General features: G+C 69.9%; 43 protein-coding genes and 1 tRNA gene (1 of these 44 running past the window's edge). 17 read left to right on the top strand and 27 right to left on the bottom strand.

Going from position 1 to position 57,671, the window contains the following annotated elements; all coding sequences use genetic code 11:
- Together Manayef4_RS08530 and Manayef4_RS08525 are read right to left on the bottom strand one after the other, a co-directional pair.
- A protein-coding gene (locus Manayef4_RS08530) for an acyltransferase (protein WP_254665534.1) crosses the window boundary here: on the bottom strand, positions 1-624 show its 5' portion. Its footprint begins 612 nt before the window's first position; 624 of the gene's 1,236 nt are visible here — the first part of the coding sequence; it begins with the start codon at positions 622-624; its stop codon lies beyond the left edge, outside the window.
- A gap of 293 nt (positions 625-917) precedes the next feature.
- The gene (locus Manayef4_RS08525; protein ID WP_254665533.1) at positions 918-2,999 is read right to left on the bottom strand and encodes a glycosyltransferase family 2 protein; all 2,082 of its coding nucleotides are present in this window, start codon (positions 2,997-2,999) and stop codon (positions 918-920) included.
- 763 nt (positions 3,000-3,762) lie between these two features.
- On the opposite strand from Manayef4_RS08525, the gene def reads away from it, so the two are divergent.
- On the top strand, positions 3,763-4,446 hold the full coding sequence (gene def, locus Manayef4_RS08515; protein WP_070131229.1) for a peptide deformylase: 684 nt from the start codon (positions 3,763-3,765) through the stop codon (positions 4,444-4,446).
- Between the two features lie 91 nt (positions 4,447-4,537).
- A complete protein-coding gene (locus Manayef4_RS08510) occupies positions 4,538-5,155 on the top strand; it encodes a class I SAM-dependent methyltransferase (protein WP_070131217.1) in 618 nt (205 codons plus the stop codon).
- Here the strand turns inward: Manayef4_RS08510 and Manayef4_RS08505 are convergent.
- The 5 genes from Manayef4_RS08505 to Manayef4_RS08485 all read right to left on the bottom strand — a co-directional run bounded on the left by Manayef4_RS08505 (position 5,138) and on the right by Manayef4_RS08485 (position 9,826).
- The gene (locus Manayef4_RS08505) at positions 5,138-6,319 is read right to left on the bottom strand and encodes a hypothetical protein (RefSeq protein ID WP_070131216.1); all 1,182 of its coding nucleotides are present in this window, start codon (positions 6,317-6,319) and stop codon (positions 5,138-5,140) included. The two genes, Manayef4_RS08510 and Manayef4_RS08505, sit on opposite strands and share 18 nt — an antisense overlap.
- Entirely contained in the window at positions 6,306-7,037 is a 732-nt protein-coding gene (locus tag Manayef4_RS08500) for a class I SAM-dependent methyltransferase (protein ID WP_070131215.1), read from the bottom strand. Before Manayef4_RS08500 ends, Manayef4_RS08505 begins: the two co-directional genes overlap by 14 nt.
- Before the next feature lie 10 nt (positions 7,038-7,047).
- Positions 7,048-8,451 carry a glycosyltransferase family 4 protein gene (locus Manayef4_RS08495; protein WP_070131228.1) on the bottom strand — a complete coding sequence of 468 codons (1,404 nt, stop codon included), beginning with the start codon at positions 8,449-8,451 and terminating at the stop codon, positions 7,048-7,050.
- A 488-nt stretch (positions 8,452-8,939) separates the two neighbouring features.
- Positions 8,940-9,013 (bottom strand) — tRNA-Ile (locus Manayef4_RS08490).
- 63 nt (positions 9,014-9,076) lie between these two features.
- Positions 9,077-9,826, bottom strand: a complete 750-nt coding sequence (locus tag Manayef4_RS08485; protein WP_254665532.1) for a DUF3566 domain-containing protein — start codon at positions 9,824-9,826, stop codon at positions 9,077-9,079.
- 193 nt (positions 9,827-10,019) lie between these two features.
- Between Manayef4_RS08485 and Manayef4_RS08480 the strand changes: the two genes are divergently transcribed.
- Positions 10,020-10,748: a hypothetical protein gene (locus tag Manayef4_RS08480; RefSeq protein ID WP_049760793.1), complete on the top strand. Its 729-nt coding sequence runs from the start codon at positions 10,020-10,022 to the stop codon at positions 10,746-10,748.
- Between the two features lie 165 nt (positions 10,749-10,913).
- Here the strand turns inward: Manayef4_RS08480 and gyrA are convergent, their stop codons facing one another.
- The 6 genes from gyrA to dnaA form a co-directional block, all read right to left on the bottom strand.
- Positions 10,914-13,418: a DNA gyrase subunit A gene (gene gyrA / locus Manayef4_RS08475; protein ID WP_070131214.1), complete on the bottom strand. Its 2,505-nt coding sequence runs from the start codon at positions 13,416-13,418 to the stop codon at positions 10,914-10,916.
- A 199-nt stretch (positions 13,419-13,617) separates the two neighbouring features.
- Complete coding sequence (gyrB, locus tag Manayef4_RS08470) at positions 13,618-15,552, bottom strand: DNA topoisomerase (ATP-hydrolyzing) subunit B (protein ID WP_070131213.1); 1,935 nt, start codon at positions 15,550-15,552, stop codon at positions 13,618-13,620.
- Positions 15,553-15,864: 312 nt separating this feature from the next.
- On the bottom strand, positions 15,865-16,686 hold the full coding sequence (locus tag Manayef4_RS08465; protein WP_011434481.1) for a DciA family protein: 822 nt from the start codon (positions 16,684-16,686) through the stop codon (positions 15,865-15,867).
- The gene (recF, locus tag Manayef4_RS08460) at positions 16,676-17,875 is read right to left on the bottom strand and encodes a DNA replication/repair protein RecF (RefSeq protein WP_070131212.1); all 1,200 of its coding nucleotides are present in this window, start codon (positions 17,873-17,875) and stop codon (positions 16,676-16,678) included. Before recF ends, Manayef4_RS08465 begins: the two co-directional genes overlap by 11 nt.
- 1 nt (position 17,876) lies before the next feature.
- On the bottom strand, positions 17,877-19,085 hold the full coding sequence (gene dnaN, locus Manayef4_RS08455; protein WP_070131211.1) for a DNA polymerase III subunit beta: 1,209 nt from the start codon (positions 19,083-19,085) through the stop codon (positions 17,877-17,879).
- Between the two features lie 787 nt (positions 19,086-19,872).
- Positions 19,873-21,561 carry a chromosomal replication initiator protein DnaA gene (gene dnaA / locus Manayef4_RS08450; RefSeq protein ID WP_070131210.1) on the bottom strand — a complete coding sequence of 563 codons (1,689 nt, stop codon included), beginning with the start codon at positions 21,559-21,561 and terminating at the stop codon, positions 19,873-19,875.
- Between the two features lie 876 nt (positions 21,562-22,437).
- Between dnaA and rpmH the strand changes: the two genes are divergently transcribed.
- The 9 genes from rpmH (at position 22,438) to Manayef4_RS08410 (ending at position 30,570) form a co-directional block, all read left to right on the top strand.
- Positions 22,438-22,575, top strand: a complete 138-nt coding sequence (gene rpmH, locus Manayef4_RS22715) for a 50S ribosomal protein L34 (RefSeq protein ID WP_083282355.1) — start codon at positions 22,438-22,440, stop codon at positions 22,573-22,575.
- Positions 22,576-22,615: 40 nt separating this feature from the next.
- On the top strand, positions 22,616-22,987 hold the full coding sequence (gene rnpA / locus Manayef4_RS08445; protein WP_041258073.1) for a ribonuclease P protein component: 372 nt from the start codon (positions 22,616-22,618) through the stop codon (positions 22,985-22,987).
- Entirely contained in the window at positions 22,984-23,514 is a 531-nt protein-coding gene (gene yidD / locus Manayef4_RS08440) for a membrane protein insertion efficiency factor YidD (RefSeq protein WP_011438900.1), read from the top strand. The genes rnpA and yidD overlap by 4 nt, the downstream gene beginning before the upstream one ends.
- Before the next feature lie 12 nt (positions 23,515-23,526).
- Positions 23,527-24,930, top strand: a complete 1,404-nt coding sequence (gene yidC / locus Manayef4_RS08435; protein ID WP_070131209.1) for a membrane protein insertase YidC — start codon at positions 23,527-23,529, stop codon at positions 24,928-24,930.
- A 117-nt stretch (positions 24,931-25,047) separates the two neighbouring features.
- Positions 25,048-25,602 (top strand): R3H domain-containing nucleic acid-binding protein, encoded by a 555-nt coding sequence (locus Manayef4_RS08430; RefSeq protein WP_011438898.1) that lies wholly within the window; start codon positions 25,048-25,050, stop codon positions 25,600-25,602.
- 46 nt (positions 25,603-25,648) lie between these two features.
- Entirely contained in the window at positions 25,649-27,490 is a 1,842-nt protein-coding gene (locus tag Manayef4_RS08425; RefSeq protein WP_254665530.1) for a hypothetical protein, read from the top strand.
- Between the two features lie 317 nt (positions 27,491-27,807).
- Positions 27,808-28,605 carry a 16S rRNA (guanine(527)-N(7))-methyltransferase RsmG gene (gene rsmG, locus Manayef4_RS08420; protein ID WP_070131226.1) on the top strand — a complete coding sequence of 266 codons (798 nt, stop codon included), beginning with the start codon at positions 27,808-27,810 and terminating at the stop codon, positions 28,603-28,605.
- Positions 28,568-29,560 (top strand): ParA family protein, encoded by a 993-nt coding sequence (locus Manayef4_RS08415; protein WP_070131207.1) that lies wholly within the window; start codon positions 28,568-28,570, stop codon positions 29,558-29,560. Before rsmG ends, Manayef4_RS08415 begins: the two co-directional genes overlap by 38 nt.
- Complete coding sequence (locus Manayef4_RS08410; protein ID WP_070131206.1) at positions 29,560-30,570, top strand: ParB/RepB/Spo0J family partition protein; 1,011 nt, start codon at positions 29,560-29,562, stop codon at positions 30,568-30,570. The genes Manayef4_RS08415 and Manayef4_RS08410 overlap by 1 nt, the downstream gene beginning before the upstream one ends.
- 239 nt (positions 30,571-30,809) lie before the next feature.
- Here Manayef4_RS08410 and Manayef4_RS08405 read toward each other — a convergent pair whose 3' ends face one another.
- The 11 genes from Manayef4_RS08405 to Manayef4_RS24865 form a co-directional block, all read right to left on the bottom strand.
- The gene (locus tag Manayef4_RS08405; protein WP_070131205.1) at positions 30,810-31,448 is read right to left on the bottom strand and encodes a GNAT family N-acetyltransferase; all 639 of its coding nucleotides are present in this window, start codon (positions 31,446-31,448) and stop codon (positions 30,810-30,812) included.
- A gap of 177 nt (positions 31,449-31,625) precedes the next feature.
- Positions 31,626-32,912, bottom strand: coding sequence for an N-acetylmuramoyl-L-alanine amidase (locus Manayef4_RS08400; RefSeq protein WP_070131204.1), 1,287 nt, complete (start codon positions 32,910-32,912; stop codon positions 31,626-31,628).
- Positions 32,913-33,275: 363 nt separating this feature from the next.
- Positions 33,276-33,602 carry a thioredoxin gene (gene trxA / locus Manayef4_RS08395; RefSeq protein WP_070131203.1) on the bottom strand — a complete coding sequence of 109 codons (327 nt, stop codon included), beginning with the start codon at positions 33,600-33,602 and terminating at the stop codon, positions 33,276-33,278.
- 154 nt (positions 33,603-33,756) lie between these two features.
- The gene (gene trxB, locus Manayef4_RS08390) at positions 33,757-34,803 is read right to left on the bottom strand and encodes a thioredoxin-disulfide reductase (RefSeq protein ID WP_070131202.1); all 1,047 of its coding nucleotides are present in this window, start codon (positions 34,801-34,803) and stop codon (positions 33,757-33,759) included.
- Positions 34,804-35,020: 217 nt separating this feature from the next.
- The gene (locus Manayef4_RS25865; RefSeq protein WP_254665529.1) at positions 35,021-35,599 is read right to left on the bottom strand and encodes a hypothetical protein; all 579 of its coding nucleotides are present in this window, start codon (positions 35,597-35,599) and stop codon (positions 35,021-35,023) included.
- Positions 35,600-36,482: 883 nt separating this feature from the next.
- Positions 36,483-36,683, bottom strand: a complete 201-nt coding sequence (locus Manayef4_RS24065; RefSeq protein ID WP_023839961.1) for a hypothetical protein — start codon at positions 36,681-36,683, stop codon at positions 36,483-36,485.
- A gap of 101 nt (positions 36,684-36,784) precedes the next feature.
- The gene (locus Manayef4_RS08380; protein ID WP_070131225.1) at positions 36,785-38,842 is read right to left on the bottom strand and encodes a protein kinase family protein; all 2,058 of its coding nucleotides are present in this window, start codon (positions 38,840-38,842) and stop codon (positions 36,785-36,787) included.
- Between the two features lie 403 nt (positions 38,843-39,245).
- Positions 39,246-41,057, bottom strand: coding sequence for a murein biosynthesis integral membrane protein MurJ (gene murJ, locus Manayef4_RS08375; RefSeq protein WP_349257433.1), 1,812 nt, complete (start codon positions 41,055-41,057; stop codon positions 39,246-39,248).
- 335 nt (positions 41,058-41,392) lie between these two features.
- Complete coding sequence (locus tag Manayef4_RS25860; protein ID WP_254665527.1) at positions 41,393-41,683, bottom strand: hypothetical protein; 291 nt, start codon at positions 41,681-41,683, stop codon at positions 41,393-41,395.
- Positions 41,684-42,094: 411 nt separating this feature from the next.
- Entirely contained in the window at positions 42,095-44,740 is a 2,646-nt protein-coding gene (locus Manayef4_RS08370) for a DUF6049 family protein (RefSeq protein WP_070131224.1), read from the bottom strand.
- A gap of 87 nt (positions 44,741-44,827) precedes the next feature.
- On the bottom strand, positions 44,828-44,977 hold the full coding sequence (locus Manayef4_RS24865; RefSeq protein WP_023839965.1) for a hypothetical protein: 150 nt from the start codon (positions 44,975-44,977) through the stop codon (positions 44,828-44,830).
- A 171-nt stretch (positions 44,978-45,148) separates the two neighbouring features.
- Here Manayef4_RS24865 and Manayef4_RS08365 point away from each other — a divergent pair, with 171 nt between their 5' ends.
- Positions 45,149-46,657, top strand: a complete 1,509-nt coding sequence (locus Manayef4_RS08365) for a CCA tRNA nucleotidyltransferase (RefSeq protein WP_070131199.1) — start codon at positions 45,149-45,151, stop codon at positions 46,655-46,657.
- Here the strand turns inward: Manayef4_RS08365 and Manayef4_RS08360 are convergent.
- The 3 genes from Manayef4_RS08360 to Manayef4_RS08350 all read right to left on the bottom strand — a co-directional run bounded on the left by Manayef4_RS08360 (position 46,638) and on the right by Manayef4_RS08350 (position 50,195).
- Positions 46,638-48,026: an MFS transporter gene (locus Manayef4_RS08360; protein ID WP_011438884.1), complete on the bottom strand. Its 1,389-nt coding sequence runs from the start codon at positions 48,024-48,026 to the stop codon at positions 46,638-46,640. The genes Manayef4_RS08365 and Manayef4_RS08360 overlap by 20 nt on opposite strands.
- 160 nt (positions 48,027-48,186) lie before the next feature.
- Complete coding sequence (locus Manayef4_RS08355) at positions 48,187-49,260, bottom strand: inositol-3-phosphate synthase (RefSeq protein ID WP_070131198.1); 1,074 nt, start codon at positions 49,258-49,260, stop codon at positions 48,187-48,189.
- Between the two features lie 116 nt (positions 49,261-49,376).
- The gene (locus Manayef4_RS08350; protein ID WP_070131197.1) at positions 49,377-50,195 is read right to left on the bottom strand and encodes a PadR family transcriptional regulator; all 819 of its coding nucleotides are present in this window, start codon (positions 50,193-50,195) and stop codon (positions 49,377-49,379) included.
- Between the two features lie 382 nt (positions 50,196-50,577).
- Here Manayef4_RS08350 and Manayef4_RS08345 point away from each other — a divergent pair, with 382 nt between their 5' ends.
- The 4 genes from Manayef4_RS08345 (at position 50,578) to Manayef4_RS08330 (ending at position 57,563) form a co-directional block, all read left to right on the top strand.
- Complete coding sequence (locus Manayef4_RS08345) at positions 50,578-50,985, top strand: DUF5318 family protein (RefSeq protein ID WP_011438881.1); 408 nt, start codon at positions 50,578-50,580, stop codon at positions 50,983-50,985.
- 1,367 nt (positions 50,986-52,352) lie between these two features.
- Entirely contained in the window at positions 52,353-54,476 is a 2,124-nt protein-coding gene (locus Manayef4_RS08340; RefSeq protein ID WP_254665526.1) for a transglycosylase domain-containing protein, read from the top strand.
- Positions 54,477-54,523: 47 nt separating this feature from the next.
- Complete coding sequence (locus Manayef4_RS08335) at positions 54,524-56,413, top strand: glycosyltransferase 87 family protein (RefSeq protein ID WP_070131196.1); 1,890 nt, start codon at positions 54,524-54,526, stop codon at positions 56,411-56,413.
- Between the two features lie 16 nt (positions 56,414-56,429).
- Positions 56,430-57,563: a hypothetical protein gene (locus tag Manayef4_RS08330; protein ID WP_254665535.1), complete on the top strand. Its 1,134-nt coding sequence runs from the start codon at positions 56,430-56,432 to the stop codon at positions 57,561-57,563.
- Positions 57,564-57,671: the final 108 nt, after the last annotated feature.

Below are 57,671 nucleotides of genomic sequence, written 5' to 3'. Positions count from 1 at the left end.
CGCCCACTGGTCGTGCTGAGCCCGCACGATGTAGACCGCATAGACGATCCAGACGGCGGACACCACGATCAGCAGGACCGGCGGCAGGCAGAGCCGCCGCCAGCGATGCGCCTCGGGTAGTCGATGAGTCTGCCGCCGCAGCCAGCCGGCGACCAGGGCGAGGTATAGATAGAAGTAGACCTCGACGGCCAGCGACCAGGCCGGGCCGATCGTGTAGAACACCCGCTTGCTGTCGAAGACCTGGGTGAAGGTCAGGTGTTCGACCAGGTCGATCCAGTCGCCGGGCAGAGTGGGATTACGCGCCGCCCACAYGACGATGAGCGCCGTGTAGTACAGCGGAAGAATCCGCAGTCCACGACGTATGAGCGTGTTCTTGGGTGACCGTTGGGTCCGGCCGGCCCTGACCCGGTTCGCCATCGGCATATACAGCAGGAACCCGGAGACCAGGAAGAACCAACTGATCATCCCGTCGAAGGCGCCGAGGACCTGGCCGAGGAACGTACCCGCGTACGGCGTGTTGCCATCCCCGCGGCAGAACTGATAGGCGTGAAAAATGATCACTGAGATCGCCGCCACGCCGCGGAACCCGCCCAGGTCGACCAGCTCGAGCCTGGGATCGCCCACCGTCGTCCGTCGGCGACCGCGGCGGTTCCCTCCGCTCTCTCCGGTGATACCCACCCCCCCGGCCCGCGGCCGGGCCGAGGTCCGGACCGGCACGGTCGGCCGCTCTCTCGGCGGCGGCACTGGCGGCGGCGGCACCGGCGGCGGCGGCACCGGCGGCGGCGGCACCGGCGGCGGCGGCACCGGCGGCGGCGGCGGCGGCGGGGGCTGCGGGGGCTGCGCCCACCAGGACGGGAGAGCCGGCGCGGGCAGAACCCGGGACCTCGGCACGATGTTTCGAGGTCCGCCTGGTGTGGTCATGACCTGGCTTCGGGGTAAGGGACCACACCGCCCGCCGCGGAGCCAGCTGGAGGTGCGGAGCCAGCTGGAGGTGCGGTCGCGCCGTCCGGCGTGACCGGGTCGGGCTGYGGCACGGCGCGTGGGGTCACGTGCCACTCGCGTTCCCGCAGCAGCTCCTTCACCGGTGCCAGCCGGGCGATGACGTTCTTGAACTCGCTGTAGACGATGTTCATCAGGCAGAACTGGACGARCCAACTCCGATGGCGGCGGATCGTGGGGTCGGCGAGGGCGTACGCGAACAACGCCTGGATCGGGCCCGCCATCGCCGAGAAGAGTGTGGCGACCACGTACAGGGAGACGTTCAACCGGAAACCGTGCCCGGACTGCGGGTGCAGCAGACCGAAGACGATCAGCGGATACATCTGCAGCGAAAGCCACGGATATATCTCGCGCCAGCCCAGCAGCCAGAGCAGGCCGAGTTTCTGGCGGGCGGTGAGGTCGGGTGAGCCGACGGCTTTCCACAGATGCCGCTGGGAGACCTGGTACCAACCCTGCGCCCAGCGCAACCGCTGCCGCCACAACGCCGACATCGTCGTCGGCGCCAGCTCGTAGGAGACCAGTTCCGGGTCTGCGACGATCCGCTCACCGCTCATGATGGTGCGCAGACTCGCGTCGATGTCCTCGGTCAGCATCGACCCGCGCATACGGGTCTGGTGCAGCAGGTCGGTCCGCCAGTAGCCGTTCGACCCGCCGAAGATCCCGAAACCATGCATCCTCGCCCGGCCGGGATGACTCACCGCATAGATCGACTCGAATTCCACGGCGACGGTGCGGCTGATCCGCGATGCCTCTCCGTTCCGGATMACGCAGTGCCCCTGGACGACCGCGGCCCCGTGCGACAGCCACCGCCAGGCCCGCCGGAAGGCGTCCGGTGCCGGATGATGATCCGCGTCGAAGACACCGACGAACTCACCGGTGATCATTGGCATCGCCGCGTTCACGTTCTGCGCCTTGGAGGTGCTGGTCGGCACGTGCATCGGGATGAAACGGGGATCGGAATCGGCGATCCGCGCGAGCGTCTCCTCCACGGGCAGGTATCGGGGAGTGTTATAGGCGAGGATGATCTGTAGTGGACCCGGGTAGTCCAGCCGGAGGAACGCCTTGACCGTGTCGACGATCGTGGCCGACTCGTTCGGCAGATACGCGGCGATGATGGCGCTCGCCGCCGGGAACGGCGCGGCGGGCGCGTCCGGGCACTTCTCCGGTTCGAGCGCCGACAACTGCTCCARGTAGGTGGTGAGGGTAGTGCCGGCCAGCGCGATGGCCAGGAGTGCGAAGACGACGTGGGTCGGGTCGAGGCCCAGTGTGAACAGTGTGCTGTAGATCCCGAACGGGAGTCCGAGGCAGATCGCGGTCGAGACGACGATCTGGACGGCGTCGGACGGCCGCAACCGTGTGTGCAACGGGCGCCCGGAACGTCGCGGCTGGTTCTCCGCTGGTTCCATCTTCGGGTCGTAACAGACGGGGACCATGTCGAGCTGCCCTGCGGCGAGCCCCATGGCCAGCCGGGCCCGCCGCAGGGCGGTGGCATCATCGATGGTGTCGTCCACCTGGACGAACCCCGGAACGGGGGTGACCCGCAGACGCTCGCCGTTGACGGCGAAGTCACAGCTTGCGACCGTACGCACGATCTCGCCGAACGCCGCTTCGGCGGAGCGGCCCGGCCGCGTCGGCAGGACGACGACCACCTCGCCGGGGCGGCCCTGGCCGATGGCGGAGCCACGCCACCGATGCAGATCACCTGCCAGGGCGGCGACCTGATCGAGTAGAGACAGGCAGGCGCCCGGAGCGAGGCGCTCGCGCAGCCGGCCGAACTCGGCGATGTACAGAAGGCCGACGACGCAACTCCGGCCCGTCGATCGAGTACGGCTCCGGGCCTGCTGGACGGTCGCGATGGCGCGATCGTGGTGCTCGTGATGGTAATGCCGTCGTCCTGGCACCCGCATGACCCGCCGCCATCCGGATCCATCCGGGACGGCGAGGTCACTCGTTCCCGGATCCAGATCCACCACCACGTACTCCGGCGGCGGAACTGCCATGTTCGGTGTGTTGATCCCCCCCGGCGTCGGCCTTTCAGCGACCGTTTCAGCGAAATTCGCAGCCATGAACTGAACTCTCGCTAGATTCGCCGGATAATTCTAAGTCTTTTTGGTGTAGGGAGTCGTGGGAGTCGGGGCAGCACTCCTCTCTCCTGGCCGGAAGGTAAATACCTGGGAGCGTGATTCTCTACTGGTTCAGCTTTATCGTGGCCGACACCATACCAGTCGGGGTTCGGGTGTCTGTTGGTGGGCCGTGCGCCAGGGGGAGACGATACGTTGCGTTAGCGGCATGCGAGTTAGATTTAACGTTCTGTTCATCCTTTGCGGTAATCATTCTTACCCACGCGGATCGCGGACGATTCAGCGTCCGCGATCTCTGCGGGAACGGCGATAGGACGCGGCTGGACACGGCTGGACACGGTCGGGCATGACCGCGTGCGACCGGGCACGGAAAAGGCTCCCCGTTTCCGGGGAGCCTTATGTGCGTATGGTGTTGGTGAAGTTGCGCCATGCAATGAACAGTCTGAGGTCCGCGCTCTTCCCGCAGGTAGCGGCCATGATGGCGCCGCACCTGGTGACACTGTTGATCACGGGAGTGACCAGTCCGCCGAGCGGACAGGGGGTGCGATCTGTCAAGCTCGTAGCGAACGAAGCACGTCGAGGATCGGCGGTGGCGCGGGGCCGATCCTGCCGATCGGCAGGATCGGCCCCGCGCCGACTCACGCGCAGGCGCGCCCCGGTCGGATGGAAGGAGATGCTCGCCATGGCCTCGCGCTTGACGCGATCTGACGAGAAGGACGAGAAGGACGAGAAGATCGATCGGCGGGTCCGGGTGCTGGGGGAGCCGGTGGACTCCTACCCCCAGCTGCCGCCGGAGGTCGGCCGCGGTTCCATCCGCAGGATCACCGTTGTCGGCGAGCCTGTTCTGCACCGGCCCTGTAAGAAAATCACCGAGTTCGGGACCGCGGAGCTCGCTGCGCTGATCGATGACATGTTCACCACCATGTACGGCGCCGAAGGTGTCGGACTCGCCGCGAACCAGATCGACGTCGACGCCGCGGTCTTCGTCTATGACTGCACCGACGAGGACGGTGTGCGGCACGTGGGCCATCTGGTCAACCCCGTCCTGGAGGAGGCGCCGCCGGCGGAGCGCCGGCTCGTCAAGGGGGATGAGGGGTGCCTGTCTGTTCCGGGGGCCYACATGGAGGTCGCCCGGCTGGAGCATGCTGCTGTCCGCGGTCAGGACCAGCACGGTGCCCCGCTCCGCCTGGAGGGAACCGGCTATTTCGCCCGTTGCCTGCAGCATGAGACCGATCACCTGTACGGCAGCCTCTACCTGGACCGGCTGTCGAGCCGCGGACGCAAGAAGGCCCTCCGCGAGATGGAGGAGCGGACCGAGGAGATCTTCGCCCGCCGGGTCGAGGTGGCCGCGCGGCTCGGCAGGTAGCGAGCCACCGGCGCGCGCTACCTGTCCTGCGAGGAAGGCTACCTGTCCTGCAAGAAAGGCTATCCGTCCTGCGAGAAAGAGAGAGTCGGCGGTGGATGTGGTGTTGCGGCGGGCGGCCGAGGCGGCGACGGGCTTCATGCCCACGGAGGAGGGCCTGGCGCTCTACGCGGCGGCAACACGGGTATCGGCCGGCGGCCTGATCTGCGAGGTCGGCACCTACTGCGGTAAGTCGACCCTGTACCTGGCCGCGGCCGCCCGGACGGTGGGAGCGACGGTGATCACCGTGGATCATCATCGCGGGTCGGAGGAGAACCAACCCGGGTGGGAGTACCACGACGCCGATCTCGTCGACCCGCGTAGCGGCCGGCTGGACACGCTGCCCTTCCTGCGGCGGACGCTGGAGGACGCGGGCGTCGAGGACGTCGTGACGGCGGTCGTCGRCCGCTCCGAACGGGTGGGGCGATGGTGGTCGACCCCGGCCGACCTGCTCTTCCTCGACGGCGGGCACACCGAGGAGCAGGCCCAGGCGGACTACGAGGCCTGGGCCTGCCACGTGCGGCCCGGCGGTCTCCTGGCCATCCACGACGTCTTTCCGGACCCGGCGGACGGGGGCCAGGCGCCCTACCACGTCCTGGTGCGGGCGCTGACGGAGGGCTTCCGCGAGCTGTCGTGCGCGGGTTCGCTGCGCGTCCTACGCCGCGTCGACTGAGYGGCATCCGCATGCCGGCCGCTGCCGAGGAAGCCGGCGTTCGGCGGGCGTCACCACCTCCGTCCCCGTCCGCGGCTCCGTCCGCGACTCCGGAAGCCGCCTGCCGCCCTGCCGAGGCTCGTCGGACTCCTTGTCGAGGACACAGATCCCCTCGGGGAGGCCGTCGCCGCGGAAGAGGGTCTCGGTGACCCCGCCGGCCAACGTGTCGACCGCGAGGATCACCGCCGCCGCGGTCCAGGTCGACTGTTCGGCCGGCCAGAACGTCGCGGTCTCGAACTGCCAGCCCGTCCAGTAGCTCCCGTCGGCGTGCCGCAGGTGCTGCATGTCCGTAACCAGCTTGGTCGCCGCGGCGGTCTCGCCCACGAGATGCAGGGCGATGGCTAGTTCGCAGGTCTCGGCCCCCGTGACCCAGGGCTCGTCGGCCACGCAGCGGATGCCCAGACCGTCGACGACGAAGTCGTTCCACCGGCTGGTGAGCCGGGACCGACCCGGTGATCGGCGCAGCGCTCCGCCGATCACCGGGTAGTACCAGTCCATCGACCACCGGTCGCGGGGGGCGAAGTACTCTGGGTGAGCGACGAGGGTGTGCCGCAGCGCGCCGGTCGCCCGTTCCCAGGCCGGTGGCACCTCCCCGACCAGGGCTGCGAGCGCCATCCCGCAGCGCAGGCTGTGCAACGTGCTGGAGCATCCCGTCAGCAGGGCCTCGGGGTAGTCGACACCGTCCGACGACCGGGCCCACCAGATCTGTCCGGTCKGGCTCTGCATGTCGACGACGAAGCCCAGGGCTGCCTCGACGACCGGCCAGATCCTCGTGAGGAAGGCGCGGTCACCGGTGGCCAACCAGCGGTGCCAGGCTGCGGTGGCGACATAGGCGCACTGGTTGCTGTCGGCGAAGTCCTCCTTGACCGCGCCGCCGACGTAGCTCGTCGCCCAGGATCCATCCGGCCGCTGGTTGCGACACAGCCAGGCCCACGCGGCGTCGGCGGCGTCGACCAGGCCGCCGAGGTCGAGGGCCATGGCGCATTCGAGGTGATCCCACGGGTCGGTGTGGCCACCGGGATACCAGGGGATGGCGCCGTCCGGCTCCTGGACGACGGCGATCGCGGTCGCGGTCGCGGTGAGCGCCTCGGGGGTCAGGACCGGAGCAGACTCAACCGGCCGCACGCGTTACCTCCGGTTTCCTCAAATACAGCACGATGCTCTTGCCGATGATCGGATTGAGGGCCCGCTCGGCGAGCCGGGTGRTGYGGGGACGGCGCATCATGTCCCACACCAGCAGCCGGTGGTAAAGCCGCGTCGCCGGATGGTCGTCGTCGTGGACACCGACGAGACACCGCAGCCACCAGTACGGGGCGTGCAGGGCGTGTGCGAAATGGGTGCCGGCCGGTTCCAGTCCCACCGCGATCAACCGGTCACGAAGCTCGTCCCGGCGGTAGATGCGGACATGGCCCCCCTCGACGCTGTGATAAGCCGTCGACAGGCTCCAGCACACCTGCTCGGGGAACCGGTTCGGGACGGTGACCGCCACCCACCCCCCGGGCCGTAGCACCCGGGCGATCTCCGTCATCGCCGCCGTGTCGGCGGGCAGGTGTTCGAGCACCTCGGCGGCGATGATCCGGTCGAAGGTGCCGTCGGCGAACGGCAGCGCCAGCGCGTCACCGCGCACTCCGGCGGCCTTCGCCTTGGGCGGAGCCTGTCCCTCCAGGGCCATCGCGGCGAGCATCGCGTTGACGCCGGCGACCTCGCCGGCGGAGTGGTCCAGCGCGATGACCTCGGCGCCCCGTCGGAACGCCTCGAACGTGTGCCGTCCGGCGCCGCAGCCCAGGTCGAGCAGCCGGCAGCCCGCGGAGACGGGAAACTGGTCGAAGTCGACGGTCAGCATGCGTCGGCCGTCAGCCGGTCAGCGTCGACGACGCCGGTGCGGACGCCGCGGCGCCGGGTGTGACGGCGCCGGGTGTGGACAGCGGTGCCGGCGTCCACTGGGCCGCCGGTCCCGGTCCCGGTCCCGGGGCCGGGACCGGGGAGGTGGGCGTCCCGCCGACCGCCGCGATCCGCTCGGCGTACCAGTCCGCGGTGGCCGCGGCGGCCGCCCGCCAGGAGAACCGCGCCTCCACCCGGCGGCGCCCGGCGGCACCCATTCGGGCCCGTCGTTCGGGATCATCGAGCAGGGAACCGATGGCGTCCGCCAGGGCTCCCGCATCCCCCGGTGGGACCAGCAACGCGGCCTCCCCGTCCGGACCGGCGACCTCGGGCAACGCCCCGGCGGTGGTGGCGACCAGCGGGATCCCGCAGGCCATCTCCTCGACGGCGGGCAGGCTGAACCCCTCGTAAAGCGAGGGAACGACCGCGACCTCGGCGGAGCGCAACAGGTCCACCAGCTCCGGTTCCGGCATGTTGGAACGGAACGTCACGGCGTCGGCCAGGCCCAGCTCGGCAACCTGGCGCTGGGCCGTTCCCCCTTCGCGGACCTTGCCGACRCAGACCAGGTGCGCCGAGCGATCCACCCGCAGCTTCGCGAGCGCCTCGAGCAGGACAAGCAGGCCCTTAAGCGGAACATCGGCGCTGGTCACGACGACGACACGGCCCGGAACCGCCGGATTGCCCGCGGGCGCCGGCGTGAAGACGTCGGCGTCGACTCCCAAGGGAACCGTGCGCATGACCGTCGGGGGGAGGTTCATGTCCGCGATGATCTCTCGCCGGGAGCTCTCCGACGGGATGACGATGCCATCCAGCCCCCGCGCGACCCGGGCCTGCATCGGGAGGAACGAGTACCACCGGCGCAGGCCCAGCCGGGAGGTGAAGGTGGTCGCCGCGGCGAGGTGCAGGCGGCGATCGACCGTGATCGGATGATGCACGGTGCCCACGACCGGGATCCGGTACGGGCGCAGGGCTGCCCGCAGCGCCAGCAGGCCGTATCCCAGCCCCTGGTTGTCATGGACGATGTCGAACGGCGGCCGACCCCCGGATGCCCTGGGGCGCAGGGCTTGGCAGGCACGCAGGCTGAAGGCGAGCGGCTCGGAGAACTGGCCGGTCCGCATCATGGCGAACTCGACGACGTCCGGCAGGCCGTGGAACTCGGCCAGTCCGGGCCACCGGAACGGGTCGGAGTCCCGGTAGAGATCAAGGCTGGGCAGTTCGGTGAGGCCGACACCCTCCTCAAGCACCGGGTACGGCGGCCCGCTMACCACCTGGACGCGGTGCCMCAGGGCGACCAGTTCGCGGGACAGATGTCGGACGTACACACCCTGGCCACCRCAGGTGGGYAGACTCCGGTACGACAACAACGCAATCCGCAACTGTGYGCCCTCCGTCCGTCTCGGGCCATGTCCTGGTTCCTCGACGTCGAGGGTGGCGCCGCTTCCTGGCACATTAGGATATTGAGTGCCGATCTTCACTGAAATGGGCCGACACTGTGTCCTGGCCGTGTGCCCWGCGTCACATTAGGACTCTTCGTCGTGAGTCCAAGATCTGCGGCAACGAGGGAGACTYGCCCATCCAGAGGGTTTTGTGTCCGCTTTATCCCGCAGGCGCGGGGATCTTCCCGGATCACCGGTGGACGGTTTATGCAGCCGGGAGTCGTCCCTGTGGCGTTGCCCGCGACCTCGCGCAGCACGTCGGCCCGGGCCCGCTCTCAGACCTCGCCRCCACCGACGGCCCGACCATCCCACCGGGCACGGCGAGCGCCGAAGGCGCAACACGGGGGGTCAGGGGGCTTGGCCCCTCGGCCAGCATAACGGGCACGGCGAAGCCGCCCAGAGGGCGGCGATCATGATTGGCTAGCGCGTGGACCTAGGTGGACTTGAACCACCGACCTCTTCCTTATCAGGGAAGCGCTCTAACCGACTGAGCTATAGGTCCGTGCTGCGAGTCCAAGAATACAGGACGGCGGCGCAGGAGCGGGACCGCCGCCGTCCCTCCAAGCTACTGATCACTCAGAGTCAGCTCGACGCCGCCGATCATCTCGGCGCAGAGGTTGTAGAGCAGGGCACCGAGCGTGGACAGCGCGGTCATGAGGATGACGTTGATCGCCCCGATGAGCAAGCTGATCTGCATTGCCCGGCCGAACGACAGYCATCCTCGGATGTCGGTGCTGCTGCTGTCGGTCAGGGTATCGGCCGCGTCGGAGACGCTGTCGAACACGCCGATCKAGTTCAGGACGAACCACAGCAYGGCRATCGCGACGAGCAGAACCACAAAGACGCAGAGGGAGAACGCGAAGCTGACCCGGGTCACCGTGAGGGGATTGACCTTGGACAGCTTGAGCTTGGCCCGCCGGCCCTGACCGGGCGGGCGGGCGGAACCGGACGAGCCGGGACCGGACCGGCCAGGGGAGTGACCGGCACCCGCCCGCTCAGCGGAGACCGGCTCGAACTGGTCGTCGAGCGCACCGGGGGAGGTCGTGGTCACGCTGTTCAGAGCACCCGTCGTCGTGGTGGTACCCGCGGACTCCGGCGCCGCGAGCGGCCGGTCGTAGGCCGCCGTGGGGCCGGCACCGCCGGACCTCCCCCCCGCCGGACCCGGCGGGGCGGGGCGTACCGGATCGGGGGCGGGCATGCGCTCGGGCGCGGCACGGTTCCTGTCGGGCTTCGTGGTACGGCTCCTCGTCATGCTGGGCGGGCGGACCAGGGAGATCGTGTCGGTCTCCCGTGGCCGCTCGGCCGGGGGCTCCACGCGAACTGCCGGCCCCCCTGGCGTGGCTCGACCGGGTCCGGGTGGCGCCAGGCCGAGGGACTTCGCCGGCGACGATACGGCGGCCGGGCCGAGTTTCCGGGTAGCCGAGCCCGCCTCGTCGGAGTGGGTTCCAGCGGCCCCGGTACGAGCCGACCCGGATGGGGACACCGACGACGTTCCGCTGGCACGTCCCGTGGAGGTGCCAGCCGAGGACCCTGCGCCCGACACACCCGACGCGCCCGCGGAAGAGGTGGACAAGGACCGCGAGGACAAGGGGGACTTCGCCCCGTCGGGGACCGATCCGGAGCGGGACGCCGCCGAACCCGCCGCACCCGAACCCGAACCCGCCGAACCCGACGCCGACGAGCCGGGTTCAGCCGAATGGGCTTTTGACGACCCGGCCTTCGACGACCCAGTCGAACCCGTCGGCCCCCCGGCGGAGGACTGCGGCGGGTCCGCCGCGCCTCCGGCCGGGCCGCGGCCGCCCTCCCGCTCATCCACGGGCCGACCGGACCGCCCGGGCCGCTGGAAGAACGGATTACCGGACTCGGGCCCATCGCCGGCCGCGGGCACCTTCACCGTCTCGCTGCCGGCGTCCTCCCCACGGCCGTCCCGCAGCGACAACGAGCGGCCCGCGGCGTCCGCCGCGCGTCCCGACGCCGGGCCGGCGCCGGCCCGGCGGCCGGCTTCCGAATCACGCCCGGCGGAATCGGAAACACCAGCGGAACCCGCGGAATCCGGGCCCGCGGAATCCGGGCCGGAGGAGCTCGCGCCTCTGGCCGCGCCGCCAGCACCGGAGGAACCAACGGAAGCGGGTCTCACCGTGGACCGTGGGCCGGCCCCGTCCCCCCCGCTCGGCCGGCGGGACTGCTCGGTGGCACGCGATCCCTCCGCCCCGGCGGCCGAGGAGGGGCCGCGGTAGACCGCCGACCGGGCTGGCCGGTCTTCCTGACTGTCACTCACGGACTCTCCCGGTTCAGTCCTGACGGTGTGCACGGGTCCCGCGCACACCCGTCCCCTCGGGCGGCGTCGTTCTCGGCGTGGGTGGCCACGACCACGAGATCGTCAACCTCTCGGGGGCTCGCTCTCAGCTTTCCTGGGGCCCGGCGTCGATACGAGCGTCGGTGTCCTCCGCATCAGCATTACGTGCGACTCCGACAACCTGCACCCCGGACTCCAGATCGATGAGCCGGACTCCCATGGTCTGCCGCTGCGCCCGCCGTACATCCTTGGCAACGGTCCGCAATACGCCCCCGTTGGAGGCGATGGCGTAGAGCTGGTCGTCGGGATCGACGACGAGTGCCCCCACCAGACCACCGCGAGTCGAGACGATCTTAGCGGTCAGCACGCCCTTGCCACCACGGCCCTRCACCGGGTACTCGGCCAGCGGCGTCCGCTTCGCGTATCCACCGGAGGTGGCGACGAGCAGATCCGCCGTCGTACCCGGCACGACGACGTCCATGGACAGCAGTTCGTCCTCGGCATCGAACCGCATACCGATCACACCCGAGGTCGCCCGGCCCATCGGCCGCAGCTGCTCGTCGTCGGCRTGGAACCGGATCGACTGGGCGTTACGGCTGACCAGGAGCAGATCGTCGCCGGGCGCCACGAGCCGGGCGGCGATCAGCTCGTCGTCGTCGCRCAGATTGATCGCCACCAGGCCACCGGCCCGGTTCGAGTCGAAGTCATGCAGCGCGGTCTTCTTGCACAGCCCGCGCTTGGTCGCCAGGACCAGGTAGGGGGCGGCCTCGTAGTCCTTGACCGCGATGACCTCGGCGATCCGCTCGTCCTGCCCGAAGGCCAGGATGTTCGCGACGTGCTGACCCTTGGCCGACCTGGCCTGCTCGGGCAGCTCGTGCGCCTTCGCCCGGTACACCCGGCCCTTGTTCGTGAAAAACAGCAGCCAGTGGTGGGTGGTCGTGACGAAGAAGTGCTCGACGATGTCGTCCTCGCGCAGCGCCGCGCCCTGCACGCCCTTGCCGCCGCGGCGCTGCGAGCGGTAGAGGTCAGTCTTGGTGCGCTTGGCGTAGCCACCGCGGGTGACGGTGACGACCACATCCTCCTGGGCGATCAGGTCCTCGATGGACATGTCGCCCTCGAACGGGACGAGACGGGTCCGCCGCTCGTCGCCGAACTTCTCGACGACCTCGGCGAGCTCCTCGCCGATGATCTGCCGCTGCCGGGTCGGCGAGGCCAGGATCGCCTCCAGATCGGAGATCTTCGCGCGAAGTTCGGCCGCCTCGTCGATGATCCGCTGACGTTCCAGGGCGGCGAGCCGGCGCAGCTGCATGTCGAGGATGGCGGTGGCCTGGATCTCCGACAGCGAGAAGCGTTCCATCAGCTGGCCGCGGGCCACGTCCGCCGACTCGGCGTTGCGGATGAGGTTGATGACCTCGTCGAGGTGATCCAGCGCGATCAGCAGACCGTCCAAGACGTGCAGCCGCTCGCGGGCCTTGCGCAGCTGATAGCGGGTCCGGCGGACGATGACGTCGATCTGGTGCTCGACGTAGTAGCGGACCATCTGGTCCAGGCGCAGGGTACGCGGCACGCCGTCGACGATYGCCAGCATGTTGACGCCGAAGGTGTCCTGGAGCTGGGTGTGCTTGTAGAGGTTGTTGAGCACGACCTTGGCGACGGCGTCGCGCTTGAGGTCGATGACCAGCCGCTGGCCGATGCGCGCCGAGGTCTCGTCCCGGACGTCGGCGATACCGGTGACCCTGTTGTCCCGGACCAGTTCGGCGATCTTCTCGGCGAGGTTGTCCGGGTTCACCTGGTAGGGCAGCTCGGTGACGACGAGCTGGGTGCGGCCCTTGTTCTCCTCGACGTTCACCACCGCCCGCATCCGGATGCTGCCGCGGCCGGTACGGTAGGCCTCCTCGATGCCGTTACGGCCGACGATGAGCCCCGAGGTCGGGAAGTCCGGACCCTTGATCAGGCCGATCAGCGCCTCAAGCAGCTCGGAGTCGCTCGCGTCCGGGTGGTCGAGCGCCCACCGCACRCCCTTCGCGACCTCGCGCAGGTTGTGCGGCGGGATGTTCGTCGCCATGCCAACCGCGATGCCGCCGGCGCCGTTGACGAGCAGGTTCGGGAACCGGCTGGGCAGAACAAGCGGCTCCTGCGAACGCCCGTCGTAGTTCGGGGCGAAGTCGACCGTCTCCTGGTCGATGTCACGCAACATCTCCATCGCCAAGGGCGCCATCCGCGCCTCGGTGTACCGCATGGCGGCGGGYGGATCGTTGCCGGGCGAGCCGAAGTTGCCGTTCCCGTCGACCAGCGGGTAGCGCAACGACCAGCCCTGCGCGAGCCGGACGAGGGTGTCGTAGATCGCCGTGTCGCCATGGGGGTGGTAGTTACCCATGACGTCCCCGACCACGCGGGAGCACTTGAAGTATCCGCGGTCGGGGCGGTAGCCGCCGTCGTACATGGCGTAGAGGACCCGGCGGTGGACGGGCTTGAGCCCGTCGCGTACCTCCGGCAGCGCACGGCCGACGATGACCGACATGGCGTAGTCGAGATACGACCGCTGCATCTCGACTTCGATGCCGATGGGCTCGATGCGGTCGCCGGGGGGAGGAGGTAGGACGTCGACCACGGGGTCCTTCCAGGGCAGTGGGAGCAGTCGTCAGGGCGTCAGGGCGGGACGGGCGCCCCGGGCAACGGGGCCGGGTGGACCCGACGGCGGGCGGGATCCGGAGCCCTCCGTTCGCCGGGCCGGACCGTCGGGATCGCCGCGCCCGGAYCGACCTGAGGGGTCACCCGACGACCGGTCCGAGGCACGCGACACGGCCGGGTCAGATGTCCAGGAAACGCACGTCCTTGGCATTACGTTGGATGAAGCTGCGACGCGCGTCGACATCCTCACCCATGAGCACGGAGAACAACTCGTCGGCGACCGCCGCGTCGTCGAGCRTGACCTGCAGCAGGATGCGCCGGTCCGGGTCCATGGTGGTGTCCCACAGCTCGGTGGYGTTCATCTCGCCGAGACCCTTGAAGCGCTGGATGGCATCCTTGGGCAGCTTGCGCCCGGACTCCACCCCGCGGGCGACCAGCCCGTCGCGCTCCCGATCGGAGTAGGCGTACTCCCAGTCCTCCCTACCCCATTTGATCTTGTAGAGCGGCGGCTGCGCCAGAAACACGTGACCGGCCTCGACCAGCGGGCGCATGAACCGGAACAGCAGCGTCAGCAGCAGGGTCCGGATGTGCTGGCCGTCGACGTCGGCGTCCGCCATCAGAACGATCTTGTGGTAGCGCAGTTTCGCGATGTCGAAATCGTCGTGGATGYCGGTACCCAGCGCCTGGATGAGGGCCTGGACCTCGGTGTTCTTCAGAACGCGGTCGATGCGGGCCTTCTCGACGTTGAGGATCTTTCCTCGCAGCGGGAGGATCGCCTGGAACTTCGAGTCTCGACCACCCTTGGCCGACCCACCCGCCGAGTCACCCTCGACGATGTACAGCTCGCACCGCTCGGGRTCGGTGTACTGGCAGTCGGCGAGCTTGCCCGGCAGGCCGGTGCCGCCGAGCAGACCCTTGCGCCGGGTCAGATCGMGGGCCTGACGGGCGGCAATGCGGGCCCGCTGGGCGTCGAGCGCCTTGCTGACGATGGCCCGAGCCTCGGTGCGGTTGACCTCGAACCAGTCCTTGAGCGCTGAGTRGCACATCTCCTGGACGAACTTCTTGGCCTCGGTGTTGCCGAGCTTGGTCTTGGTSTGGCCCTCGAACTGCGGCTGCGCGAGCTTCACCGAGATGATCGCGGTAAGGCCCTCCCGGATGTCGTCGCCGGRGAGCCGCTCGTCGCTGTTCTTGGCCCCCGCCTTCACCGGCTTGAGCAGGTTCTGGTCCTTGGCGTAGGCGTTGACGGCGCTGGTCAGCGCGGCCCGGAAGCCCTCCTCGTGGGTGCCGCCCTCGTGGGTGTTGATGGTGTTCGCGAAGGTGTAGACCGACTCGGTGTAGCCGCCGTTCCACTGCATCGCGAGCTCGGCCTCGATGCCCACGCCCTTCGACTCCAGCGAGATYACGCTGCGGTGGATGGTGTCCTTCGTGGCGTTGAGGTGACCGACGAAGTCGACCAGGCCGTTGGCGTACTTGTAGGTGACCGCCACGCGTTCCTCGTCACGCTCGTCGACGAGCGTGATCGACAGCMCCTTGTTCAGGAAGGCCATCTCCTGCRGGCGGCGGGAGAGCGTCTCGTACTTGTACTGGGTGGTCTCGAAGATCGTCGGATCCGCCCAGAAGGTGACCGACGTCCCGGTCCTGCGGGTGGTACCGGTCTTGGCCAGCGGCTTGTCCGGGCGGGTCGCCACGTACGGCTGGAACCAGACGTGCCCATCCAGGTGGATCTCCACGTCGAGCCGGGTGGACAGCGCGTTGACCACGCTGACGCCGACTCCGTGCAGCCCGCCGGACACCGCGTACGATTTGCCGTCGAACTTCCCGCCGGCGTGCAGGGTGGTCAGCACGACCTCGACGGCGGGCCGCTTCTCGGTGGGATGCATGCCGACGGGAATGCCACGGCCGTTGTCGGTGACCCGCACCCCGCCGTCGGCAAGCAGCGTCACGGTGATGGTGTCGCAGTAACCGGCGAGCGCCTCGTCCACCGCGTTGTCCACGACCTCGTAGACGAGATGATGCAGTCCACGCTCTCCAGTGGAGCCGATGTACATGCCCGGACGCTTGCGGACCGCGTCAAGACCTTCGAGAACCYTGATCGAACTTGCATCGTAGGCCACGCGGCGGGTCCCCTCGTTCTGGGCGGAAGTATCCACCAGTCTACCCGGCAACCCGCCATAGCGGACGCAGGGAGCCCCCTGGCGTCTGCGCAGCGCCACGCACATGGGGATGGCCAACCCCCCCTACCGGACCGACTCCCCCGACCGCCTTGGCGCGCCTCCACGACTGTCACCGACACCGCGAYCCCGCGGAGCCATCATGATCGCCCCAGCCGCACCGACGGATACCACAGGCACAATCMAGGCGCCAAGGGGCACCGAGAGCACCGGGAGCACCGGGGTGTCAGGCGGGCAGCAGCCGAACGGCCGGCCTCAGCCATAGGTGTCGCGGGGCCCTCGACCGCCGGTTCGGATGGACCCGTGCCGCCAGGACGGCGCCGTCGGGCCACGCACGACGATCCGGCGGACCACGTGTGGACCKAGCTCCCGGTGCAGGATGCCGAGGAGCTGCCGGGACAGCATGCGCAGCTGGGTCGCCCAGGCCGTCGACTCCGCGACAAGTTCCAGGTCTCCGTCGCGCAGGGACACCGGGGTGCAGTGGTCGGCGATGTCCGGCCCGACGATGGCATCCCATCGGGCCAGGACGTTCGCGTCGCTCGCCTGAGCCTTCCAGCCACGGGCCGCCAGCAGCCGGTTGATCGCCGTCCCGAAACCGACCGGTTCGCGCCATTCCCGGCCGGGCGGGGCGATGCCCGGCATCCGCGGTCGGCGGGGCACCTGGTCGTCCGACGGGTCGGCCCGCCGGGCACCGAGGCGGGTCCGAGAGCCCGGGCCCCACGGGCCGCCCGTCCCGGTGGCGCCGGTGGAGGCGTCCTCATCGGCCCACGTGCCGCCGTCGGCACCCGGCATCCCGCCACCGCGACCAGTGCCGGGCCCGGCCGGACCGGGCCCGGTCGGGTGGCGGGCGGTGTGGCCGGCGCCCCACCGTCCCCGCCCACGCTCCCGCGCGTCCCGTTTGACCTGGGCGAGAATCTCCCGAGCCAGGTCCGCTCCGTGGGCTGCGGTGCCGTCCGGCCCCTCGGTCTTCCCGCGGCGCCCGGCCCCTCCCCGGGACCGCCCGGATGCGGTGGATCCGGGCACGGTGGATCCGGGCACGGTGGGATGGTCCCGGGGGTCCGGGCGCTCAGTGGGCATGCTGGACCTCTCCTCCGGCGACGGCGTACCGCACCCCGGTCAGCTCTGTGGGAACGTCGGTTTCGACCGCGGCTGTGACCAGCACCTGCTCCGCGGAGGCGACGAGTTCCGCGAGCCGACCGCGGCGGCGCGTGTCCAATTCGGCGAAGACGTCGTCCAGGAGCAGGACCGGCTCGCGGTCATCGGCACGCAGCAGGTCGAACGAGGCCAGCTTGAGCGCGAGGGCGAGGGACCAGGACTCGCCGTGACTCGCGTAGCCACGGGCCGGGAGCCCGTTGATCGACAAGAGCAGATCGTCGCGGTGCGGACCGACCAGCGTCATCCCCCGTTCGACCTCCCGTGGCCGGGCGGCCTCCAGATCGGCGCGGATCGCCTCCGCCAGCATGGTCCGATCCGGTGCCGCCGGATCCGGCCGACCCGCGCCCGGCTGCTCTGGCTGGCCCGGTGGACCGGGTGGACCGGACGCATGCAAGATGTCCGGGAGGGTGACGCTGGAACGGTAGTCCAGCGCGGTAGCGGACTCGGCGCCGGCGACGGCCTCGTACGCCGCGGCCACGGCCGGCCGCAACGCGTCGACGAGTGCCAACCGCGCGGCCAGCACCTCGGCGCCATGCGCGGCCAGATACCCGTCCCAGACATCGAGGGTGCGCAGATCTCCCTGCCCCCCAGCTCGCCGGGCCGTCCCGGCGGTGYGTAGCAGGGTCGATCGTTGTTTGAGGACCCGGTCGTAGTCGGCGAGGACCGCGGCCATCCTTGGGGTCCGGGCGATCAGCAGCTCGTCGAGGAACTGACGACGCTGCGCCGGATCCCCCTTCACCAGGGCYAGGTCCTCCGGGGCGAACAGCACGGTGCACAGCAGACCGACGATGTCACGCGGCCGGGCGACGGGAGCCCGGTTCAACCGGGCCCGGTTCGCCTTTCCCGGAACGATCTCGATCTCCACCAGCGCGGCCCGGTCACCCCGGACGATCCTGGCGCGGATGACCGCCCGAGACGCGCCGTCACGGACCAGCGGGGCGTCCCCGGCGACCCGGTGGCTGGCCAACGTGGCGACATAGCTGATCGCCTCGATCACGTTGGTCTTCCCCTGGCCGTTACCACCCACRAAGGTGGCCACTCCCGGACCCAGAGTCAGGTCAAGGGCCGGGTAGGAACGGAAGTCGACGAGGGACAGGTGCGTGAGGTGCACGTCACCCGTGCAGGCGGATCGGCATCAGCAGGTACCGGTAGTCGGGGACCTCGCCGTCGTCGTCGGCCTTCCCGGTCAGGATCGCCGGCTTGTTCGCCGCCACCGCCGGGTCCTCCGCGCTGGCGAAACCGATCCGTACGACGTCCGACTCCAGCGCCCCGAGTGCGTCKAGCAGGTACGACGGGTTGAACGCCACGGACAGCTCCGGTCCGTCGTAGGTCACCGGGAGGGTCTCCGTCGCCTGCGCCTCACCGCCCGYCCCGGCCTCCAGCACGAGGTGGTCCGGGGAGAACGTCAGCTGCACCGGTGCGGTCTTCGCGGCGACCAGCGCCACCCGTTTGACGGCCTCCTGCAACGGGGCGATCTCCAGCTGCGCGATCAACGGCGAACTGTCAGGCAACAGCTTGCGGTAGGGCGGGAAGCTTCCGTCGAGCAACCGGGTCGTCGTCTGCCGGGTCGAGCCGGCGAAACCGGCCAGCGTCTCGCCGGAGGGGCCGGTCCCGAGCGCGATGGATACCTCCACCCCCGAACCCGACAACGACTTCGCGGTGTCGAGCAGGGTGCGGGCCGGCACGAGAGCGACAGTGACCGGTGTGGGCGGGGGGTCGTCCACACCGGTCACGCCGTCCTCATCGGGCCCGGCGGCTGTCTCCGACGGCCGCCACTTCAACGTCCGCACGGCGAGCCGGTAACGGTCGGTCGCGGCGAGGGTGAGAGTGTCCCCCTCGATCTCGATACGGACCCCGGTGAGGACCGGCAGCGTGTCGTCACGACCGGCCGCGATCGCCACCTGTGAGACCGCCGCGGCGAACGCGGATCCCTCGATGTGCCCCGTGATCGGGGGCATGGCCGGAAGGGCGGGATAGTCGTCCACCGGCAGCATCGGCAACGCGAACCGAGCATTGCCACAAGTGATCACCAGGCGGGTGCCGTCGATGCCCAGATCGACCGGTGYCGCGGGCAGCGCCCRGGTGATCTCCGCGAGCAGTTTGCCGTTGACGAGCCCGCGCCCCTCCTCCGACACGGTCGCGTGCACCGTGCACTGGGCGRCCACCTCGTAGTCGTACGCGGCGATCTTGAGTATCGGTCCGGTCGCGTCGAGGAGCAGGCCCGAGAGCACCTGCAACTGGGTGGTCGGCCGGCTCGGCAACGTGCGTGCGGTCCAGGCGACCGCTTCGGTGAATTCGTCCCGTTCCACCCGGAACTTCATGGTTAGGCCTCCTGTCGTTCCCTCCGGTTGTTCGGAGTCACCCCGCAGGGAACACCGACCAGCATCTCAGAGTGCCAGCAGGCGCCRACGAGCGGTCGGCCGTGYCCCGGGCGCTTGCCCGGGGCCGAGTCGYGGCACGTAGGGCTCTCGGAGCCGCGCTCGAGCCGTTGTCCACACCCCCTAGTACTAAGAGCTTTTGATCATTCTTAGAAAGATCTAGTTGGTCGTAGTAGTAGGGGGTGTGGATACTGGGGATAACCTCTGTTTCTGCAGGTCAGAGGGGTTGTTGGCCGGTGCAAATCTTGTGGGTGGATCTGTGCATGCGCGCAGTGGTTATCCCCAGGCCCGATCTGCGTCCACAAGGACCACGTTGTCCCTCCACAGGCCATCCCCGAGTTGTCCACAGGCTGTCCACTGCCACTCCACCGTTCCGACCGCAGGCTGTCCACAACGTTTTCCACAAGCTGTGGGCGGAACCACCCCGTGGGCTCGGTGAGGTCGTCCCCGGTTGTCCCCAGCCGTCCGTGGTTGTCCGGGGTCGTTTGGGGAAGTCCTGCCCCGCGGCGTCCGGTTCCTGCGCCACGTGTGACACCCGGCGAGGCGTCACACCCCACCTTCGGGCGRCAGCCACMGGTCCGCGGGACGTTCCGGCCGGGGGGAGGTAGGAGGAACCGTGCTGCCCGGCGGTGGTGCTGCCCGGCGGTGGTGGGCGGCGGTGGTGGGCRGCGGTGGTGGGCRGCGGTGGTGGGCGGCGGTGGTGGGCGGCGGTGGACAGTGGGCAGTGGCGCTAGGCCTGCCGGGCCTGCAGACGGATGCGGTTTGTCAGTTCGGTGACCTGGTTGTAGATCGCGCGCCGTTCCGCCATCAGACCGCGGATCTTGCGATCGGCATGCATGACCGTCGTATGATCCCGACCCCCGAAGTGCTGGCCGATCTTCGGTAGCGACAGGTCGGTCAGCTCCCGGCACAGGTACATCGCGATCTGACGGGCGGTGACCAGCACGCGGCTACGTGAGGTGCCGCACAGGTCCTCCATCGAGACGCCGAAGTACGCCGCCGTCGCGTTCATGATGGCGGCGGCCGTGATGTCGGGATTGCCGGMATCGGGGATGAGATCACGCAGCACGATCTCGGCGAGCGTGCGGTCGACGTGGGACTTGTTCAAGCTCGCGAAGGCCGCGACCCGGATCAGCGCCCCCTCCAGCTCACGGATGTTGCGCTCGATGTGCGTGGCGATGTACTCGAGGACATCCGGGGGTACCGGCAGGCGCTCCGTAGCCGCCTTCTTCGACAGGATGGCGATGCGCGTCTCGAGGTCGGGCGGGGTGATGTCGGTCATCAGCCCCCACTCGAAGCGGCTGCGCAGCCGGTCCTCCAGGGCCGAGAGTTGCTTGGGCGAGCGGTCGGAGCTGATCACGATCTGCTTCTCGCCGTCGTGCAGGACGTTGAAGGTGTGGAAGAACTCCTCCTGCGTCCGTTCCTTGTTCTCCAGGAACTGGATGTCGTCAACGAGCAGGACATCGATGTCACGGTAGCGCCGCTGGAACGCCTGCTGGCGGTCGTCCCGGATCGAGTTGATGAAGTCGTTGGTGAACTCCTCGGAGCTCACGTACTTCACCCGCATGTTCGGGTAGAGCTTGAGTGCGTAGTGACCGATCGCGTGCAGAAGGTGAGTCTTGCCGAGCCCGGAGTCCCCGTAGATGAAAAGCGGGTTGTAGGCCTTCGCGGGTGCCTCGGCGACGRCCACCGCTGCCGCGTGGGGGAACCGGTTGCTGTCGCCGATGACGAACGTCTCGAAAATGTAGCGGGGGTTCAGCCGGGCCTRGGCCGGTTCGGTCTCGTGCGGCGCCGCATCGCGTCCGAGACCCGCGCTGACCCGTACCGGTGGTGTTCCCTCGGTGGCGTCGGGGAAGGGCAGTTCGCCGTTCACCAGTGCCGCCGGCGCCGGCGGCACTGGTGCCGGTGCCGGCGCCGGCACCGGCACCGCCGACGAGCCCGGGCTCGTCGGCGGCACCGGGGCTGCGGCGGCGCCGGTCGATCCTGATCCGGTACCCGCGTTCAACGCCGAACCGGAGGCGGGGCCCGAGCCCTGGCCGGGTGTGGTGTCGCCCCTGGCATCCACCGGCCGTACGATCCGGATCGGTCCGCTCATTGGTTCCGGATCGGGCAGGTGTTCGACGGTGACCGCGACCCTGATCTCCCGCCCATAGGCTGTGGACAACGCTGTGGACAAGAAGGGGCGCAGGCGCGAGTCGAGGAGATCCTTGGTGAACTCGTTCGGCGCGGCCAGCAGAGCCGTGTCCTGGACGAGCCCGAGGGGGCGGGTCAGCCGCAGCCAGGCACGCTGCTGGGCGGACAGCGTGCCGTCGGCGACCCCGGCGACGGCCTGGCTCCACACCGCGGCCAGGTCCGGGTCACCCGAAGGCTCGTCCCCGAACGGCAGACCGGCGACGGAGTCGGCGCGGAGGTTGGACACGGGGGCTCCTCGGGCAGTTCGGTACGGTTTGCGGGTGGTGCTGCTCCCCGCGTGCTGGAGGTGCGCCGCGGCTGATGCGGCTGGTGATGTGGTCCCCGGCCACCGAGCGACCGAGGGGCCTCGTCGCGATGGTTCTCCACATCGTCGTCCACAACCTGTGCATGGACACGACACGGCATGCGGCGTGGCGCAACCGGCTCGTTCCCGGGGATGAACCTGTATTAGTGAGGTCATTCGAATCCGCTTCAGGTCCCCCCGTTCCGCCCTGGCCCCTCCGCCGACCGCCCTCTCCACAGGCGTTTTCCACAGGTCAGGGTGCACCGAGCCGGTCGTTCTCACCGAACGCGGGCATACCTGACGCCGTCTGGTGCCCGCCCCGAGTGAGACGTTGCCACCAGGATCGTAAGGCGCGGCCCGAGCCGCCGTGCCGGGGCCGGAACGTATCCGCGGTGGCCGCGCCGCGTCCCTGCCCCATCGTCGGCGGCACCGAGGGCCCGCCACGGCAGTGTGGCATTCCACGGCCGCCGGACGGATGCCGGCCCGCCGCGGCCGCGGTGCGCTCGCACCTTGACCTCCGGTGTGGTGCCGTCGTGTCCGGGTTGCCCTGGCGGCGACCGGGTGATGACCGAATGATGGTGGTGCGGCCAGCGGCGGCCGGCGGGCCCGGAGCCGCCGGCCGCCGAAGGCCCCCTGCCCGGCAGCGATCCCTCGCCGCCGGACCGTCCGAGGCACCGCCCTGTGTAGGCTAGGCCGAACCGCGGTGTTAGACCGCTTCGTTTGTCGTGGGATCTGCTTGTCAGGACCGTGTGGTGCGGCCCACTCTCCCTCGGCGGCGAAGATCACCGCCCGCGTCCATCTTGCAGACGGAGTTCTCACGTGAGTAAGCGCACCTTCCAGCCGAACAACCGTCGGCGGGCCCGCACGCACGGGTTCCGACTGCGCATGCGGACTCGCGCGGGCCGCGYGATCCTGTCCGCCCGCCGTCGTAAGGGCCGCAGCGAGCTCTCCGCCTGACGGCGGGTTCCCGCTGGTCCTGCTGGTACCCCCGCCGGTCATGCTTCCTGAGGGCTCTCGCGTCCGAACCCGGGACGAACATGCCCGGGTGGGGACCATGGGTCGGCGAACCCGATCCGGTCCGCTTGTTGTCCACAGCCTGTGGACAACAAGCGACGATCCGGCGCGGGCCGGCTTCGTGGTCGGCCGCCGGGTGGGGAAGGCGGTCGTGCGTAACAGGGTGCGGCGCCGGTTGCGGGAACAGGTACGGGTTCGGCTGGACACGCTCGCGCCAGGGACGATGCTGGTCGTGCGTGCGCTGCCCGATGCGGCGACGGCGAGCTCCGCGGAGCTCGGCCGTGCGCTGGACACCGCGCTCACCAGGGTGGCCCGGCCGGCGGGTGCCAGGCGCCCGGATGGGCGTGGACGATGACCGCCGGGACGGTGCTGGTCGTGCTGCTGGCCACGGCGGCCGTCGTCGACCTCCTGCTGGCCTCCCGGATGGTGTGGCGCCGCCTGCCGCGGGTCGCCCGCAACGCCGACGGCGCGGTACGCGGTCCCCTATCCTGGACCTTTGCCGGGCTCGTGCGGCTCTACCGAGCCGGCTGGTCGGCCCGCAACGCCGGCCTGTGCCGGTTCGAGCCATCCTGTAGCGCCTACGCGCTGGCCGCGGTGCGGCGCCACGGGGGTGTGCGTGGCGGTGTCCTCGCCGTCGCCCGGTTGCTGCGCTGCCAACCGCTCGCGGCAGGCGGCTACGACCCCGTGCCGGGAACGGATCCGGGTCCGGGAATCGTTCGGAGACCCAGGGGCGCGACGGCCGACCCCGGCGGGCCTCCCGACGGTCGGAGCGCGGGCGATCCGGCCGTCGCCGTACCGCCCGTCCACAGGCATGGTCCCCCGTCTCCCAGTCAGGGGATGCGGGCCGAGATCGTCGGTTCCGGTCGTGGACCGTGGGTGTGAGGAGTCAGACCGTTGTTGGATCCCCTATACCACCTCGCGGCGAACGCGATCGTCTTCTTTCACCGGGGATTTGCGCCGATCTTTGGTGCTGACAGTTTCTTCTCCTGGGCCTTTTCGGTCGTCCTGCTGGTCGTCTGCGTCCGTATTCTGATCTTCCCGCTGTTCGTCAAGCAGGTGAAGTCGCAGCGGACGATGCAGATGATGCAGCCCCGGATCAAGGAGATCCGGGAGAAGCATGGGCACGACAAACCCCGCATGCAGCAGGAGATGATGGCGCTGCAGCGGGAGCACGGAAACCCGCTCCTCGGYTGCCTCCCGATCTTCCTCCAGATCCCGCTGTTCATCTCGCTGTTCCACGTGTTCACCCACCTGGCGCCGATGAACGAGGGTCCGAACCACTCGCTGGTCTGGCGTCCCCGGGTCGGGCTCTCCRCAGACCAGGTGGAGCAGATCGCCTCGGCCAAGGTGTTCGGCATCTCGCTGGCGAGCAAGTTCACCTCCGATGGCGATTTCTCGCACTTCCTCGGCGTCGACAGCACGCACGTCAGGATTCTCGCGATCGTCCTGATCGTGCTGATGGGTCTTACGACCTTCCTCACGCAGCGCCAGATCATGGCCCGCACCGGGCCGCTCGACCCGCAGCAGGCGATGGTGCAGAAGGCGCTGCTCTATGGCTCCCCGCTGATGCTCGCCTTCTTTGGTTTCCGTTTCCCGATCGCTGTGCTGCTGTACTGGCTCACCACCAACCTGTGGAGCATGGGCCAGCAGTTCTTCATTATGAAGAAGATGYCGCCGATCAAGCCCGCGGATGCGAACGGCCGGCTGCCCGGTGCCCGTCCGGCCGCCGGCGGTGCCGTCACCCCCGCTCGGCCGGCTCCCGGTGTCCGAGCCGGGGCGAAGTCGAAGAACCGCCCCCGGTCCGCCTCGGTGACCCCGACCAAGGGCGGCGATTCCGGTGCCGCGGCGGCCGGTCGGACGTCCTCGACGGCTCCCCCCGGCACCCGGTCCCGTAACGGCACCTCGACCGCGAGCCGTACCACGACGACCCCGAAAGCGGCGACGACCCCGAAGAGCGGTAAGGCGGGGGCGCCGGGCGGTCCCGGGGCCAACGGCGTCTCGGGCGGTGGCGTCTCGGGCGGTGGCGTCTCGGACAACGGCGTCTCGGACAACGGCGTCGCCGCTACCACGGCCGCATCCACGGGGCGCAGCGCGGAGGCGAAGACCAGCGCGGYGGGCCGCAGGAACGCCCCGGGCAAGAATGCCGGGCAGAGCGCGGCGAGCGGGCCGACGGCGCCCTCCGACGGGGAGAGCACGCCCCGGCCGGCACCCGTACCCGCCGGAGTGCGGCGCCAGGTCGGCGGCTCCCGACCCGCGAAACGGCGCGGCAAGAGCAAGCGGCCCGGTGGGCGGCGTTGATCCGGGAGACGCCGTTCCCGACCGACCGGCAGGCAGGCTGCCGACCCGATTTCGTCATCGAGTGGCGGCATCCCGTAATCTCTGCTCCGCTGTCCCCGTTCCCCTGGAGAGTCGCTGATGACCGGTTCGGCACCTGAACTGGCTGTGGATGGAGCCGGAGCCTCCGACGAGCACGCTTCCTCGGACGAGACMGCCGGCACGGAGGATCGGCGTCTGTCCGATCTCGAGTTGGAAGGCGAGATCGCCGCCGACTACATCGAGGGTCTGCTCGACATCGTCGACATGGACGGTGACCTCGACCTCGACGTCGAGAGCGGCCGCGCCGTCGTCGCCGTGGTGGGCGAGGGGCTGGACAAGCTCATCGGGGCGGGCGGCGAGACGCTGGAGGCGTTGCAGGAACTGACCAGGCTCGCGGTGCTCCAGAAGACGGGCACCCGCAGCCGTCTCATGCTCGACGTCGGCGGCCATCGCGCCCGGCGGCGGGTCGAGCTACGCAAGATCGCGATCGCCGCGGCGTCGCGTGCCATCACGCGCGGTGAGCCGGAGAAGCTGGCTCCCATGACGCCGTTCGAGCGCAAGGTGGTGCACGACACCGTCGCCGGGATCGACGGCGTGCACAGCGAGTCCGAGGGCGAGGAACCCGGCCGCCGGGTAGTCATCCTTCTCGGCTGACCGGCGCCGACCGATGGCGGRTCGGCGCCGGCCGACGCGTTCCCTCGTGCTGGCCGCCGCCGTGGGTGTCGGCTTGGCGGCCGTGCTCGGCGTTCTGCATGCCTATCTGACCAGACCCTTCTGGTACGACGAGATCTGGCGCGCCCACTTCGTCAGCGAACCGGCGTCCTCGTTCTGGCCGGAGCTGACCGTCGCCAACACCCCCTCGGCGCTGGGTTGGTTCGGCCTGACCCGGGTGGCCGGCGAGCTCCTCGGCTGGCACAGCTGGTCGCTCCGGCTTCCCGGGTATCTTGCCGTGCCCTTGCTCGGCGCCGCGATCGTCCTGCTCACCCGCCGTTTCACCGGCCTGGTCGCGGCGGTGTTCGCCACGTGCTGGCTGTGCCTGAACGTGACCTTCTTGGATCTCGCGACCCAACTCAAGCCGTATTCCGTCGAGGCGCTGGCCGCTGTCTGCATCGTCCTCGCCTGGTCGACCGGATCATCTCCGCGGCCCTCGCTGTCCCCGTGGCCTGCACCTGTCACCGGCGGGTTCTCCCGTGCCCGGCTCCTGCGACGCACCGCGGCGGGCCTGTTGGCCCTGACCGCCGTGCCCGGGATCTTTCTGGTGCTGCCGTTGGCGACCGCGGAGGTATGGCGCGGTCCGGCGCGGCGCTGGCGACTGGTGGAATGCCTGCCCGCGGTCGCCATCAGCGTGGCACACACCGTGTTCTTCATCGGGCACCAGTCCAGTCAGCGTCGCGGCKACTACTGGGATCGCCAGTTCATTGCCGGTCGTGGGCCGGTCGAGGCCGTACGCTTCATCGTCGATCAGATGCGAGCCTTCATTACCGGTATGCCGCCCGGCATCGACCGGTTCGACCCGAGCCTCATCCATGCGACGGTGCCCGGGGGACCGGTTGTCTCGGTGCTGCTCGCCGTGGCGGTGTCGATCGCCGGCCTGACCGGCGTCCTCGTGCTGGCGCGACGACCGGACGGCAGGCTGCTCCTCACCGCGCTCGGCGGAGCCCAGGTGCTGATGCTGGGAGCGAGCGCCGCGCGGTACTGGCCGTTCGGGCYGACCCGGACCAACCTCTTCGTCGTGCCACTGATCGTCGTTGTGATCGTGGTGGGCACCCGGCGGCTGGTGGCCCTGTTCGTGGCGGCGGTGCGACCTCGTATCCCCGCCGCCGGGCCTCAGCCGGCCGTACCGGCACCGATGGCCGCGACCCCGACCCTCCCTACCGGAGGAACCGTAACCAAGCGGTCACGATTGGATGTTTCCGGTGTCTCGCCGACGTCGAGCGCCAGCGCGAACACGATTTCTCMGACCGCCGTGCTGCCGTTGGCCGGCCTCGCAATGATCATCTTGCTTGGTGTCCCGCTCCTGGGAACCTCGCTGTCGGGAAGCGGGCAGCTCTGGGATCATCGGCACCGGACTCGTGGCCTCGATCGGATGGTCGACGCGGCCATCGCGGCCCGGCAGCTGCACCGCCCGGGAGACCTGGTGGTGGTCGGGGGTCGCCTCGCCCGGCCTGGCTGGCTGTACGCGATGGAGGCGAGTGACGACCCGGCGCGTGAGCCGGCAGCTCTCCCCAGCGCCGGCGCCGGGCGGGTACCGGCCCGGGTACCACGGCAGGACACGATCTTCTTCGGCGCTGCGGGTACCTCCCTGGTCGGCGAGCTGGCGAACCGCCGGGTCCCGCCGACCCGGCTGCTCGTCTTCCTCTTCGACGCGGAGCGCCCGGCGCTCGCGCCCGACCTGGCCGCGCTGCCCCGGGCGGGGTGGTGCGCCGGCCGTGGCTGGCAGTTCCCCCTCACCGGAACGCTGACCGTCTTCGATCGCTGCGCCGGCGCCGCCCCGCGACTCGATCGGCCGCGGCGGACCGTGGTGTCCTACCGGACGACCTGACATCCGTCCCCGGGCCGGAACCGTGCCTCCCGCGGGGGGGGGGGGTGGCGGCGGGAGCATGTCGAGGCCGGCGGGGATGCTTGTCGGGTGCGCGGTCTTCTGACTTCCTCGTCCTGTCCAGCCTTCTGGTCCTGTCCGGCCTTCTCGTCCTGTCCGGCCGGGTCCACGGATCCGGTCTTCCACCCACCCGCTGCCGGCGGTCACCTGGTGATGCCCACGGTCCCAACCCGGCTCGGCTCGATGCTGTGGCCGGTCGAGGTGACGCAGGCGGCCCGGCCGGCGCGGGCTGGTCGCACGGCACGGCGGAGGATCCGGCCATGACGGGTCTCCCGGATGCCCCCGAGGTGCCCCCCGTCGCGGTGGAGATTTTCGGCACGCGGACCGAATCCGCGGCGCGCTACGTCGAGTTGCTGGCGACCGACGGGGTCGAACGCGGGCTGATCGGTCCGCGTGAGACTGACCGGCTCTGGGACCGCCACGTACTCAACTGCGCGGTCCTGGCCGACGTGGTCCCGGTGCAGGCCGATGTCGTGGACGTCGGCAGCGGCGCGGGGCTGCCGGGTATCCCGCTGGCGCTCGCCCGCCCGGATCTGCGGGTGGTGCTGCTMGAGCCGATGGAACGCCGGTGCCGATTCCTGCACGAGGTTGTGGCGACCATAGGCCTGGAGGACCAGATTTCTGTGGTACGTGGCCGCGCGCCAGATGCCGGAATCGGCCCGGACGGTCGTAGATTCGGGATAGCCGTAGCCCGCGCGGTCGCTCCCCTGGAGCGGCTGGGCGCAATCCTCTTTCCGATGCTACGACCAGGTGGTGTCATGCTGGCGATGCGCGGTTCACGGATCCTGGAGGAACTGCAGGAMGCGCGCAGCGGTCTCGGAACTCAGGGTTGGCATCCCGTGGATGTCGTGAGGTGCGGGGAGGGGCGGGTGGAGGAACCCGCCCGTGTCCTCCGGGCCGTACGTTCATCCCAGCGCACCCGGGCCGAGAGCAGGGGAGGGCGCGGCGACGGTGAGCGGCACGATGGCAGACAGGTCAGACGGACGTCACGGGATTCACCCCGATCACGGGAGGTCGGTCGTGACCAGCCGACACGTGGACAGTCTCGTTCCACGTGAAACAGCGTCGGCGGGCCAGGGTGGGACCAGGAGTGGGGGCTTGCGGGGCTATGACTCCGCGCTCCCCGCACTGGACCTGCTCGATCCCTCGACCCCGATCGGAGCGGCGGCGGCAGCAGCAGTGGAAGCACTGGCGGTAGAACGACGACAACCATTCCCTCGCCCCACCCGGCGGCGCATCATCTCGGTCGCCAACCAGAAGGGCGGTGTGGGGAAGACGACGACGACGGTCAACCTGGCGGCGGCGCTGGCATCTCATGGCTCCCGGGTCCTGGTGATCGATCTTGACCCGCAGGGYAATGCCTCGACGGCGCTCGGCGTCAACCATCACTCCGGGGTCCCCTCGATCTACGAGBTTCTGGTGGGGGATCGGCCCCTCGACGAGGTCATCGTGAAGTCCGCCGAGGCGTCGGGGCTGTTCTGCGCGCCCGCAACGATCGATCTTGCCGGCGCGGAGATCGAGCTGGTGTCGCTGGTGGCGCGGGAGAATCGGCTTCGGYGGGCCATCGCGAGCATGCAACGGGACGTCGACTATGTTTTCATCGACTGCCCGCCCTCTCTTGGGCTGCTGACCGTCAACGCMCTCGTGGCCGCCCGTGAGCTGCTCATCCCGATCCAGTGCGAGTACTACGCGCTGGAGGGCCTCGGCATGTTGCTGCGCAACGTGGAACTGGTGCAGGCGCACCTGAACCAGGAGCTGCGTCTGTCGACCATCCTGCTCACGATGTACGACTCCCGGACCAGACTGGCCGACCAGGTCGTCCATGAGGTCAAGGAACACTTCGGGGACCGGGTGCTGTCCACTACCATCCMCCGGAACGTGCGTCTGGCGGAGGCGCCGAGCTATGGGCAGTCCGCGCTGACGTACGATCCGACGTCGCGCGGCTCGCTGTCCTATCTGGCCGCGGCGCGCGAACTCGCGGAACGGGGTCGGGACTCGAATGGAGCGGCGTGATGAGTGCTCGGCGCAGTGGTCTGGGGYGAGGGCTGGGGGCACTCATCCCGGTTGCTCCTCCTCCCCTCGACGGTCAGGYGGGCACCGCCTCGGCTGACTACGCTGACTACGCCGACTACGCCGACTACGCCAGTGGCTACGGCGGCCGGGGGACGAATCGCGGCTCCGGCGACGGCACCGGGCCGCTGCCCGTACACGGGGYGACCTTCCGCGAGATCCCCGTCGAGTCGGTCAGCCCGAACCCGCGCCAGCCCAGGACTCACTTCGATGAGGACGCCCTCGAAGAGCTGGCGGCGAGCCTCCGCGAGGTCGGGCTGCTCCAGCCGATCGTGGTACGCGAGGTGGCCCCCGAGCGCTACGAGCTCGTCATGGGTGAACGCCGGTGGCGTGCATCGAAGATCGCCAAGCTTCCCCGGATTCCCGCCATCGTGCGGGAGACCGCGGACGACGCCATGCTGCGCGACGCGCTGCTGGAGAACCTCCACCGCCAGCAGCTCAACCCGCTGGAGGAGGCTGCGGCGTACGAACAGCTGCTCCGCGACTTCGGGGCGACGCACGAGGAACTGGCCAGTCGGCTCGGGCGGTCCCGGTCGCATGTCACCAACATGATCCGGCTGCTCGGGCTCTCGCCCGCGGTACAAAGGCGGGTGGCGGCCGGCGTGCTGTCGGCGGGTCATGCCCGCGCGCTGCTCTCGCTACAGGATCCGGACGCCCAGGACCGGCTCGCCACCCGCATCGTCGCGGAAGGTCTCTCGGTGCGGGCCGTCGAGGAGATCGTGGCACTGGACGACGAGGCCCCGCGTAAGCGGGCGTCGCGGGCACCAGGGGCYGCCTCACCGGCCCTGGTGAGGCTCGCCGACCGCCTCTCGGATCGCTTCGAGACCCGCGTGAAGGTGGACATGGGCCGCAGTAAGGGGAAGATCACGGTCGAGTTCGCCTCGATCGAGGATCTGGAGCGGATCGTCGCCGTGATGTCGCCGTCGGCCTCGGTCGACGGCTTGTTGGACTAGGCGTCCGGCTCGGGGTTCGCTCGGGGCTCTCTGGGCTTCTTGAGCCGGACGCGGATCGCGCGGTCCCAGGGCTGTGCCGGACTCCCCCGGGTGGCCGCGCGCATGTCTGCCGATTGCCCGCCGAGTGCCGGGCCATCGCCGTGCTCAGGGCAGATCGCCGTGCTCAGGGCAGATCGCCGTGCTCAGGGCAGATCGCCGTGCTCAGGGCAGATCGCCGTGCTCAGGGCAGATCGCCGTTCTCAGGCCAGATTGCCGGCCTGGCTGACCTTGCGCAGCATGCCCTCCGGCGTCATCGATCCCAGCAGACGTTCCAGGGCGACCTCGACGTCCTCTCGCCAGCTCACCGCGTTCTTCACCTCTAGCCGCAGCCGCGGCCATCGATGATGGGGCCGGACCGTCTTGAAACCGACCGCGAGGAGATAGTCGGCGGGCAGGATGCAGCGGGTACCCGAGTTCTGGAGGTCACCGAACGCTTCCACCGCCTTGAAGCCGCGGCGGATGACGTCCTTGGCGACGGACTGGACGAGGATCCGCCCCAGCCCCTGTCCGRTGAACTCATTGACGATCGACGCTGTCATGAGCAGCACCGCGTCCGGTGAGACCGGGCTGGTGGGAAAGGCCACCGATCGAGGCACGTAGGCCGGCGGAGCGAACATCACGAATCCGGCCGGGACGTTGTCGATATAGGCGATCTTTCCGCAACTTCCCCATTCCAGGAGAGCCAGGGAAACCCACGCCTCCTTCTCGAGGTCGGTGCCGCCGGCCTCCTCCGCGCGGCTCCGGGCCACCGGATCGAGCTCCCAGAAGACGCAGCGGCGGCAGGGTAGAGGGAGATCGTCGATGTTGTCCAGGGTGATGTTCGCGATGCGACGGCTCATCGAAAAGGCGCTCCATGGGTCGGCTACCGGGCCTCCGGCCGCCGAGGTCAACGTCGACGGATGCGGAGGCTGTCACGGAATCAGCCTAGGCTGCCGAGCATGAATCTTCCCCATCGACGCACCGGCCTCGTTTCACGTGAAACGTCAGCCTTGTCGATGGAACGCCTTGGTGGCCGGTCAGGTGCGGCTGGCGAGGCGGGGGACGTGAAGCTGGCCCGTCGGCGCGTCCTGCTCGGGTGGGAGAAAGAGTCGTTGGGCTGCGGCGAGCACCGCCTCGGCGACGGTTGCCCGGAATGCGGTGGAGCCAAGGGCCTTGGCGTCATGTTCGTTTGTCRGATATCCGAGGTCGAGCCGTACGGCCGGCATCCGGGTCCGCCGAAGCAGGCTCCAGACCTTCGGATGGGTGCGGCAGTCCAGCATGTYGGTCCGGGAGACGATCTCACGGTGGACGAGCTGGGCGAAGCGCTCACCCACGGCGGACGACCCGCGCGCGTTGCCGTAGTAGTAGGCCGACACCCCCTGGGCGCGCGGGGATGGACTRCTGTCGGCGTGCAGCGAGATCAGGAGATCCGCTTCGAGCTCGTTCGCCCGCGCGGCCCGCTCCTCCTCGCTGGGGGACTCGTCCAGGCCGTGGATGAGGTGCGCCCGCAGGCCCGAGTCGAGTAGCCGCGTGGACATCCGAGCGGCGAGGTCGGCCATGAGATCCCGTTCGCACAGGTTGCCGCGGACGATGCCCGGATCGTCGCCACCGTGGCCGGGATCGATGGCGACGACGACTCCGAGCAGCGAGGAGCCGTGGRCCAACAGCCGGACGGACTCCCGCAGCATGTCGGGCCGGCCACCAGTGACCGTGCGCTGCAGGCGTTTGAGCTCGCGCAGGGTGTGTGGCCCGCATTGGCCGTCCGGATCGAGACCCCGGTTGCGCTGGAAGTCGCGGACCGCGGACTCGGTGCGTGGCCCGAAGATCCCATCCGTGCGGCCGACGTCGAAACCCATGTTGAACAGGCGTTCCTGGAGCGCCGCCACGTCATCGCCGACAAAAGGGTACGCGGGGCTGTGGTAGAGCAGACGGTCGCCGAGCTTGTGGCGTGCCTCCTCCAAGGCACGCGCCGTGTCCGGACCGAGTATCCCGTCGGCGGACAGCCCCCGGCTCTGCTGAAAGGCGCGCAGCGCGTTGTCGAGATCTCGGTCGAACCGATCGGCCGGCTCGGCCGGCTCGGCCGGAACACCGCYGAGAGTACCGTCGACAGCCGGGACCCGCGTGCCCTGGGACGGTTCCGCGGCGGAGGTAACACCTCTATCCGGGGCGCTCTTATCCGGAGCGCTCTTACCTGGGTCACCCTTACCTGGGCCGGCCGGATCCCGGCTCTGCCGGGGCGTCACGGGAAGAAAACCAAGATAGGTCAGKGCCGCCCGAACCTCGGCAACGGCGGAACCTTGGTCTCCCAGACGCAGCAGCTTCACCGATGCATACCTTTCAGCTCGCCTGCCCAATGTGCCCCTGGCGAAACCCGGTGCCCCTGGCGAAACCCGATGGTCGGGGCCACCGCGTCGACGAATGATGCGCCGACGGCCGATTGCTGAATCTCAAGCCTAGGGCATGCCCGTGCGGTCTCGACCGGCCGCGAACCGAATCCTCCAGTATTGACCGTGCGTGACCGGGCCGCCGTGATACTCCCCCGATGCTCGTGACGGCGGGAGAAAGTTCCCGGTCCGCACGTGGTATCCGGTTGTCGTGGGCGAACCGGCGCGGACCGGTCCGGGAACGACGTCGGCCCGCCGGGATCACACCCGGCGGGCCGACGGTGGAACGACCGCGTGACGAGATCAGATGTAGACCGAGAGGTCACGCAGCAGGGCGGCCTTCGGCTTCGCGCCGACGATGCTCTTGTCGATCACGCCCTTGACGAACACAGCCATGGTCGGGATCGACATGATCTGGTAGTTCCGGGCGGTCTCCGGGTTCTYGTCGATGTTCAGCTTGACGACCCGGAGCTTCTCGCCATGCTCCTTGGCGATCTCCTCCAAGACGGGTGCGACCATCTTGCAAGGGCCRCACCACTCGGCCCAGAAGTCCACCAGGACCGGCTTGTCGCTCTCCAGCACCTCGGTCACGAAGGTGCTGTCGGTCACGGGGGTGGTGGAACCTGCCATGTTGTTCTCCCTGATGGATGATCTTTTGGTGGACGGGTAGGCGATCAACAGGCCGGTGGTGGCCCGCGGACGGCGCCCGAACGGCCTTCGGACAGCCGGGTCGGGCGGGCCTGCTCCGGCGCCGCCTGATCGRCCGCCCGGACAGATGCCCGGATCAGGCGGGTTGCGGCGTCGGGGTCACGACCCGGGGAGCCACGGTGGTCACCTCGCCCGGACCCTCCCCGGCGGCGATGAAGCGCTCCGCGTCGAGCGCGGCGGCGCAGCCCGTGCCGGCTGCGGTGATGGCCTGGCGGTAGGTGTGGTCGACCACGTCGCCACAGGCGAAGACCCCGTCCAGGTTCGTCTTCGTGGTCGGGTGCGCGACCGAGATGTAGCCGGCGTCGTCGAGGTCGAGCTGACCACGGACGAGTTCGGTACGCGGAAGGTGACCGATRGCGACGAACAGTCCGGTGACCGGAAGATCCTTCGCTTCACCGGTGACGGTGTCGCGCAGCCGGACGCCGGTGAGCTTGTCCGCGCCCAGGAGCTCGGTGACCTCGGCGTTCCACCGGAACCGGATCTTCTCGTTGGCGAAGGCCCGCTCCTGCATGATCGCGCTGGCCCGGAGTTTGTCCCGCCGGTGGATCACCGTCACCGAGCGGGCGAAGCGGGTCAGGAAGGTCGCCTCCTCCATCGCCGAGTCGCCCCCGCCAACCACCGCGATGTCCTGATCCCGGAAGAAGAAGCCGTCGCAGGTCGCACAGGCGGAGACCCCGCGGCCGAGCAACCGCTCCTCGTGCTCGACGCCGAGCATGCGGTAGGCCGAACCGGTGGCGACGATGATCGTGCKGGCGAGGTAGGTCCTGTCCTCGATCTTGACGACCTTTGGGTTCGCCGCGAGGTCGAGCTCGGTCACGTCGTCGGCCACCAGCTCGGCTCCGAACCGCTCCGCCTGCCGTCGCAGGTTCTCCATCAGCTCCGGACCCTGGATGCCGTCCGGAAACCCAGGAAAGTTCTCCACCTCGGTGGTGTTCATGAGCGCTCCGCCGGCCGATACCGCGCCCTCGAACACGAGTGGCCGTAGGTTGGCCCGGGCGGTGTAGACAGCGGCCGTGTACCCTGCCGGGCCCGAACCGACGATGACGACATCGCGTATGTCGTCATCGCCGTCGGGCTGGCTGCTGCGGCCGGTGACATCCTGGCCGTCCTCCTGGGCTGTCACACCCGCTCCTTTCACGCTACGGGATCCCTGTGAGCCGGGTGGGCCCTCGCCGGTACCTGTCGCCCCGGCTTCATCCGAGTTCCTCGTTCATCGGTCCGTCCATGGAGACGGTGTCCGACAGCGACAACCGTCTCCGCGGGCATCTGATTCCATCCGCGCCCGCCACCGGTGCGCGCCACGGCTGGGCTCCCGGCCCCGYGATGCGTCAACCACCACCTCAATGCCGCAGCGTGGACACGCTGTACCACGGCGCGGTGGAGACGGTGGTGACGCCGCAGTGGGCGTCGACGACCAGCACCCTGGCCACCGCCGGTTGCATGGGCACGGAGAGCACGATCAACAGCGCCGGCTGGTCGTTGTAGACGACGCGGTCGACAGCGAGGATTGTGCCACCCGTCTGCGCCGTCAGGCTCTGGTAGCACGGACGCAGGTCAGGGGTGTCCAGCACCGAGCGCAACCGGTCGACGTCCACCGTCGCAGGGGTCGTCGTGCGGCCGGCCGCCGCGGGCGCGGACGGCACGAGCGGCAGCGCCGCGGACCCTGGGATCCGGCCGGCCAGCAGTTCCCGGCCGTGCCGCACGACGTCCGAGGGAGCGACGCTCGTCTGCGAGAGCGTCATCACGGTAAGGGGAACGGAGCTGGCGGAGCCGTATTCGGCCACCACCGAGCCGCCGGCCGGGCCGGAGCTGTCCACGGGGTTGGACGCCGCCACCCTGTGATCGACGTTGGCGCTCCGCAGACCGTGGTACACGAAGATCGCCGCTCCGAAGGTGATGAAGGCGATGYAGACCGCCACGATGGRCACCCAGTCCCGTCGGSGGCGCGCACCCGGCGTACCTGGAGTACCCGGCGTACCTGGAGTACCCGGACGGCTCCGCGGATCCCGGTGCCAGGCCGGCTGACGGTCTGTGAGCCCAGCCCCCGCCTGACCTCGGCCGGGTCGCCTTGGCCCGTTGCCACTCGCCGCCCGCCCACCGGTGCCAGCGCCTACGGCACCGGCACGCCCCGTGTCATCCCCCGTATCGGTGTGGACGGCCTCGGTATCCCCCATGAGGGGTTCCGTGCCGGTGACCCCGGCGGCTCCCGCGGTGCCGACGAAGCCGGAGCTCGCGGGCCCCGGACCGGTCGGCGCGGCCGGGTTCCGGCCCGGTCCCGGCCGAGAGGGAGCAGGTGCGTGGGCCGCCAGCGCAGCCTGGAGGCGTTCGGCCACCTCGCCGGGCATCGTCAGGGTCGCCAGGCGGGAGAGGTCCGTACGGACCCTGCGCAGGGCGACCATCGACTCCTGGCATGAGACGYAGCCCTCGATATGCTCGCGGACGGAGCGGGGGAGCGGCTCTCCGTCCGTGAAGGCGTCCAGCAGCTCGGCGTCCGGGTGATGCCCGTGCGTGCGCAAGCGGCGACCCGCCGGGAAGGGACCGGAGGGAGCCGCCGGTTGACGTCGGTCCCCCGCAGGCTCAGTCGCCATTGCTGATCACCTCCTTCGGCAGATCCGGATGGCGTCGGCCGCGCCCGCGGGGCCGCGGCCGACGGGCCGACCTCGGGTAACGGGCTGCCGCCCCGGTGAGCCCGCCGCATCCTGGTGTCTTCCTTCTGAGACGGTGGGCGAAGCCGCCGGGTTCCCTGGCCGGGGGGATCCAGCAGGACGGCGAGCTGCGCGCGGCCGCGCGAGCGCCGGCTTTTCACCGTCCCGACCGGAACTCCCGGCAGCCCCGCCGCCTCGGCGACGGGTCCCCTGCCACGTCCACCAGCGCCACGGCGGTCCGCAACCCGGGCGTCAGCCAGTCAAGCGCCTCCTCGACGCCCAGGGGCGGGTCATGCTCGGCGACGCACTCGCCGGGATCGGCCGGATCACGAATATGGCCTTTCGGGGTAGTCGTCATGGGCAGCGTCGGGCGGGCGGTACGGCGGCGCGGTCCAGCTCGGCGTCGGGGGCGGTCACCAGGACCTCGGCGGGTGGACCGCGACTCCTACTGTCCTCCCGTCAGGACCGGAACGTGATCTCCGCGATCGACCCGCGGTACTGCCCGGCGTTCGACGGCAGCGAGGTCAGCCACAGCACCCAGTACTGCGAGGGGTTCACGTCCGACGACATCGGCAGGACCACCGTGCCGCTGGCGCCTGACTTCTGGGCGACCACGCGGTCGAAGCCGTCGAGCGAATCCGACAGCCTGTCGCCGCTGCGCAGCTCGAACGACACCGGACCCAGGCTGCCGACCGTCACGGTGACCGAGGTGGGCAGGATCTTCTGCGGAAACGCCATGCGCAGCCCGACACCCGACTTGAGGTTGCCGAACGTCGCGCTGGTGTAGTTGCTCGTCGTCCACTCCGTCGACGTGTTCCCGTCGAATGCCTTGCCGACATCCGCCGGTTTCTCGGTTTTGGGTTCACCCGCAGGTGCGAGCGGGTCGAAGGAGTCCGTGCTGCTCGGCTTGAGGATGGTTCCGGTGGGGGTTGCCGGCACCGTGGTCGAGGTGCCGGGTTTGGGGGTGTTGTTCTTTCCGCCGTCGTCACGCAGGGCGATCACGGCGACCACCGCGATCGCGACGACCACCACCAGAGCGATCCACGGCACGGCCCGTCCCAGCGACGGCCCGCCGCGGCGCTTCGGGCCGGAACCAGGCGGGTAGCGGTCGGATCCCGCCGGGTAACCGCCACCCCCGGCGGGATAGCCGCGGTCGTCGTATCCGCCGCGGTCGTCGTATCCGCCGCGGTCGTCGTATCCGCCGCGGTCGTCGTATCCGCCGCGGTCGTCGTATCCGCCGCGGCCGTAGCCGGTCCCGCCAGCGCGCGACCCGCGGGGGCCTTCCACCCGGGTGTCGTACCGGGCGTACCGGGCGTCCCGGGCCTGGGCGGGGCCGGGGTAGCCGGCCGTGTCGGCATAGCGGCCCTGCGCCGGGTAATTCCCCGGCGCGAGGTAGTCCGAGGAGGCGAAGGCGTCCACATCCATCGCCTCGGTGCTGGGCGGGGCGTCGCTTAGGCTCATCAACCCGGTGTCGAGCACGGCGTCCACCGGGTTGATCGACTCCAGCTCCTCGACCAGGTCGGCCGCCGTGGTGATGGGCGCTCCGACCCGGTCGTCGCCGAGGGTGGCCATGGTGATGGCGTCGAGATCACGCGGAACTGACGAGGCGATCTGTCGGGGAGTCCGCAGCCGGCCGCCCGAGGTGGGTGCGGTGGGCAGACCGTGGTCCCCGCCAAGGGGCCAGTAACCGGTGAGCCCGGCATACAGCAGGCCACCGAGCGCCCGGACGTCGGCCGCGGCGATCAGGTCGGGATTCACCGCCGTGGCGTCGGAGCCGCCGCCCGCGCGGTCGGCCGTGCCTGGGCCGGAACCGTCGTCCCCGCCGATCCCACTCTGGTCGGGCTGCCTGCCGTGCCCGTCGAGCTCCGTCGCGGGGAGGGAACCGTCGAGTTCCGCGAGCACCCCGCCGATCTCCAGGTCGATGACCTTGACGGTGCCGTGGCTGGAGACGATGACGTCACCGGGGTTCAGGTCACCGTGATGGATGCCGCGCTCGTGTGCCGCGGCGATGACTCGGGCYGCTGCGAGCACCACGGCGCCGGCCTGCTCCGGGCGTAGCGGCCCGTCGGTGGAAAGCTGACGCAGCGTTTTGCCGTCCACCCATTCCGAGACGACGTAGGAGATGCGTCGGGACTCGGCCGTGGTAGTGGTGGCGTCGTAGGTCGAGGCGGCCCCGGGATGCACCAGCCGACCGGAGTTGATCGCCGCGGTGAGAAGCCGACGGGCCGCCTGCTCCTGCGCCGGATCCGTGACCGGCCCGCCGCCGCCCGCGGACGCGGGGCCGTGCTCGACGATGCGCACCGCCACCGGTCGGGCRAGCACCTTGTCGTCGCCTCGCCAGAGGGTGACGGGCCCACGGGTCGTCAATGCGGAGAGTAGACGGTAGCGGCGGTCGAGCACGGACTCGGCGAGGATGGCGGTGCCGGAGGGCGGCGTCGCACCCCGGACTCCGGGCGCGTTCGGGTTCACGTCGTTATCGACGTCCCCGGCCTGCGGTCGGTTGCTTCCGTCGACCACAGCGCCTCCGTCGTCCACGGGCCCGGCGTCCATAATCCGCCGTCGGCTTCCCTACCTCACCCGGGCAGGGGTTCCGCCCAGCGTGCCGCCACCGTAGGCGGACACCCGGGTACCCTCCGTCGCTCTGACCAGCCGCCTCGATGAACGAAGCGACGAGCGGGAGGCTGCGCCTGGTTCACCGGCGACGTTGGGTGGGGCCCGCGCACAGCGTGTCCAGTGTACGAGGAGGTCAGGAGGATCTCGCGAATGTCTTGGGACAACCCGCCCATGTGTACCGACTGTGACGATCGGCGAGCCGATTCTTCCGGTGACGTGCGAGGATGCCCCGAGAGCAACGACGACGAGGATCTTCCTGGTGCCGGCGGGATCGTCTCGGCTGGCCCGTAGGTGCCATCACCGCCKGTCAGTCGCGTTGCGATGACCGTCCCGGCGGTCGGGGCAGCCGGCCRCCGAGTCGTCCGTTCACCTCCGCCAGCAGGGCGTTGATCTCGTGTATCCCCGTCCGGGTGCCGACCGCGAGGAAGAGCCCGCCTCCCACGGCCGCGGCGAGCACCACCGCGATCCCGGAACCAAGCCACCCCTCACCCACGACCGCGCGGACACCTCGGGCGAGAAGCGACGCGAGGACGGCGCCGATCCCGGCCGAGATCGCAACCCGGGTGATGACCCGCACGGTGCGATTGCCATCGATTCCCCCGAGCCGCCGGTGCAACAGGGCGCTCGTCGCAGCGAGGCCCATCAGGTAGGYGGTGGCGAAGGAGAGCGCCAGCGCGACGGCCCGGTGCTCCTCGGGCAYGACCACGGTGAGGACCAGGGCACCGATGACGTTCACCGCCACGACCCCGATGTTGACCAGGGCCGGGGTGCGACTGTCCTGGTAGGCGTAGAACACCCGTAGCTGCACCTGGAACAGAGAGAACGGCACGAGGGCCAGGGCGAAGGCGCYGAGGGTGTCGCCGATGTCCACAGCGTCGCCGTAGCCGGTCGCGCCGTGATGGAACACGGCGACGGCGATCGGCCGGCCCAGGGCGAGGATGAACAGGGCGGCGGGCACGATCGCGGTGATCGTGATCCGGGTTGCCATCGAGATGTCGGCCCGCACCAGGTCGCTGCGCCCCTGGGCGGCGTGCCCGCTCATCCTCGGCAACAGCGCGGTGATGACCGAGACGCCGATGATGGCGTACGGGAGCTGGAAGATCTGGTATCCGTACGTGTAGATCGTGTAGGCGGTCGTCGCCGTCGACAGGTTGACGATCACCAGATAGCCGGCCTGGCTGATCACGACGAACAGCAGCGTCCACCCCGCCAGCCGGGCCGTCGAGCGCAGTTCGGGATGCCGCATGTCCAACCGCGGCCGGTAGTGGAAACCGACCTTGCGCAGCGAGGGGAGCAGTGCGAGGGTCATGACGACGACGCCCAGCGTCGTCCCGGCGCAGAGCACCGTCACCTGAGTGTCGGTGATGGCCTTCGGCCCGTCCACACCCGGCGGGCGCGGCCCCGCGATGAAATAGGTGAAGCCCAGACAGGTGACGATGACCAGCAGGTTGTTCAGGATCGGGGCGAACATGGGCGCGGTGAACGACTGTCTGACGTTGAGGATCGCCCCGATCGTCGCGCCTACCCCGTAGAAGACGATCTGCGGCAGGAACCACCGCAGCATCGTGGCGGCGAGCGCCCGCTCGTCGGAGCCGGCGTGCAGGTAGAGACTGATGATCCACGGGGCGATCAGCATGCCCACTGCCACGACGGCCCCGAGGCCGAGGATCATGAGTGTGAGCAGCGACGACGCGAACGCGTCCCCCCCGTCGGGATCCTCCTTCGCGGTGCGGACCATGACCGGCACCACGACGCTCGTGAGGACGCCGCCGAGGAGCAGGTCGTAGAGGATGTTCGGCGTGGTGTTGGCGACGTTGTAGGCCTGGCTCACCGCACCGGTCCCGATCGCCGCGGCGATCGCGACGGTCCGCAGGAACCCGGATGCCCGGGAGACGATCGTGCCGATCGCCATGGTTCCACTGGCCCGGCCGAGGCCGGGCCCGGCCTCGGCCGGGCTGCCGGCCTGCATGGTTGCGCTGCCGCGCCGCGCCGTTGTGCTGTCGCGCCGCGCCGTTGTGCTGTCGCGCCGCGCCGTTGTGCTGCCGTGCGGCGCCGTGCCGGTGTCTCGTCGGGCCGGTTCGGGGGGGATGCGGCGGACGTTGCTGCGAGGAAGTGCCACCGTCGGCCTGGGCTCGCTCAAGGACGGCCGACGGCGCTCGTCGCCGTCCCGACGGGAACGGTCGGCTCGGGTGCGTCGCTCCGGACGCGCCGCAGGCTCTGGGCGGTCTGGGGTGTCCCGCCATGAGGATCGTCCGATGGGGATGACAGGGCCGACCCCGGGCGGGGTCGGCAGCCGGCTCGTCCGCCCGTCGTCCAGCGGCGGGGTGCCGCGTTGCGATCGTTCCGGTATGCGTGGCCCCGGCGGGGGACCTCCTTCCGACGGAGGCGGCACATGGGGAGGCGGCGGTGGTGGGCCCGACGTGGCGGGAAGCTTCCGGGTCTGCTCGCCGGCGGTCATGCGCGGAGCGCCGGGAGCGGGGAGGCGGTCTGCGGATCGCGGATACCGCTCGTCGCGGGAGCTCGCGGGATCGTCATGGCGCGGGTCCGGGTGGCGCGGGCCGTCATAGCGCGCGCCGTCATGGCGCGGGTCCGGGTGGCGCGGGTCCGGGTGGCGCGGGCCGTCATGGCGCGGGTCCGGGTGGCGCGGGCCGTCATAGCGCGCGCCGTCATGGCGCGGGTCCGGGTGGCGCGGGTCCGGGTGGCGCGGGCCGTCATGGCGCGGGTCCGGGTGGCGCGGGCCGTCATAGCGCGCGCCGTCGTACCGTGGGTCGCCCTGCCGCCGGTCTTCATGGCGTGGCGCGTCGAACCGTGGCGCGTCGAACCGTGGCGCGTCGAACCGTGGCGCGCCACGGCGTCCGTCCGGGTCGACAGGATGGTCCCGTTCCGGATGGTCCCGTTCGGAGTGCCGGGGCCGGCGCGCRAGTCCCCGGTCCGGATCTGGCTGCTCCGGACGGGTCTGCCAGGGATAACCGGGATACGACTGGTCCGGGGGGAACCGGGCCGGGCGTTCGGCCGCCGGGTAGCCGTCCTCGTCGCAGTACCCGACATCGGGTGGGTCCCGGTCCGACGGTCCACCGCCGGTACCGCGATCACGCCGGGGGTCGGTAGCACCCCTGCGATGCCGGGCCCCAGGCCGGCCCTCCTCCTCGACCGGCGTCATGGGCCGCTCCGTCGCCGTCGGAAGGGAGCTGTGGYCGCCGAGTCGCCGGTGTCCTCCTGGCTGTCGAGGCCGTGGCGAAGGGTGTCTCGGTCCTGGTCGTCATAGCGCCGGACGRCCGTCCGTACCACCGGCGTCGTCGTAGTCGAGGTGGCGGCTTCGCGCTCGTCGTCGCCACTATGCCGGGTCGAGACCGAGGCGGCGGGGGTGAGCGGACCGGCGGGGGTGAGCGGACCGGCGGGGGCGACCGGATCGACCTGGTTCACCTGGTTCACCGGGTAGAGCGGGGCAGTCGGCCCGGTCATAGCCTCGTGCGGACCCGCCGGTCTACCCAGGTCGTCCTCGGCCCCACGCAGGCGGGCCCGTAGCCGTCGCGCCAGGCGGATGATGACCGCCAGGAGCAGCACGCCGATGGCACCGATGGTGATCGCGGTCGCGATGGCGCCGTAGACGGTGGATCGGACGAGAACCCGGTTCGGTGGTTCCTTGGACAGCGCCTGCCCGTCGAGGTTGAGTTTGCGGATCTCGAGGGGAAACGTTCCCGCGCCTTCGGCCTCCATCCCGATCTCGACCTGAGCCTTCTGCCCTGGGGGAAGGCGGAGTGTCTGCCGGGCTGGCGAGCGCAGCCGGGACCGGTTGGTCGAAGAGAAGGCGAGCACCACAGTGACCTCGTATTGGGTGTTGTTCTCCAAGGTGATCGGGACCAGCCCACGTTTGCTCGTCAGGTTGACGCTGCGGGAGGCCACCACCTGGATTCCGTTGCGGATCRCGGACGCCTCCCCGTCCACCTGCTGGCTCAACGACACACCGTCAACCCTGYGGTCTCCCCGCCACGCGGCGGAGGCCGCCGTGACAAGCGCGTTCTTCATCGGGTTGATGAGCTGCAGCTGGCACCTGGGACCGCGCCTGGGTGGGCACAGCACGGGGCTCAGGGCCTGCACCTCGTCGAGGACGTCCTCGACGGCGGTGAGGTAGTTGGCCGGCAGTTCGCGGGCCTGTGCCTCGGCCGGGTAGACGAGCCGGCCCGGCCGGTCGGCCGGCCGGCCCTGGCCCCCGGCACCTGCGTCGAGTCCCACCGAGATGGAGTAGCCGCTGGTGAGGGTGTCGAGTACCGACCGTGCCCAGTCGCTCGGCGGATCCCAGTCCCGGGGCAGCGCCAGGACCTGGAACCGTTGCTCGGGTCGTTCGGCGGTGATCATGCCGAGCTCGGCCCGCAGGCGTGCCAGGGCCGTCCCGAAGTCGGGACCGTCGGGCAGCCCGGTGTAGGCGGTTGCGATCCTGGTGAGYCGGCGGTCGGCCGCGAGCGCCTGGATCGGTCCGGCCGAGGTGGCGAGGCTGACGGTCGCTGACGGAGTATAGGTGATCTTCGTCGCGGGGGGTAGCAGCTGGTCATCGAGGATCACGGTCCCGACCTCCAGCTGGCGCAGTACGTCCACGGTGGTGGCGTCCGCCGACCCGTCGGCAGGGTATGCGATGGTGCCCTTCTGTAGAGGGGCACGCCCCAACAGTTGGGCCAGCACAACTTCGCCAGTCTTGACGGCGTACTTCATCGTGTCCAGCTTCCGGGCGTGGACGAGCGCGGTCAGATCGGCATCCCCGTAGGGCAGCGCGAACACCATGCCTCCGTGCTCGGCGAAGCGCACGATGTCGGAGAGAAAAAGGGCCGCATCGGCGTTCGCCTGCGCATGAACGGGCCCGCCCGGGGTGGCGTAGTCGTAGCCGCCCGGCTGCGCCATGATGGTCAGCGCCTGCACCAGGGTCGGATCGACGGCGAGCGYGACCGGCGGCGCGGCGGCGGTCAGCAGCCGGGACAGCCGGCCGCCCGGCTTCACCTCGTCCGCGAGCGCGTTGTCGGTCAGCCTGCCGTCCGAGCGCAGGCGCGGCTGATCTGCGATCGGCAGGACCGCTGCGATCGGCGTCCTCGGCTGCTGCGGATTCGGCGCCCAGACCAGGAAGGTGTAGGCCGCGCCGATCGGTGCCACGGCGCGGCCCCCGACGGAGCCGGTAATCCGTAGCTGGATCGGGTACACCCCCAGGCTCGGCGGCAGGTCCAGCGCGGCGCGATCGGTGGCGATCCGGAAGGGCACGGGCGCGGCACCCTGGGTGGGCGGGGCGGCCAGCGGCTGGGTGCCGTCGCCGTTCGCGAGGACCACCTGGCGGTAGCTGCGTGTTCTCGCCGTGGCCGGGTCATCGGTCAGGGTGGCCAGCTGCCCGCGTGAGGTCACCCTGGCGCCTATCCACAGGCTCATGGAGAGGTGGGCCAGCGGCTCCCCGACCGTGGTGATGAGCTGGCCGCTGACGGAGAGCATGGTCGAGCCCCCCGGGGTGGGGGGACTTACCTCATCCAGATCAATCGTCACCGGGTTCGGCGAACCACCGGGCCTGGCTGCCGTGTTATCCGGAGTGATAGATGGCAAATTATTCGATTTATCGGTGGATGAAGATGCGGAAGATCGTGGTGTTCTTGTAGATGAACCGTGGTGGGTAACCGGTTCGACGAGGACTCCCCCGGCCGACGCGGGGGCCGAAGCCGAAGCCGAGGCCGCGCAGACCCCGGGCACGGCCACGGCGAACAGGGCCAGCGCCGCGAGCATCGCCGCCCAACGAGGTCCACGACGGCGCCGCCCGGGTCCCTTCTCACGCATCGTCACAGCCTGTCCCGCTCATCCGAACAGCCTGTCTCACTCATCCGAAGTCTGTCGATGCGGTCGTGTGGTCATGCGGTCGTGTGGTCATGCGGTCGTAGTCAGCAGGGTGGGCACCTCGTGGATCAGGCGGCGTTCATCGGCGTACGCGAGGCTGCCGGTCACCTGGGTCAACAGCACCCACTCCGCCGCCCGGCGCAACGGCGCGCGACCGGTGGTGGAGGTCGGCGGCGGCATGGGTTGATCGTACGAGCCCCCGGCGACCAGCCGGCCCGCCTGTCYGGAACGCCGGGGTTACGGCTTGGTTCCGCTAGGCCCTCCCYGGTTGGACGCCGAGAAATCATGATCATTGTTTCGGGTCCACGTGCCGGATCACCGGCGGTGAGGCCGTAACCTGAAGGTGTGTCAGTGATCAGTCTGGACAATCCGCGAGACTCGGCCGAACGGGTGGTGAGTGAGCTGTTGAGGGTGCCGCCGGCCGCCGATGAGCTTGGCCGCGTCTTCACCGCGAACGGCTACCTCCTTCACCTCGTCGGTGGTTCGGTACGGGACGCCCTGCTCKGCAGGCCGGCATCCGCTGTGTCCGGGGCCGTACCGGCCGATCTCGACTTTGCCACGGACGCCCGCCCCGAGCGGGTTCTGGAGATCACCCGAGGATGGGCGGAGGCGACCTGGGAGGCCGGAATCGCCTTCGGCACGGTCGGGCTCGCTCGGCACGGTGTCCGGTTCGAGATCACTACCTACCGTAGCGAGGCGTACGACCGGAAGTCCCGCAATCCGGCCGTGACCTACGGCGACAGCCTGGAGGCGGACCTGTCCCGGCGGGACTTCACCGTGAATGCGATGGCGGTGTCCGTGCCCGGCCATGACTTCGTCGACCTGTTCGGCGGGATGGCAGATCTCGCCCGCGGCGTGCTGCGTACCCCCGCAAGCCCCGAGGCGTCGTTCGACGACGACCCGCTGCGCATCCTGCGGGCCGCCAGGTTCGAGGCGGCCCTGGGCCTCACCCCGGTACCCGAGCTGGTCGCGGCGATGCGCTCGCGGGCCGATCGGCTCGCGGTCGTCTCCCCCGAGCGGATCCGCGACGAACTGCGCAAGCTCATGTCGGCTCCCGACCCGGTCGCCGGTCTGGAGCGGTTGGTCGAGGTCGGGATCGCCGACATCGTGCTGCCCGAGGTGTCCGCCATGCGGATGGAGATCGACGAGCACCACCAGCACAAGGACGTCTACGCCCACACCATGACGGTGCTGCGTCAGGCGATGACCCTGGAGGAGCCGGGGGAGCCGGACGAGGTGCTGCGCTGGGCCGCGCTGCTGCATGACATCGGMAAGCCGCGGACCCGCCGGCACATGACGGGTGGGCGGGTGTCCTTCCACCACCATGAGGTCGTCGGCCGGGACATGGCCCGCCGCCGGCTCGCGGCGCTGCACTTCCCCAAGGACGTGACTGACGCGGTCTRCCGGCTTGTCTACCTGCACCTGCGCTTCCACGGATACGGGGCGGGCGAGTGGACCGACGCCGCCGTACGCCGCTACGTGCACGACGCGGGTCCTCAGCTCTCCCGGCTGCACAAGCTGGTCCGCTCGGACTGTACGACCCGCAACCGGCGCAAGGCCGCGGYGTTGTCCCGGACGTACGACTCGCTCGAGGAGCGGATCGCCGAGCTCGCCGCGCGCGAGGAGATCGCCGCGATCCGGCCGGAGCTTTCCGGGGACGACATCATGGTGCTGCTGGGGCTGCCACCGTCCCGGTTGGTGGGCCAGGCCCGGTCGCACATGCTGGAGTTCCGCTTCGAGCACGGGATCGTCGGCCGGGAGGCCGCCGAGGCCGAACTGTTCCGGTGGGCCCGGGAGCACGAGGTGCCCGTCCCCGGTGATGCGCCCGTCCCCGGTGAGCTCACGCCTCGGCKGGGGTGACGGGCCTGGGCTGACCGTCCGGGCCAGGCTGACCGTCCGGGCCAGGGCGGTCAGCCGGTCGTGCCGATCCGGGCTCGCCGATGTGACGGATGATCCGGTCTTCCGGATGGCGGTGGGCGGCCCGGTAGTACAGGATCCCGGCGAGCGCGTAGCCGGCCCCGGCTACCAGGACCACCGGAACGGACCGGCCCTCGTCCGGCAGGACCACGGCGGCCACCGCCGCGGCCGCCACGAAGGCGACATTGAACAGCAGGTCGTAGAGCGAGAAGGCGCGACCGCGGTAGGCGTCGTCGGTCTCCTCCTGCACGATGGTGTCCACGCAGATCTTGCTGGCCTGTGCGGAAAACCCGAGCAACGCTCCCGCGACGATGAACAGCGTCGAGGAGAAGGGTAGCCCGAGCGCGACCTCGACGACCCCGCCGAGTACCAGGACGAGGGCGATCCAGCTCGACTTCGGCATGCGCCGCGTGACGCGGGGAGTCGCGAGCGCGGCGCTGATCGTGCCGGCTCCACTGGCGGCGACGACGGCGGCGAGTCCCGCGAGCCCGCCTTCCGAGCCGGTGAAGTAGTTGCGATACAGCAACACCGTCATCACGAGGATCAGGCCGTAGGCGGCCCGCGAGGTGGTGAGGGCGGCGAGCGCCCGCCGGGCCGGCCCGTGGTTCACCAGATAGCGGGCGCCGTCGAGCATGTCGGCGACGACCTGGGTGGTCTGCGCCCAGGCGCCCTGCCAGGCCATCGTCTCCAGCGGACCGAAGTCGCTCCGCCCCGCCCGCGCCGCGGTGGCGGCGGCTACAAGGTAGGTGAGAGCCGCCAGAGCGGCGACGAACGCCACCGCCCCGTCCTCGCCGCCGATCAGCCCGCGCAGTCCGCTGCCGACACCGGCTCCGGCGAGCGTCGCGACGGTGCCGGAGGTGACGGACAAGGCGTTCGCCGTGACAAGCCGGTCGAGGCCGACCACGACCGGGAGCCCGGCGGACAGCGCCGCCAGCACGAAGCGGTTCATGCTCACCGAAGCCAGTGCCACCGCGTAGAAGTCGAGGCCCGTCTGGCCGGTGGCGATCAGAGCGACCAGGATGCCCATCAACAGCATCCGGACGAGTGAGCAGACCACCAGAACCCGCTGGCGGGACACGCGATCGAGCACGATGCCGGCGAAGGGTCCGATGACGCTGAACGGCAGCACAACGATCGCGAGCGACGCGGCCAGGGCCGCCGCTGAGGTCGCCCGTTCGGGAGAGAACAGCACATAGCTGACGAGGCTCGCCTGGAAGACGCCGTCGGCGGCCTGGGAGGTGAGCCTGGACGCGTAGAGCATCCGGAACCCACGATCGTGCAGCAGCTCACGAAGGTTCTCCGCCCGGGCCACGTCGTCAGCCTAGGACCAGACTGGTCGGCTCGGGGCACAAGGTCCGGCCGCCCCCCTCCGGGCGGCCGGACCTTGTGTTTCCGACCGGGTCCGCTGGCCGGCCGATCCGACGAGGAGGACCCGACGAGAAAGATGAGGACGACGAGGAATCAGCCCTCGATCAGCCCTCGTCGCGGATGAACGCCTCCACCCGGTCCCGGGYCTCGTTGTCGCGGTACTGCTCCGGCGGGGACTTCATGAAGTAGGAGGAGGCGGAGAGGACCGGGCCGCCGATGCCCCGGTCGAGTGCGATCTTGGCGCAGCGCACCGCGTCGATGACCACCCCGGCGCTGTTGGGGGAGTCCCATACCTCAAGCTTGTACTCGAGGTTCAGCGGCACGTCGCCGAAGGCACGTCCCTCGAGGCGGACATAGGCCCACTTGCGGTCGTCCAGCCAGGCGACGTAGTCCGACGGCCCGATGTGCACGTTGTCCTTGCCGAGGTCGTGGGAGACTTGGGAGGTCACGGCCTGCGTCTTGGAGATCTTCTTGGACTCCAGCCGCTCGCGTTCCAACATGTTCTTGAAGTCCATGTTGCCGCCGACGTTGAGCTGCATGGTCCGATCCAGGATCACGCCGCGGTCCTCGAAGAGCTTCGCCAGAACCCGGTGGGTGATGGTCGCGCCGACCTGTGACTTGATGTCGTCGCCGACGATCGGCACGCCTGCCGCGCGGAACTTCTCCGCCCACTCGGGCACCCCGGCAATGAACACCGGCAGGCAGTTGATGAAGGCGACGCCGGCGTCGATGGCGCACTGGGCGTAGARCTTCGCGGCGTCCTCGGAGCCGACCGGCAGGTAGCAGACGAGTACGTCGGCACGGGTCTCCCGCAGGGTTGCGACGACGTCAACCGGCGGTTCGTCCGACTCCTCGATGGTCTCCCGGTAGTAGCGGCCGAGGCCGTCGAGGGTGTGGCCGCGGCCGACGGTGACCCCGAGTGGGGGGACGTCCGCGATCTTGATGGTGTTGTTCTCGCTGGCGGCGATGGCCTCGGAGAGGTCGCGGCCGACTTTCTTCGCGTCCACGTCGAACGCGGCGACGAATGTCAGGTCCGAGACGTGGTACTCGCCCAGCCGCACGTGCATCAGCCCGGGGACCCGGGCTGACGGGTCGGCATCGCGGTAGTACTCGATCCCCTGGACCAGCGAGACAGCGCAGTTGCCTACGCCGACAATGGCGACACGTACCGAGCCCATGATGGTCTGCTCCTTAGCTGAGATCTTCGTGGAAGTGGGTCATATGGGGCACGCAGCTCCGCCGCGGCATTCCCGATCATGCTGGTCGGGAACAGGGACCCGCTACGGGATGACGTTCATCGGGTGGTCGGGACCTCGCCGTCGGGGTCCTGGCCGGCTGTCCGCGGGGCCCGCCTGCTCCGGCCACGCCTGTTCACGTTCACGTTCAGGTGCGCGTCGCCGTCGGCAGGCGTGCCGCTATCCCGTGCGCGCGGGTCGTCCTGGCGGTCCGCCTGCGCCGGAGGGCTTCCCGGCCCGCTTGGGCGGGCTGGTTCGACGACGGGTACCCCCGGCTRCACGGATCCTGTGGACGGGGTTGTGGGCRAACCTGTGGATCCTGTGGACAACTGTGGTCCCTGGGTGCCGACGGGGGTGCCGGCGCGTTCGGTCTCGATCAGCTCGTTCAGCCAGCGGACCTCACGTTCGACCGATTCCAGGCCGTGGCGCTGCAACTCGAGTGTGTAGGAGTCGAAACGCTCGACGGTCCGGGTCAGGGCCGATCGAACCTTCTCCCGGCGCTCCTCGAGCCGCCCGCGGCGACCTTCGAGGATGCGGAGGCGGACAGCGGCGTCCGTCTTCGAGAAGAAGGCGAAGCGCACGCCGAACATCTCGTCTTCCCAGGACGACGGTCCGCCCTCGCCCAGCAGGTCCGCGAGCTTCTCCTTGCCCTCGCCCGTCAAGGTGTAGACGACCCGACTGCGCCCGCCGAGACGGCTCGCGGCGCCGACGTCGTCCGCGGTGACGTAGCCGGCGGACGCGAGACGACGCAGACAGGGATAGAGCGAGCCGTAGCTGAACCGGTGGAACGCGCCGAGGAGCGCCGCGAGCCGTTTGCGCAGTTCATAGCCGTGCATAGGGCTCTCGGAGAGCAGGGCGAGGACCGCCAGCTCCAGCATGATCCACCCCTTCTCGACCGTGATGCCCCGTGATGCCCCGTGATGCCCTGCCGACCGTTCCGCGGGCCGTGGTGGACCACGGCCCGCGGAACGGTCAGCTCGACATATCGGAGCGATACATCGAGGATAGACGTCGCGGGACGAGCACCGCAACCAGGAATGACCAGTCGGCGACCGGGAGATGACAGATAGGCGCCCTGCCGGTGCATCCCGACCCCTGCCGGACCATCGGTCCCGCGCGGCCAGATCCCGGTGCGGGCGGGCTCACACTGTCATCCGGATCACAGTCGGGATGTGGAGCTGGGAGACCGGTTTGGYGGCTGTGCGGACCGTCTGTGCGGACCGTCTGTCTGGAAGCCGGCTCCGGCGTACCGTTGCTGGCATGCGTCCGCGGTCGGTCATCGACTACGCGCTCGCCCGCCGGGCGACGCTGGCGGATCTCTTCGCGGGCAGGATCTCGTCGTTGGATGTCTGCGACGCGCATCCTTATCTGCTGCGGGCGGCCAGGTACCACGGTGAGCGGACCACGAAGCGATGCCCGGTCTGCCGAGGCGGCGATCCGCTCATCCATGTCACCTACGCCTACGGCGACGAGCTCGGGGAGAGCTCCGGGCGGGTTCGCACCACCAGGGAGCTCCCCGCGCTCGCGTCGAGGTACAGCGAGCTGCGGATCTATGTGGTGGAGGTGTGTCCGCCCTGTGGCTGGAACCACCTGGTCACTTCTTATGTGATCGGGACGGGGGAGCCGAGGGCGAAGAAGCAGATCCGGCGGCGGACCGCGGACCGCTGACGGCTGGTCGTCCCCGAGAGGCGCAAAGGACGCCCTGCGCGAGGGGGCGGAATTCGGCGTGAGACCCTGGTCTGCCATGTGGGTCTCATGGCAGGTCCTGGCGTCGCATCCGCCATGGGCTGACCTCGTCACAGCCTCGCCGGGTGAATGCGGCGAGTGAGCGAACATCACGTAGTCGGCCCCGGTCCGATGGTGGACCGGTGGTCGCCGGGATCGTGCACGGTCCGGGCCGAGACGGGCCGGTTCTGTAGATCCTGTGGAAATCGGACCTTCGGTGATGGTTGGGGGCGCCGGCCCGTCTCCTGCGGCGGTCCGGATACCGGGGAGTCCCGCGGCGACGGATGGAGCGGTTGGTGAGCTCTCCCTACGATCAGGGCTCTAGTCGGGGTGGTCCTGCACCTGACCGAGCATGGCCTAACCCGGACGGCCAGTCCCGGGTACCCGCGGACCGGGTACCCCCGGACCGGGTACCCCCGGACCGCGCCCGGCGGCCGGAGCAGGCCAGGCCCGGCCAGGCCCAGGGACGCCGGCTGGTGCCGCCGACGGGCCGGCCCAGCGGCGGGAGAGGGGAACGCACCGCTCTCGTGCCACCCGCGGCTCCCTCCGCCGCGGCGAGGACGAACACGCCGCCGGACGGTGGGACCGGTCGGGGTGCCGGTGCCACCGTCGGGGGGTGGGTGCCGGACCGTGGCATCGGGAAGTCCGACGCGCCCGGCCGTGAACCGTCCAGCGCTCGTCCCGGCATGCCCGTCGGCGAGGCGACCGGTCGTCGCCGAGGCGGCGGCGCGCCCTCCGGTCGGGCGACCCCCACCCGGCGGGTTCCCGGCCGTGGGTTCTCCGATCGGACCGCCTCTGACCGCGGCGTCCCCGATCGTGGGCCGGACCAACCGGCAGACCGGACAGYCGGCGAGGTCAACACCCTGTACGACACCGTCGACCAGGAAGCCCTACGACGGGTCGATGTCCGGGAACGCACCGTGGACGCCACCGTTTACCACAAGGTGATGCCGGAGCGGGACTCCCGGAATGGCCGCCGCAACGGTGTGTCGGACCGCGACCGCATGACCGAGGTGACGCCCGCTCAGCGGGTGGCCGGTCGGYGCGACCTCACCCGCGCCACCGAACTGATGGCCGTCCGGAGCCGGGCACGGGAGGGAGACGGATCGGCCGCTACCCGCCGGATGGCGGGTGGGCGACCGGGCGCGGATCGGATCGAGCCCCGCCGGACCGGTCCAGGCCGGCCCGGTCCAGGCCGGGCCGGCCCGGGCCGATCCTCCCGGGCGGAGATGGGTGTCCCGGGCGGGGCGGGAGGACCCGGGCGCCGCAACGGGAAGGCCCCCCGGCCGGGCCAGGGGCGACACGGCCCGATGTGGTGGCGACGGCGCCCGCGCTGGCTGCGCCGTCTGGTCTTCGCCAGCTTCTTCTCCGGTCTTCTCCTGTTCGCCGCCGGCATCGGCGTCATCTACGCGGCGACCCGGGTCCCGCTGCCTGCCGAGGTGAAGACGGACCAGACGTCGATCATCTTCTACGGACCGCCGGCCGGCTCGCACCAGGACAACGGTGAGGAGCTTGCCCGGATCGGCACCGTGAACCGCACCGACGTGCCGCTCGCCGAAGTGTCCGTGGACATGCAGCACGCGGTGCTCGCGGCCGAGGACAAGAACTTCTATCACGAACCCGGTATCTCTCCCAAGGGCATTGCCCGGGCGCTCTACGTGAACGTCACCGGCGGGGAGCTGCAGGGTGGTTCGACCATCACCCAGCAGTACGCCAAGAACGCGTACCTGTCGCAGGAGCGGACCTTCACCCGCAAGATGCGCGAGATCGTGCTCGCGGTGAAGCTGGGCCAGAAGTACTCCAAGGGACAGATCCTGGAGTTCTACCTGAATACGATCTACTTCGGCCGGGGCGCCTACGGTATCGAAGCGGCGGCGAAAGCCTACTTCAACACCTCGGCCGCCAAACTCACCCCCGCCCAGGGGGCGGTCATCGCGGGCCTGATCCGATCACCCAACTACCTCGACCCGGCCAAGAACCCGGGTCCGGCGGCGAACCGCTGGCACGACGTGGTCGCGACGATGGTCGCCGAGGGCTGGGCTCCGCCGGGGCTCGCCCAGCAGAGCCCCCCACCCGTGGCCGCGAAGGCGCAGGACRCCGCCGCCTCGTCCGACCAGATCGCGTACATCCGCGATCAGGTCAAACGTGAGCTTACGACCGTCGGGAAGATCACCGAGGATCAGATCAACCGCGGTGGACTGCGCATCAYGACCACGATCGACAAGGGGCGGCAGTTCAAGGCCTTCCAGGCGGTGAGCGACGTGCTGGGCCCGGCGTACRCCGCCGTGCCGGATCTGCGTACCGGGCTCACCGCGATAGAACCCGGGACCGGCAGGATCCTCGCCTGGTACRGCGGGTCGCTCTACGGCAAGGACGCACAGGGCCACGAGCAGTACGTCGACAACGTGTCAGGGGCGCAGGTGCAGTCCGCCTCCACCTTCAAGACGATCACTCTGGTCGCCGCGTTGCGTCAGAACATCAACCTCAAGTCGAMCTTCGCCGCTCCCGCCAAGATCACACTGCCGGGGAATTACGTGGTCAGCAACGACGAGGGTGAGGCGGGCGATCTCGGATACAAGAACCTCATCGAGGCGACGGCGGGCTCCATCAACACGGTGTACGYACCGCTGGGGCAGAACATCGGCGTCTCGAACATCATCAAGACCGCGCGCGACCTTGGCATCCCGGCCAGTACCCAGCTTCGCAACGAAGCGGGTATCACGCTGGGCCAGGACGACGTGCACGCGGTGGATATGACCACGGTCTACGCGACCCTCGCCGGCGCCGGAGTGCGGGCCACACCGCACATCGTGGACAAGGTGGTCGACGGCAACGGGCAGGTGATCTATTCGGGTACCCCGGATGTGAAGCAGGTCATCCCGGCCACGGTGGYCCGCGACGCCACGTACGCCCTGCAGAGCGTGTTGACGGATTCGAGTGGCACCGGAAAGCGGGCCCGGCTGGACGGYGGGCGGGAGGCCGCCGGCAAGACCGGGACGTCGACCAACTTCCGGTCGGCCTGGTTCTGCGGGTACACCAGGGAACTCGCGTCCTGCGTGAACATGTTCCGGGGCAAGGGCACCGARCAGGATGTGCTGAAGGGCATTCCCGGCGCCGAGAAGGGCGTCTACGGGGGTACCTACCCGGCCAAGGTGTGGAAGGCGTTCATGGACGCCGCGCTGACGGGGGTGCCGCCGTCGAAGTTCGATCCGCCGGCCTTCGGTGGCCTCGTGCAGGATAACGAGCCCGAGCCGACTCCCACACCCACCCCGGCGCCGAGCGCCTCATCGAGCCAGCCCGGCGATACCGGCGTCAACCTGGGCGATCTCCTGAACCCCAGTGGCAACGGCAACGGCGGTGGTCAGCAGCAGGGTGCCGGCCAGGCGGGCCGGCCGGCTCGACAGACGGGGATCTTCTCCGACCCGTTCAACTGACCGGGAGGTCGAGTTCAGTGCTGGTCATGGGCTGTCATGGGGCGAGAATGACGGGCATGGCCATGTCCCCGGCGTCCCCCGTCCGCGTCAGCCCGGCCCGGGAGGACCCGGTCGTCGCGGGGGCAAGCCAGCTCATCGGTGGGCCGCCGGGTGAGCACGCGGCCGTGCCCGACCGGCGTGGTTGGCTGACCCCGCTGCGGGTGCTGATGGCAATGGTCATCGTGGYCGGGGTCCTCGGCTACACCCAGAAGATCAGTTGCCGGGACACCCGGAACTRGACGCATGAGCACCAGTACACGGCGTTGTGCTACTCCGACATCGTCGCGTTGTACAGCCAGGAGGGGCTGGTCGACGGGAAGATCCCCTATCTGGACTACCCGACGGAATATCCGCCGTTGATCGGCGCCACCATGCAGCTCGTCGCCTGGCCGGCCGGTCTCGCGAACGGACCGCGGGCGGTCTACCGGGAGGAGAACGGCGAGCGCGTCTTCGACCATTACACGATGGACATGCGGTCGGCCGTCTTCTACGACCTCACCGCCCTGCTGTTCCTGATCGTGGCCTCGGTCGCGGTGTGCTGCACCGCGCTGGCGGCCGGATCGAGGCGGATCTGGGACGCCGCTCTGTTCGCGCTGGCGCCGACCCTCGTGCTGCATCTGCTGACGAACTGGGACATCATCGCGGTGGCGTTCGCGGCGGGCGGCCTGCTTGCCTGGTCCAGACGGGCTCCGAAGCTCGCCGGGATGCTAATCGGACTCGGCATCCTCACGAAGCTCTATCCGGCCCTGTTCCTGCTAGGGTTGGCCTTTCTCTGCCTCCGGGCCGGGAGGCTGCGCGAACTGGCCCGGACCGTCTGCGCGGCGGCGGTGACGGTGCTGGTGGTCATCGTCCCGCTATGGCTGACCGCCGGCTACTTCAACGCGGAGAACGCCCGCGTCGGCGACAGCATCTGGTCGAYCTTCTGGCGAGGTGGTGACTGGATCCGGCTGGTCGGTGGTGGTCCGGACGGGGCCMGCAACGCCATCGCCCGGTTCTTCGATCTGAACTCCGACCGCGGCGCCGACTGGGACTCGCTGGCGTTCGGCGCGACCTGGCTTGCCGGCCGCTACGACCCGGCCTGGTTCGGAGCACTGCACCTGGTGGTCTCCGCGCTCACTGCCGTCGTCCTCGTCGCGGTGGCCGCGGCCGCGATCCATCATCGGCCCGATGCGCGCCGGCTGGTCATCGCGGCGGCCGCGGCCGGCTGGGTGACGATCGTCGTCGCCCTCCCGATGATCCTGCAGGGCTTGCGGAACAACGGCCTGCCCATCTCCACGTTGAACATCATCACTGGGGCGGCCCTGCTGGTCTCGGTGGTCGCCATCGGGTTACTCACCTGGCTCGCACCGCGCCGGCCCCGTCTGCCGCAGGTGCTGTTCCTGCTCGTCGTCGCCTTCCTGCTGACCAACAAGGTCTTCTCACCCCAGTACACGATCTGGCTGCTACCGCTGGCGGCACTGGCTCGGCCCCGATGGAGGCTGTTCCTGCTGTGGCAGGTCTGCGAGGCGTGGGTGCTGTTCACCCGATTCATGCACTTCATCTACAACGACACGCAGGGTCGTCACGGCATCGACCGGGGATGGTTCGTCGGCGCGGTGGCCCTGCGCGACCTGGTGCTGCTCGTCCTGGCCGGATTCGTCGTCCGGGAGATCCTGCATCCGCATACCGACATCGTGCGGACCGGCGGAATGGCGTACCCGGGTGATCCGCGTGTCGCGGTCGGCTCCGCTGCCGTCGGCGATCCGGACGCCGTTGACGACCCTGCGGGCGGGGTGCTGGACCATGCCCCCGATGTCCGCGGCGGCCGGCCGGCGTGGGTTACGGCGGCGGCCACCGGCGAGCCGGCCGGAGGCCCGGGCGCCGGCAGCGCCGACGGGGCCGGGTCCGGCGGTGCATGATCCGATCGGGCCGGGGATGGTCCGAGCGGCCTGGGCCCGGCTGCCGGAGCCGGTCCGGGCCACGCTGCCGATCTGGTTCGGGAGCCGGGTCGCGGTCGCCCTGCTGGCGCTCGCCGCCGCGCGGGTCCTTACCTCGGCGCCGGCGCGAAACGCTCCCGGCCTGCGCACGCTCTGGGACCGGTGGGATGTCGGCCTGTTCACGAAGGTCGCCCGGTACGGTTATCTCTCCCCCGCCTACTCGGACCGGACAGAAGTCGACTTTCCCGGCCTCCCGATCGCGATGCGGATCGTCCATATTGTCGTTCCGGACTGGATTGTCGCGGGTCTGGTCGTGTCGTTCCTCGCCGGTGCGGTCGCGGTCGCCGCGCTGTGGCGGTTGGCCGCGGACGAGGTCGGCAAGTCCGCGGCGCGGTTCGCCGTCCTCAGCCTCATCTGCTTCCCCTACGCGGTGTTCCTGTTCGCCGCCTATTCGGAGGGCATCTTCCTGGGGTTCGCGACGGCGTCCTGGCTGGCGGCACGTCGCAGCCGCTGGTGGTTGGCCGGCCTGCTGGGCGCCGGGGCGGCATCCGCCAGGATCAGTGGTATTCCCTTCGGGGTCGCGTTGGCCGTGCAGTACGTCGCGAGCCGRCGCTCCGCCGGCCTCCCGGTGTTCGCCCGGCCGGCGTTGTCGCTGGGGCTTCCACCCATCCCCGTCCTCGCCTACCTGGGCTATCTCAGGATTCGCACCGGGGGCTGGGGCTCCTACACGGACGCGATGCGGGACGGCTGGCACCGAGGCCTCGACTGGCCCTGGTCGGGCTGGACCGCCACCTGGGCATCGGCCACGGATGGCAACGGTGCGTCGACCTTCGTCTGGTTCTGGCGCGGGGAACTGCTCGCGGTGGTCGTCGGGGTACTGCTGACCATCATCCTGCTGGCCRGGAGACGGTGGGGTGAGGCGACCTTCCTCGGCGTGATGACCGTGATAATGGCCTGCACGAATTATTATGCATCGGGAATCCGTGGAATTTTAGTGGCCTTTCCGTTGTATCTGATGCTCGCGCGAGCCGCCGCGCGGCAGAGCTGGGTACAGTCGGTATATCTATGTACCGGTACGCCGATCATGGCAGCCCTGGTCGTCGCCTTCACGCAGGGACAGTGGGTGGACTAGCCTTTCCCCGCATGGCGCCTTCGGCGCAATGCGGGGGCCCCTGGCATCGGGGGCCGTGCGGGGTTTCCGTCGCCTCGCCTTCGGCGAGGTTCCTGGGGGAGCCGTCGG

This window comes from Frankia sp. CgMI4, from assembly GCF_001756285.1.
GTDB classification, from domain to species: Bacteria; Actinomycetota; Actinomycetes; order Frankiales; family Frankiaceae; genus Frankia; species Frankia casuarinae.
The sequence above is the reverse complement of the archived record's forward strand: the minus strand, read 5'-3'. Positions and strand labels throughout refer to the sequence as shown.

Excerpts from the sequence above, each read along its gene's own strand:
- Manayef4_RS24065 (WP_023839961.1), bottom strand. The coding sequence starts at position 36,683 with ATGACGACTACCCCGAAAGGCCATATTCGTGATCCGGCCGATCCCGGC.
- rnpA (WP_041258073.1), top strand. The coding sequence starts at position 22,616 with ATGCTTCCTGAGGGCTCTCGCGTCCGAACCCGGGACGAACATGCCCGG.
- Manayef4_RS25860 (WP_254665527.1), bottom strand. The coding sequence starts at position 41,683 with ATGACGGCCCGCGCCACCCGGACCCGCGCCATGACGGCCCGCGCCACC.
- yidD (WP_011438900.1), top strand. The coding sequence starts at position 22,984 with ATGACCGCCGGGACGGTGCTGGTCGTGCTGCTGGCCACGGCGGCCGTC.
- Manayef4_RS08345 (WP_011438881.1), top strand. The coding sequence starts at position 50,578 with ATGCGTCCGCGGTCGGTCATCGACTACGCGCTCGCCCGCCGGGCGACG.
- Manayef4_RS24865 (WP_023839965.1), bottom strand. The coding sequence starts at position 44,977 with ATGCCGCCGCCGACCTCCACCACCGGTCGCGCGCCGTTGCGCCGGGCG.